This is a genomic window from Paraburkholderia sp. BL9I2N2, from assembly GCF_004339745.1.
In the GTDB taxonomy this organism is placed as follows: domain Bacteria; phylum Pseudomonadota; class Gammaproteobacteria; order Burkholderiales; family Burkholderiaceae; genus Paraburkholderia.
The window spans coordinates 3160880-3217167 of sequence record NZ_SMGP01000001.1 but is presented as its reverse complement, the minus strand read 5'-3'; the positions used below and the strand labels follow the sequence as shown (position 1 = coordinate 3217167).

Here is a 56288-nt window from a genome sequence, read left to right as displayed (position 1 = left end):
GGTGGTCCGCTGCAGATTACATGTGAGTTCGCGTGGGTGGGGCTCAATGCGTGAGCCGTAGCGTTCGCAATCTGCGCCTCGCTTAGACCGATTCGGTGGTTAACCTGAGCATGGTCGCGAAGTTCGTCCAGATCCGTCCGGAAGACAGCTCGCTCGGGTGTTCTAGCGAAATTGTGAATTTCCAGGCAGCATCCCGCCACTGATGCGATATGCCTTGCCACACCTGCGATAGCTTTGACTCCAACGCCAGCTGAGAACAGGATGTAGCGCGCGCTTTGGTCTATGACAACGGCAGTGTCTCGCGGAACGCCTACGTAAATTTCGTCTCCTCGGTTCCACGAGAATTCTGAACTTGCTCGTGCCGTCTCGCTATCGTCCTCTTGCCGGATTCCCAGTAAAAACGCGTCACGTCGTGAGGGAGCGTGCCATAGCGGGTACGACCGCACGGCTCGGCTTCCATTGCCTCGAGCGAGGTCGACTATCGCTCCGTCTTCGAACGACGGTAGTTCCAGCCGGTGCTTTATCTGCAATTCGACTGCGTGATAACCCTGGGCGAGTGGCCACTTCCGAGTCACAATCGCTGCAATCATCTTGTCGTCCATATTTGCTCCATTACGAACTGCGAAGGATGGGAGGGTGCTCCAGATGACATTGCAGAATTGCGGCCGACCCGAAGCTTTATGTTCAGCCGGATTCAGAGTAGGGCGCGTCTATGTTGACCGCAAGATGCGATAGTTGAATGCCGTCTATATGACATCCTTGATAATCATTCGTGTGCTGGCTGCTACTGCTTGCAGTCTACGGCGCCTTTCTCGCACAAGGGACGGCCGCCGCCGACGCCACGCAGAATCAGGCGGGACGACCTGCGCATCCTCTTTGCTCTCAAACATCCGATCGATGCGACTCGCTAAGGATAACTACGGGAAGATTGTCATGCTCCTTTAGCAACCTACGCTTCAAGTATTGCGTCGAGGGCTGCGAAGGATAGTGGAGTCGTGTCGCGTATCCAGGGCGGGGCGGTTCTCCGGCCGCCTTTTGTCGTCCGCGAAAGCCGTTTTTTTGGGGCCGCTTCTTCGGGTTAGCCCAAATTCAACGCCGCTGCGGGGCAGTATTAGAATTAGTGATACTAGGTCGTAACATGCTGTTTTTCTGAATTCGTCACCATAAACTGGTTTCCAAGGTGCTCTTCACTTGAGCACCAGAACGAGAGACAGGAGACGATTGTGAACAAACACATATTGCTGGAGGACTTGCCGCTTCGCCCCTTCCACGTGGGAGTTGCCTTCAGCGGAACGGGCGGGCAATTCAGTGATGGTTTCGTCTTGGGAATTATCGGAATTGCCGTCAGCATGGCTGCCGGTCCGCTTCATCTCGATGCCCTATGGATGGGACTGCTTGGGGCGGCGTCGCTTGCAGGGCTCTTCTTTGGCAGCATGCTGGCGGGCCCGATTGCGGACAAATACGGCCGTCGGACGATTTTTGCGTTCGACATGCTGCTCTTCGCGGTGGTCTCCGCTGCCCAGTATTTCGTGACGTCGCCCGAGCAGCTGCTGGTCTTGCGCCTCGTGCTCGGGTTCATTCTCGGCGCCGACTACGTGGTAAGCAAATCCCTTGTGACGGAATATTCGCCTCGTCGCTATCGTGGGCGTCTGCTTAGCGTGCTCGCGGCGGCGTGGGCCGCCGGGTACGTCGGTGCCTACCTGGCCGGCTTCGCGATGCGGGATATCGGCCCTGACGCATGGCGCCTCATGCTGGCGGCAAGCGGAGTTCCGGCCCTGCTGATTCTTCCGTTCCGGCTGATCGTGCCCGAATCGCCGATGTGGCTGATGAAGCGTGGCCGCGGCGATGAAGCGCTTGCCATCATCCATCGCAAGTTCGGTCCAGAAGTCATGCTTTCGAAGCAGACCATGGCGCCTCAACAATCGCGCGGCGCCTGGTCGGAACTCTTCTCACCGCGTTGGCGCAAGAACACTATCGTTGGCTGCGTCTTCTACACGTGCCAAGTCATTCCTTACTTTGCGTTGGGCACCTTTTCACCGAAGGTTCTTGAGGCGCTGCAAGTAAAAGACAAGTTCGTGGGCGGCCTCGTCTACAACATCCTGCTCTTTGCCGGCGCAGTGATTGGCCTGCTGCTTATCGATAAGCTCTCCCGTCGCATGTTCCTCATCGGGACCTTCTACTTTGCGGCGCTTGCCTTGGCTGTGCTCGCCTACGCCAGCTTTGGACCCATCGGCACGATGCTGGCGTTCGGGCTCTTCGCATGCATTCTGTCAGCCGCGGCAAACCTCGAATTCGTCTATCCGCCCGAACTCTTCCCGACCCACCTTCGAGCATCCGGCGTCGGCTTGGCCGTCGCCTCAAGCCGTTTCGGTTCGGCCATCAGCACATTCCTGCTGCCGCTCGCAGTTCAGCATGTTGGCATTCACGCTGCGTTAGGTGTCTGTGTTGCGGTGCTGCTTGTCGGCGGAGTCTTCTGCCATGTGCTGGCTCCGGAGACGGGTGGGGAAAACCTCTCGGACGTAAAGTCCGACGTTGCGGGCGAAGACCAACCAATGGCTGAGGAGCGACATGACGTATCCATCGCTACCTCAGCGTTGAGACGCAGCAAAACACGGTTCTGATTGCCCATAGAGAATTGGCGGTCCGGACGCGGGAACACAGGCCAGTACGCTCTTATCAGGACGCGCCATGTCGCCAATCAAACCCATCGATATGCATGCAGTACAGGTCTTTGTCGCCGTCGCCGAAGAGGGAAGCATGTCGTCGGCGGCAGCCAGGCTGGGTATTTCTCAATCAGGTGTGTCGCAAATCATTCGGCAACTCGAGGAAGAATTGGGCGTCGTCCTCGTCAACCGCACGACTAGGCCGCTGGCGCTAACACCCTTTGGCATCGCACTTCGAAATCGCGGCGCCGTTTTAAGCGAAGAGATTGCGAATCTGAAGGCGCAGGTCGTAGAAGCCGGACGAGGCATCAAGCCGGACTTGCGTATCGGGCTGGTCGATTCGTTTGCGTCTACTTGCGGCTCAGTATTTACAAAGAACTTGCTGGGAAAAGTTTCGCAGCTGTCGATACGTACCGGGTTGAGTCCCCAGCAGGGAGAAGCGCTTCTGCGGCGTGACCTCGACCTGATTGTCACGAGCGACCCGTTAATGGATGCGAATGACGTGGTTCGGTATCGACTTTTTTCGGAGCGCTACTTCGTCATAACGCCGAAGGCACTGAGGAGACCCGTGCGAACCGTCGAGGATGTACGAGCGCTTGGCAACAGCTTGCCCATTGTTCGATTCAATCGCACTTCACAGGTTGGGATGCAGATTGAGCGATATTTGCGACGAATTGAAGTGCGGCTTCCGAACCGGCTTGAACTGGACAACGCCGATGCGTTGACCTCGATGGTTGCGGAAGGAATTGGATGGGCCATCACGTCCCCAATGTGCCATCTTCAGGGGGTGACGCATGCAGGCAACGTCGCTATCCATGTAGTTGAAAAGTTGGGTCTCGAGCGTTCTCTGTACCTGGTGGCGCGCAGGGACGAATACAACGCATTTTTTGATGACGCGTGCGATACCGCGCGCGAGGTCATTGAAACGTCATTCTTGCCGAGGCTGAAAGCCTTAGGCGGAGAAATAGAGAAACTTATTACCGTTGGCGAAAGGAATTCTTATGAATAAGCTTACTCAAGGTGAACAGCGAGTCGAACGTGACTATGTCGGTGAAGTCACCATTCCAGGCGACAAGCTGTATGGAGTCAACACGGTTCGCGGAGTTGACAACCTCACGGTTTCGTCTCTGAACATCGCCCACTACGCGCAGTTCCGAGACGCTTTCGCCCAGGTCAAGTGGGCTGCGGCTCTGGCCAACTGCGACAACGCGGTTCTGACCAAAGAGCAATGCGAGGCCATCGTCAAAGCGTGCCAGGAAGTCATCGAGGGGCACTTTGACGCTTCGTTCGTGGTCGACCTGATGGAGGGGTCGGGCGGGACATCCACCAACATGAACTTCAACGAGGTCATCGCCAATCGCGCCCAGCAGCTTTTAGGTCACGCTGCCGGAAACTATGAAGTGACTCATCCGAATGACCACGTCAACCTGTCCCAATCTACGAACGATGCCTATCCGGCGGCGTTGAAAATTGCGACGTACGCAATGCTCGACCCGTTGATCGAAGAGCTCACACAACTTGCTGCCCTGTTTGATAGCAAAGCCACCGAGTTCGCTGACATACTGCATCTCGGCAGGACTTGCCTGCAGGACGCCCAGCCCATGCGTCTGGGTCAACTGTTCGGAGGCTACGCGTCTCTGACACAGCGTTTGGCAGAGGAGCTCATGGCGGTCCGGCATAAGCTCCGAACACTTCCTTTGGGTGGCACCGCAATTGGAACCGGCTTCGGCGCGCCCGCCGGTTACCGTGCCGCTGTGTACGCGCACCTTCGCGACATCACCGGAGTCGACTATCACGCGCCAACGAATCCGTTCGATGCAATGCAGAACATGGATGTGTTCTCACGCGTTTCGGCTGAACTTCGCACGTGTGCTGTATCTCTCGCGAAAATCGCATCCGACCTGACGGTCCTGTCGTCGGGTCCTGTTGGCGGCCTTGGAGAGCTGAAGCTGCCGGAAGCGCAGGCCGGATCATCCATCATGCCGGGTAAGGTGAATCCTGTCCTGCCGATGGCGATGATTCAGCTGAGCTTCGCGGTTGTTGGAAATGACGTTGCAGTTGCGCAGGCAGTGCAGTACGGCGAACTGGAAATCAACCATTTCGAGCCCGTGGTCGCGTCGCGCGTTTTCGACAGCATTGCGCTGCTCACAAACGGCATTCAGCGCTTCTCGCAGAAGTGCGTCAAGGACATCAAGGCCGATATTGCGCGCAACGAGCAGCATTTGATGGAATCCATGGCGGTTGCCACGGCACTCGTTCCGAAGATTGGCTACGCTCGTGTAAGCAAGCTTGCGCGCCAATCCGTGGTCGAAGGCCGCTCTCTGGTCTCGATTCTGGACGAGTCCGGCCTGCTTTCCAAGGAAGACACCTTCGCGGCAATTCGCAAGGCGTCGTATCCTGTGTTTGACGCGTAAGCGTTCGCTGCGAGCGAGCCGACCTGGAGCCGTTGCGGTTCCGCTCGCTTTTTGGTTAAAGATAGACAACAGCATGCTAGGAAAAGACGAGCTACTGAATCTCCTGGAACAAAGGGAGATTCCATTTTTCTGCGAGGAGCATGATTCGGTGCTCAATATGGCCGAGTCTGAAAAGCTGACGCTTTCGCTGGAAGGAGCACGCTGTAAAAACTTGCTCCTCCAAGATAAGAGGGGCCGGTACTTTCTCGTAGTGACGGCCGCCACCAAATCGCTTGACCTATCCGCGGTCGCCGAAGCTCTGGGTAGCAAACGGCTTTCGTTCGCGTCCGCAGACAAGCTCTTCGAATTGCTGGGAATACGGACTGGCTCTCTGAGCCCCCTCGCATTGGTCAATGATGATGCCAGGTGTGTTCGACTTGTCATCGACTCAGGACTGGCCCGGGAGTCGACGTTTCTGTTTCACCCGCTTGAAAACAATGCAAGCGTGTCGCTTTCGCGAGCAGCATTGGATGACTTTCTCGCGAGCGTAGACCACCCTGCAGATTGGCTGGACCTCGCTGCCCTGTCCGCCGACGCGCCACGTATAAGAGACGAAGTGTAGAACCGACTACTGCTATCTCTGTGCGCCAGATGAAGGAAGTGCTTGCGCTTATCAAGCGTCTTCGTGACCAGGCACCCGAACCCGCAGTCGAACCGGTTTCACGTTCGTGCCACAATACGCGCGTCGGCACGCCTACATGAAAGGGGACAGGCTTGAGCAAGAGCGCCGCGGCGACCACCGAGACATGGCATATGGACGACGCTACTGCGGGCGTGTGGATTCGCGCGGCCCATCTCGGTCGGAAGATAAAGGTCGAGAAGGGCAGCATGATTTATCGTCAGGGCGAACTCGGCTTTACCTTTTACTTTCTGCTTTCTGGCCGTATTCAGGTCTCGATTTTTCAAAGCGATGGCGCCGAGTTCATGCTTGAAATGATGGGGCCATGGGCGATGTTTGGCGAGTCCCCTGCAATGGACGGTTTTCCGCGCATTGCGACAGCCATCGCAGCTGAGGATTCGGAACTGATTGAGTTCGACATCAGGGTTATCACAGGCGTCATTCCGTCCTGCCCGGAACTTGCCATCTCCCTTATGCGCATTGTTGCGCTCAAGCAGCGGATCCTGGCCTCCCGCATTCAATACCTTGCACTTCCGAAGCCGGAGATGAGAATCGGGGAGCTGCTGGGGCGGCTGGCAGACCTGTACGGCGAGAAGCGCGAGAACGGGACGCTGATATCCATCCCTCTGACGCACGAACAAATCGCCGCAATGACGGGCGCGACCCGCGTCACTGTCACACGCGCACTGAAGCGGTTGACGACGCTCGGCGCGATTGAGCTCCGGCAGCGTCGCATCTGGGTGCTCGATTCGTCCAAACTTCTCGGCTGATTTGGTAACTCGCTATACAGACTGCAGCCTGGTCGGTCACTTAAAGTGGTCACGTTGGAATCAATGTCCCCGTACTACTCCAGTTGATTGAAGGACTGCCATGAGCAAAAAAATCGAGCGCCTGCGTCTTCCTGACGATGACGCAACCTTCGGAAGCAATCGCATTTTCGACCTGTTCCAGTATTCGCCGGCCGTGACGGCCAACGGGCTGGTGTTCATCGCTGGGCAAATCGGTCTGCGCGCCGACGGGTCGATTCCGGAGGACCCGAAGGAGCAATTCGACGTCGCATTCAAGCGCATCGAAGCCGTGCTCAAGCATATGGACCTCGATTTCACGGATGTCGTCGAGCTTGTTTCCTATCACGTCGATGTTGGCTCGCAACTCGCCACCTTCCGCGAGGTAAAAGAGCAATACATCCGCTCCGACTTCCCGGCATGGACCATTCTCGGCATCGCCGCGCTGGCTCGCCCTGAGCTTATCGTCGAAATCAAGGTCGTCGCTGCGACCCGCAAGTAATTTTCACGCCGGAGCAGAAGATTCTCTTCGCTGGTGACTTCGTGGAATACCAGTCGACTCCCTTTGCGGCGATGCCTATTTCCGCGCGTGGCCCATACTTTGGAATGCCACCTAATATCATGAGTACTCGAGTGAAAACTGACGGATTCGCCTTCGTAGAATTCGTCTCATCCCGACCGATGGAGCTCGTCGATCTCTTCGAGCAACTTGGCTTCTGTCTTCGCGCTAAGTCCAGGAGCGGCATGCTCCTGATGACACAAGGCGCGGCAGTGTTTATCGTTAATGGGAATCCGAACGCGTTCGAGTCCCGGCATGGTGCGTCGGTGAGGGCGATTGGCGTTCGCGTCAACAACGCACAGGCTGCACGCGAGCAAGCAGTGGCCGGCGGTGCGGTTAGCGCCTCTGCCGAAAAGGAAGGAGCGTTTGTCCTCGACACGCCGACGATTCTCGGTATCGGAGACAGTCTCGTGTACTTTGTTGACAGCGACTTCCGCGAAATCTTCTCGCTTCCGGTTGAAGTCCGAAACACGCAGGAAGGTGACGCCAATATCCTGGCCGTCGATCATACGTCGAATATTGTCCACCCCAAGAACCTCGATTTGTGGGCCAACTTCTACCGCGACACGTTCGGCTTTGCGGAGAAGCAGTATCTCGAAGTCAAGGGGCACATGTCCGGAATGCGCGCGCGCTCAATGGTGAGCCCGTGCGGCCGCGTGTCGATTCCGGTGGCAGCTGCCGCCCATGACCAACCTGGTGTGCTCAACCAGAACGATGAATTCATCCGTGACTACGGTGGCGAAGGGATTCAACACATCGCGCTGCTGACGTCCGACATCGAAGACACCATTCAAAAGCTCGGTGCCGCCGGCGTCGAGTTTATGGCGGCGCCATCGCAGAACTATTATGACGGAATCGATAGACGTCTTCCGGGGCACGGCCTCGACATCAGGCGTCTGGCTGAGCGTGGCATCCTGGTCGACGGTAAGGGTCCGCAGAAGATTCTGCTCCAACGCTTCACGAAGCGCCAGATTGGCCCGGTCTTCTTCGAAATTATTGAACGCCGCGGAGAAGATGGATTTGGCGAAGGCAATTTCAAGGCGCTGTTCGAATCGCAGGAGAATCAAGGCGCTGTTCGAATCGCAGGAGAAGGACCAGCAACAACGCGGCCCACGCAGTTGATCGCGCGGCAGGGGCTTCGATAGTCCCTGCCGCCTACTGCACTCCCAAGAGGCGGCCCAAAGGACGAATCCAATGCATCGCCTGTGGGACTTTGCCAATCGCCTTCGACCCATTCCCTAAACATGGTCGCCGAGAATCTTGAAGGAATGAAGCCACGACTGAGCAGGACATCCGAAAACATCTCCTATCCCGGTACGACGCATGGATGACCGCCGTGGCGAAGGAAGACCTCGACGCGATAGCGTCAATCTACGCGAGTGACGCCGTATATCATGCACAAAAGCAGACGTTCGCTTCATTCCTTCGTCCCGCCGCGCCGGTGCTCTCGATGCGTTGCGTGCTCTGTCAGCAGCCGTCGCATGGTAGCCAGTAAAATTTGCCCATCTACGGGCTTGCGAAGGAAACCGTCGTAGCTGACGAAGGCGGGTGGACTAGGCTCTCCTGAAACCAGTACGAAGACAACATCGGCTAGTCCGGGAAGAGTGCGCAGTTGGTGACAGAGTTCGCTTCCCGACATCACCGGCATACGCCAGTCGGCAACCACAATGTCCACAGGAAATTCGACGAACATTGCCAATGCTGATTGGCCGTCGCGCGCGCCCCTAACCTCAAATCCATCAGCGGCACAACTGGCGCTCCATGCAGCCAACGTCTCCTCATCATCGTCTACCAGCAATACGCTTGTCATACGCAATTGTCCGAGCCGCCACATGATGTTTGGCAGCCTGACGCTGGCTAAAGTTCACACAAAATCTCGTCGACACTGCACGCCTGTAGCGCTCGTGTCGTTTCGCATAATGTCCTGTTTAAGCAGCGTAAACGGCTAACGGACGCCGACCGGTCACTCCAGGTAAAAGTGACCAAGACTGCAACCGAAAGTCAGCGAATCGCTACCGACAAAATCGCCTGGAAGCGCGGCGAACTGGAGGACATTCAGTGCGCCGCGCGTAAGGCGCGGGACTCACGCATCTATCCTGAGCATTACGCGCCCGTGATGGCCATGGAAAATGGTCAGCTCGTTGTAAAGACCGCCACTACTTCCAGACCGAAGTTATCGGTCAAACTCCTTCGTTTGGTCGGCTTCTTCAAACTTTTTGCCCAGACCCGTTGGCACGAGAATCAGAGACCGGTCCGTCGAATCATAGTTTTCGGCCAGCTTGAACGCTTCAGAAATGATTGTTTGCACGTCCTGCCGCAACATGGTCACGTCGAAAGGTAGATTTGCCGCGAATGGGTCCCAGTCGAAGCAGCCAACAACCGCAGACTTCCACGCGTCAGGCGGCAACGTTGACGTGAACTGAACCACCCCTTCAAACGCGGTAATCGAATTCATCAGCAAACCGGCCGGAAGTCGCCCAAGCTTTTCACAGCGAATCGTGAGTGCGCGTTTGGCAGCAGCGGCGTTATATCCACAGCAGTCGATTGCATCTGCCGCAGGCGTCATTTGACGAGCTTCGAAAGCGTCTCTGAATCCTGCGATACGCATCTCAGTCGCATATTCATCCGCGACACCTCCTAGCAAGACCAACTCGTCTGGCGCCGCGCCGCGTGCTAGCAGCTTGTCAATCAGCACGTCCGTAATAGCTTGAGCGCCTTTGCGGTTATCGGATACGACCGACGGCGCACCGTCACCTGGCAGGTCCAGATTGATGGAAGGGACGCCCGCGGCCGAACAGAGCTCGTTCAATGGTGTCGGGTTACGCACGCCGGCGATAAATAGCAGTTCAACCCGCTGCGAAAGGAGTGTTTCGGTAACGCTCACCTCGACTGCGGGGTCGCGCTGAGTGCCCACGACTATTGGGCAAAGTCCGCGACTACGAGCCTGCTCTTCGAAGGTCTCGGCGAGCCCCGCAAAAAAACGGTTCCGATAATGGGGAAGAACCATACCCACCAGACCCGAGCGCGACAGCCGCAGTCCTCGAGCTTTCATGTTGACGTTATACCCAAGCTGACGCGCGCTTTCGAGTATTCGGTTCGCAGTCTCCTCTTTGATTCGATAGCGGACCCAACTGCCGTTCAGCACCATGCTGACCGTAGCCGTCGAAGAACCTGTCGCCTTTGCGACGTCATAAATCGTGGACTTGCGTCCGGGGTTGCTGCTTGCCATCAAGTTGCTCCGAGGGCATTGCGCCGTTATGTCCCGAAAAGGTAGCCGTTTCCCGACAGTACCCAATACCAGGGTTTTTCCGGCTCGACCGAAGTGCTAAATAGATTCAGCATACACCCACCCGAACTGCTAAATGGATTTAGCATCTTTAGCAAGATGCGAAGTCGGGCCTTTAATCACTCATTTAGGGCGTCTGCGTGCCCAGGCGTCTACCGGAGGAGACATGTTCAAGAACATCATCCGCACTTTGGGCGCCGGCGCAGTCGCGCTCGCCTTGACGACGAGTTTTGCATCGGCCTCGCCTGACAAGCCTGTAATTGGTGTCGTTGTGAAGATTGGCGGCATTCCATGGTTCAACGCCATGGAAGCGGGCATCAAGAAGCGCGCCGACCAACTCGGCGTCAAGGCATTCATGGTCGGGCCGACGAGCGCTGACCCTGCGCTCCAGGTACGAGCAATCGAGGACTTGATTGCGCAGCACGTAGACGTCATCGGCGTCGTGCCGAACGACGCACAGGTTCTGGAACCCGTTCTTCAGCGCGCCAGAGCCGCCGGTATCAAGGTCATCACCCACGAGTCACCGAAGCAGCAGAACGTGGACTGGGACTTTGAACTGGCCTCGTCCAAAGGTTTCGGCGAAGCTTACGGAAAACGCCTTGGCGAGGCGCTGGGCGGGAAGGGCGAATACGCCGTTTTCGTCGGTTCGCTGACAGTGCCGCTCCATAACGCCTGGGCGGATGCGGCAATCGCCTACATCAAGGCCAACTATCCCGGGATGACCCTCGTCGGCGATCGCTACGGCGTCGCTGAAGACGTGGACGCGTCGCGCAAAACCGCGCTTGACCTGATGCGCGCTCATCCTAACTTGAAGGGCATCCTTGCGTTCGGCAGTCAGGGCCCGATTGGGGCGGCTCGCGCCGTCGCGGAGCAGCAGGCGAAAGGAAAGGTCCTGGTTCTCGGGCCGTTCTCGCCTGGACAGGGCCGAAAGCTCGTCCACGATGGCGTGTTGAGCGGCGGGTACATGTGGAATCCGGAAGTCGCCGGCGAAGTGTTTGTGACGCTGGGCACGATGCTCGTAAAGGGGCAGCCGATTAAGGACGGCACGAATATTCCGGGTCTGGGTGTTGTTCATCCCGACGGTCACAACCTGATTGTCGACCAACTTGTCGACCTCAACGCGAAAACCGTCGACGACCTCGCAAAGATGGGCCTCTGACCGCAATCCTTTTAGGGAACGGGTGAGCGCGGCTGTAGCGCTGCTCACCCGGAAGTTAACGGTACGACACATCTGGTCGCCAGCCAGTCGCGTGCAAGTACCATCGGAGCGTTTCCATGAGTCAACCAGCTTCCATCAACGTCCACCGTTCTCAACGAGGTGATGCGCACATGGCATCGGGCGCGCTCGACGGCGACTGCATGCCACTGCTCAAGCTCGAGAACATTTCCAAAATCTTCGGTGGCGTTAAGGCGCTGCGGGCCGTGAAGTTCGACGTCATGCCCGGAGAAGTTCTCTGCCTTGCGGGCGAGAATGGCTGCGGCAAGAGCACCATCATCAAGATTATCAGTGGGGTCTATCAGCCGGAGCCTGGCGCAGTGATGCTCATGGACGGTGAGTCAATCGAAGGGCTCGACCCGGCCAGGGCCCGTGACCTCGGTATTCAGGTCATCTGGCAAGACCTGGCGCTTTTCCCCGAAATGACCGTCGCGGAAAACATCGCTTTCGAGCAGAACTTGGGGTCTCGTCCGCGTGTCGTTAGATACGGAAAGATGAAGGAGGCGGCCCGCCGGATTCTCGAGCGGCTCGGAGTATCCATCGACCTCAACCGTTCTGTTCGCTCGCTATCAATTGCCCAGCGCCAAGTTGTGGCAATCGCCAGAGCGCTTGTTCGCGACGCACGTCTTGTCTTCATGGACGAGCCGACTGCCTCGCTCAGCCATGCTGAGACCGAAGCTCTGCTGAAAATTGTCCGGCGACTTTCTGCGGACGGAATTGCCGTGGTGTTCGTCAGCCATCGGCTCGCTGAAGTGCTGGACGTCTGCACCCGCGTGACCGTTTTCCGCGATGGACAGTACGTCGGCACCTTTCCCACCGAAGGGATGACGCAAACCCGCCTCACGGAATTGATGACGGGCCGAACTTTCGACTATGAAGTACGCACGACAGACCTGACGAAAGCGCCGGTTGTGCTGGAGGTACAGGGGTTATCGCGAGCCCGTCAATACCATGACGTGTCGTTCAAAGTGCGACGAGGCGAGATTCTTGGCATGACGGGACGCCTTGGCGCAGGAAGAACGGAAGTTGCATTGTCGCTTTTCGGAATGACGCGCCCAGGTGCGGGTTTCATCCAGCTCGACGGAAAAGACATTTCGCTGCGCACAAATCGTGATGCTATCCAGGCAGGGATAGCCTACGTGTCTGAAGACCGACTCCAACTCGGCCTTGTCCAGCCGCAATCAATCGGAGACAACACGGTCGCGGCGGTGTTGGACAACCTTCTGGATGGCACCCATCTCATTGCTGCGAAAAAAAGAAACGCGCTGATTCAAGACTGGATTCAACAACTGGCCGTGAAGATTGGAAAGCCGGACGATGCGGTCTCCACACTGTCGGGCGGCAACCAGCAGCGCATCGTGCTCGCCAAGTGGCTGGCCACAAACCCGAAGCTCCTTATTCTGGATTCGCCCACCGTCGGCGTCGATGTCGGCGCCCGTGCCGGCATCTTCGCCATCATTCACAAGCTCGCTGCTGAGGGTATGGCCATCTTGCTGATATCGGACGAAATTCCGGAGGTCTATTTCAACTCCGACCGAATTCTGCATATGCGCGACGGCCGCATTGTTAAAGAGTACGTGCCGGGAATGACAACGATGGAACAAATCGAGCGAGACGTCCATGCCTGATTTTCGCAAACTCGGAATCGGTTCGATCGAGGCCCTCCTGATTCTCGTAATCGCCATCATGGTGATTGGCCTCAGCCTTTCAACCTCGACATTCCTTACTCTTCCCAATCTGTTCGACCTGCTCAACCAGAGTTCCGTCAACATCATTTTCGCAGTCGGGCTATTGGTCGTCTTGATTGCTGGTGGCATTGATATCTCATTCGCCGTCGGTGCATCGGTGGTTCAGTACCTCACTGCGTTGACCGTGATGCGACTCGGTGGTGGTAACTGGGCTCTCGGCTTCATTGTGTCCGCGTTTTTTGGATTTCTGCTTGGCTCAATCAACGCCACGATTATCTACAGATTTCGCATTGTTTCAATTGTGGTGACGATTGCCACGTTCAATGTGTTCTTCGGCGGGTTGATGTTTCTCACGGGCGGGGTCTCTATCTACGACCTGCCGGACTGGTGGACGGACAGAGTTTCCCTCATCCATTTCAACACCGCGAGTGGCAATGCGAATCTCGCACTGCCTGTGGCCGTGATGGTCGTCATGGTCATAGCAACATGGTTTCTGCTGCGGCGCACGACAACCGGTCGACAGCTCTACGCAATGGGCGACAACCCCGAGGCGGCGCGACGCGTGGGGGTCAACATAGGTGCGATGCATTACATCGCCTTTGGATGGCTCGGCATGATGGCCGGCATTGCCGGACTCATGCAAGCCCACTACGTGCAGGAAGTCGTTCCGAATGCATTTTACGGCCGCGAATTGGATGTGCTCGCTGCCGTAGTGCTCGGTGGTGCAAGGTTGGGCGGCGGCCGCGGCACGATTCTCGGCGCCATCCTCGGCATCCTCCTGACCGCTATCACCGCCAACGGCCTGAACTTGCTCGGCATCTCGCCGTACGCGTTCAAGATGATCATCGGAGCCATCATCCTCATCGCCATTACCTTGTCGAGCGGCGGCTTCGCCAAGCTCGTCGGAGCGCGATTCACGTCACAAAGCGTAAAGGCCTCGTCATGAAAATGTCCTCATCTCAACGCGCGCCGCTCGTACCGGCAGACGTCGCCGGGTTGCTTGGATTTCTCATCCTGGTCGTCGCTGTCCTGAGCTTCGCATCTGACCGCTTTTTCTCGGCGAGCACATTCGTGTCGGTAGCGTTCCAGTTACCGGAGCTCGGGTTCTTTACGCTGGCCATGCTGATGCCTTTGATTTCCGGCGGCTTCAATCTCTCGGTGACTTTCACTGCGAACATTTCGGGGTTGGCCATGGCGTGGGTGCTTCGTACGTACGGCGGAGCGGACGCCGGCGCTTTAGCCGTCATCCTCGGCATCGCTGCCGCGTTGGCCACAGGCGCCGCCGCCGGTTGGGTGATGGGCGCCGTCATTGCGCGTACGGGAGCAAGCCCCATCCTCGTGTCCTTGTCGATGATGATTTTCTTGCGCGGATTGGGGGAGTTCCTCACTCGTGGCGGCGACATCTCCGGGTTCCCGCCGTTTGTGCGCGAAATGGGCAACGGGGTCTTCCTCGGCGTACCGATTCCCCTCCTGATTTTTCTCGGCTGCGCGTTAATTTGGCACGTTGTCATGACACGGTCGCGGCTAGGCTTCGCCACACGCATGATTGGTTCGAATCTGGAAGCAACGCGATATTCCGGCATCGCGACGACACGCGCCGTCACCCGAATCTACATGCTGTCGGGGCTGATGTGCGGCGTCGCTGGCGTGGTGATGGCGGCCCAGTTCAACTCGGTTCGCGTTGGCCATGGCGAGGCCTTTCTACTCATCTCCGTGCTTGCGTGCTTCTTGGGTCGCGTGGACCCATTCGGCGGGTTTGGTCGCGTGGTACCGGTCGTGATTGCACTTGTGATTCTGCAGGTTATCGCTTCTGGCCTCAATTTGCTCGGTGCCAACCAACACCTGGCGACTGCGCTGTGGGGCGTGTTCTTGCTTGCTGTGATGCTCTTCCGTTGGGCATGGGCGAAGGGCATTTCGAAAACTTTGGTCCGCAGGCGCGTGACCGCATCTGAAGGAGTTACACAATGAATAAGCTTGGCGTACACGCACTGGTATGGGCTGGCGACCTCACCCCCGAATCGACTCGCAAAGTCTTGAGCCAGACCAAAGCTGCTGGTTTCGACCTGGCTGAACTGTCGTTGCATGGTCCGAAGGTCATGGACCTGGCGCTCACGCGGGATTTGCTGCAAGAGCATGAGTTGGATATCGGTTGCTCGCGCGGTCTCACCTTTGATGCGGACGTGTCCAGCGAGGATTCTGCTACGGTCGCACGCGGGGTTTCGATGCTGGAGGAAGGTATCAGCGTCACGGCAGAGCTGGGTGGCGGCTACTTCGGCGGGATTCTTTATGGTGCGATGGGGAAATACAACGCACCGGTTACCAAGCAAGGCCGTCGTAATGCGATTGATTCGCTCAAGCGCATTGCTGATTTCGCGTTGAAGAAGAACGTGACGCTTGGGCTTGAAGTGGTAAATCGCTACGAGAGCAATTTGCTGAACACCGCTTCGCAGGCGCTTGCCATGATTGACGAGGTCGATGCGCCCAATGTTGTCGTTCACCTCGATACGTATCACATGAACATTGAGGAATCCGATTTCATGCAGCCGGTTCTGCAATGTGGCAAGCGTCTTGGCTACGTTCATATCGGGGAAAGCAATCGCGGGTACCTCGGGTCGGGGACGATCGATTTCTCTCAGTTCTTCCACGCACTCGCCATGATTGACTACAAGGGCGTCGTAACTTTTGAGAGCTTCTCCTCGACGGTCGTCAACGAGCAGTTGTCGAATGCGTTGGCAATCTGGCGCAACCTGTGGGACGACGGTATGGACTTGGCCAAACATGCGCGGGAGTTCATCGCTGGTGGCATCAACGCCGCCGCAAAAGCAAAAACGCACCACTAGACACCTGGCGGGTGAAGTAAGTGTCGCGACAATGGCTCGGCAATCGGGCTTTGGCGAGGATAAGAAGAGTTCTCGCCGACCGCCACTTTTTTGGAGTACGCTGGATTATGTCGACGATTGAAGACCGCTATCTCGGTCGCCTCCACCAGTTAGTTTCTGACGGGCGGCGCTACATCCTCGGTTTGGTTGGCGCGCCGGGTGCTGGCAAATCAACACTGGCTCAAGCAATCCTTGATGCTTTTCCCGGAAAGGCAGTGGTTGTGCCGATGGACGGGTTTCATCTTGCGAATATCGAACTCGCGCGGCTCGGTCGCGCATCCCGCAAAGGTGCGGAAGATACATTTGACAGTGCGGGGTATATTGCACTTCTGAGGCGCCTGCGTGAGCAGCGTCACGACGAAACAATCTACGCTCCCACGTTTCGCCGGGAAATTGAAGAACCCATCGCCGGCGCAATCCCTGTGGCGCCTGATATGCCGCTTGTAATCACTGAAGGGAATTACCTTCTTCTCGAGCACGGCCATTGGAAAGCTGCGCGACCATTGCTTGACGAAGTCTGGTATGTCAACGTCGACCCGGACCTGCGACGGCAGCGTCTTGTTACTCGGCATATTGGTTTCGGCCGGGACCAGGCTGCAGCAGAACAATGGGTTCAGAAAACTGACGAAGTGAACGCGACCTTGATTGATTTAACTAGAGAGCGAGCCGATGTTCAATTCCAGTGGTCATCGTAAGGCAAATTCATGGGTTCTGGCACCCCACGAAGCGATGCACCATGCGTTGCCTTCCTCGAGTATCTTTGGATTTCCAGTTGATCATTGATAAAACTTCGCGATGGAATCAATCAAGCGCTGGACGTTGAAATGGGAACACGGCGAGGCGGAGGTTCAAGCACTTGGTGGAATGCTTGCGCCGGTGCGCTTTGACCTTGGAGGCGGACGTTCTGTCTCTCCGCTGCACGTTGCTCCCTGGGAGGATGATGTGCACCGACCTGGACTTATGCGCGCGTTGCGCGGGGAATGGCCTTGCCTTCCGTTCGGAATGGTCGACGTACCTACGGGCTTGCCGCCCGATTTCCGGATTCGTGACGCCGATGATGACTGGGCTCACGGGTATGGCGCGAATCACATGTGGCAACTGGTGGAGCAAAGCGACCGCATGCTCACGCTTCAAATTGCCTACCCCTCTGACAGCGAGATTGAGAGGCTTGAGCGCAAGATTGAAGTTGAGCCTGACGCACCCGCGCTGGTCGTCTCACTTACGGTCCATGCACGTCGTGACGTGAATTTGCCGTTCGCCCTTCATCCAACTTTTGCTGTTCCAGTGGGAGGCGTTGAAATCCTCGCTTGCGAGTATCAGGCCATCTACAGCTACCCGGTTCCACCAGAGCCCGGCGTCTCGCGAATTCTGCCGAACAGTACCATCTCGACCCTGAAGGAAATTCCGACCACGCAAGGGCTGATGGACGTGACCCGCCTGCCGTTGCCCGAAACAACCGAGGAATTGTTGCAAATCTCAGAATGTAAGCCGCCGTTTGTGTTGCGGTATCCGGAGCAGCACGCCGATGTATCTCTCGACTGGAATGCGGAAGAGCTTCCCGATGCGTTGCTTTGGATTAGCAACGGTGGGCGTACACACGAACCCTGGTCAGGGCGACACTTCGCTTTAGGGGTGGAACCGGCCAACAGCTTCTTTGACCTCAGCCGGGTGGCGATGCCGCCTGCCAATCATCCGCTCGCCGCCCGCACCGGAATGGTCTTCAAAGCAGGAGTGCCGCGGACCATTACGTACCGTTTGTCGGTACGGCGCTATGAAGACTAACGGCTGCAAAGGCTAGAACCGACATTGGAACGACTTTGACCGCCAAAGCGAAGGCCAATGCTACGAAACCGCTGAGCGCAGGGTTGAGACCGGACCCCATGGCATCGGCTTCGCCGTAAGAGAGGGTCGGGTACCGCTGCACCGGCAAGACTTTGGCGGCGTTCCGGACAGACAGAAAGCCGCGCGAGCCTGCAAAGGCCGCGCGGTTATTTCATGGACCGTCGAAACACGAGGCCGTCGCGCGCCGCCTGGTCTTGAGTGTGGATGCATAGCCACAGTGCATCGAGAGGATGAACCGAAGCCATTTTTATATCTAGGCGTAAACCCTTATGATTAGTCGCGTGCATGCATCCGCATGCGCATGCGCCTGCCTGCCGCTGGCTAGCACGATGCGCTGACGCAGCGCCATTCCGCGTTTCCTTGGAGCACACCGTTCGGATGTTGAATCGCAAGTCCAACCCGTCGTCTTCGCAACGCTGGTCGAACTGGCTGTATGCCGTCGTCAGCGCGATCTACCGCAAGCGGCCGGTATGGATGGTGTCGTTTTCGACGAGCGAAGCCAGTCTGTCCGAAGGCTTGAGGGCGGCGTGCGCGTCGACGGCCATGCTCGCGCTCGGTAACGTGCTGCACGAACCGGCCTTCGCGTGGGCCGCGATCGGCGCCTTCTGGACCTGCCTCGCCGACGCGGCCGGCTCAAACCGCGCACGCTTTGCGTCGATGATGGGCTTCGCGGTGCTGTCCACGCTGTGCGGTGGCCTGACGGCTTACGCTTCCGGCGCTGGAGCCGTGTTCGCCGCGCTCGCGGTGCTGGTATTTACGACACTCGGCGCGTTCGGCAGGATCTGGGGCGCGGCCACTTCGCAGGTGACGATTCTCGCGGCGACCGCATGCGTCGTGATGGTCGACCGGCCGATGCACAGTGTTCGGCAAGGCATGGCGTTTCTCGGCATCTATCTGGTCGGATGTCTGTTTGCCGTGGCGCTGAGCCTGACGGTCTGGCGCATTCATCCGTTTGGCACGAGCCGCTCGACGCTGCGCGCCGTGTACCTGCGGCTCGCCGATATCGCACTGGACAGCGCCCGCCTGCTCGAACGGCGCGCGGCACGCGGCGAGTGGGCCACGCATGCCGCGAAATTTCGCGCCGATGCCCGCGCCGCGCTGGAGCGCTCGCGCAAAGTGCTGGCGCGCGTGCCCGCGTCGAGAACTGGCGGCCGTGAAACCTACGACACGCTGCTTGGCTTGCTGACTGACGGCGAAGCGTTGTTCGCGTACCTGATCGCCGTCTCCGGTGCATGTGAACGAGTCCCCGACGACGCATGGCGCGCGAAACGCGCGGCCCGCCTGCTGACAGTCATGGGCGACGTGCTGCGCGGCATCGGCGCGGCCGCCAACGACGCACAGTGGGCGCGTCTCGCCGATTTGCAACTTCGCTTGCGGCGTTTTGCGCGGCGGCTCGAAACCGCCTTGATGGAACCCGTGAAGCTGAAGTCCGACTTCGAACTGGTCGACTTCACGCCGGTGCATGCGCAGCCCGAAGGCTGGCGCGACGGCGCCGCGCGGCTCTTCACGCGAACCTGGTCGACGCTCAAGGCCAACCTGTCTGTCGAATCTGTTGGCTTGCGGCATGCGGCGCGCGTCGGCGTGACGACCACCACGGGCTTTCTCGTGATCCGCGCGCTCGGTCTGCCGTTCGGCTACTGGGCCACCATGGCGACGCTGCTGATCTTGCAACCGTCGATTGCCGCGACCTGGCCGCGCAGTATCGAGCGGGCGGCGGGCAGCATCGTCGGCGGCGTGCTGGCGGCGGGTATTGGTTACGCGATCCATTCGCCGCTCGGCATTTCGCTCGCGGTGTTTCCGCTGGTGATGGCGACCATGGCGCTGCGTCCCGTCAGCTACAGCCTCTTCGTGCTGTTCCTTACGCCGACCTTCGTGCTGGTGGCCGACTTCGCGACGCCGGGCGCGAGCGAATTCGCCTATGCGCTCACGCGGCTCGGCAACAACGTGCTCGGCTGCGTGTTGGCGCTGCTGGCCACGTTCTATCTCTGGCCGACGCGCGAAAAGATCGACTATCGCGCGTATCTGGCCGAGGCGGTGCGCGCCAATCTCGCCTATCTGAGGGCCGCGCTGGAATCGCCTCGCCGCAGCGAGAAGGACATGGAGCGCTTGCGCCGCGCAGCGGGTCTGGGCAGCAATAACGCGGAGGAAGCCATTGGCCGGATGCGCCTTGAAAAACTCGAGGACTCGATGGTCGATACCGTCACGCTGACGGTGCTGAGCGTGTTGCGAAGAATGGCCGGCACCGCGACGCAACTGCGCCTGAGTACGAACCGGCGCGACATGCACGATGAACTCGGCGCGTGGGTCGCGACCGTGAGCGCGGACATCGACACCGCGTTGAGTCGAAATTTGCGGCCGGTGCGTCTCGCGCTTCCCGCGCGAGACGGGCTGACCTCACTGGAAGCCGATGCGGTGGGCGAGCTTGCGCTGATGCATCGGCTGCTCAACGAGCGGATGCGCGAGGCTAGGGGATAGCCAAGGCGGTGCAAGTCGGCACGAAGCTCAAGCATCAGGACTTGCTGGTTTGCTCTTCTTGAGCTTGCTCGTCGTCGGCAATCGTTTCGGGCTCAGGCAAAGGCATCACCGATTCGAGCGTGCGCATGCCCGCCGCAAGCGCACGCTTTTCGGACGGCGACAGCCGCTTGACCCAATACTCCGCGCGTGACGCGCTTGACCGATCCGTCAATTCGAACGACGCCAGCACCTGCACCGGCTTGCGCGAACGCGTATAACGCGCGCCCTCGCCACTCACGTGTTTGTCGAAGCGCGCCTGCACATCGACGGCGATGCCTGTGTAGACGCTGCCGTCCGAGCATTCGAGCAGATAGAGAAACCAAGCCATGAATGCGCTTCAGCCTTTGAACGGATTGTGTTCGCGCAGCTCGTCCACATATGCGTGGATGCTGTTCTTTTCGTTGTCGAGAAAGTGGCCGACCGCATCGGCGAAAGCGGGATGCGCGAGCCAGTGCGCCGAACGCGTTACCGTGGGCAGGAAGCCGCGGGCCATCTTGTGCTCGCCTTGGGCGCCGCCTTCGAACGCGCCGAGCTTTTCCTCGATGCAGAATTCGAGCGGCTGGTAGTACGCCGTTTCGAAGTGCAGGCACGGCACGTGTTCCAGCGCGCCCCAATAGCGGCCATACAGCGTGCCGCCGGTTTTCGCGTCGCGCTGATACACCACGAGCGAACTCGCGATCGGCTTGCCTTCGTATTCGGCGATCACGAGCAGCAGGTTCTCCGGCATCGACGCGCCGATCATGCGGAAGAAATCGAGGTTCAGATACGGACTCGAAAAGTGCTCGCGATACGTCTGCCGATAGCACTTGCTGAAGAAACGCCAGTCCGCGTCCTGAATGTCCTCGCCGCGAATCCGGCGCATCGTCACGCCGGCCTCGTGCACTTTACGGCGCTCGGCGCGAATGTTCTTGCGCTTCTTCTGTTCGAGCGTGGAGAGGAAATCGTCGAAGTCGCGATAGCCGTCGTTCAGCCAATGAAACTGCACGCCTTCGCGTTGCATCATGCCCATTTCGGTGAGCGCGTCCGCTTCCGTTTCCGTGGGAAACAGCACGTGCAGCGAAGACACGTCGGCCTGTTCGGCGAACGCCATCAGCGTAGCCGCCAGATGCCTGAGCGCATGCGTATCCGCCGACAGCAACCGGTTGCCTTGCACCGGCGTGAACGGCACCGCGCACAACAGCTTCGGGTAATACGGCAAACCGTTGCGCTTGTAGGCGTCGGCCCAGGCCCAGTCGAACACGTACTCGCCGTACGAGTGCCCTTTCAGATACACGGGCGCGGCGGCGACGAGCTTGTCCGTGCGCGGGTCGGTCAGCGTGACGAATTGCGGCGCCCAGCCGCTATCCGCGACCGCGCAGCGGGTCGCATGCAAGGCGCTCAAGAACTCATGCCGCAGAAACGGCGTGGGCTGCGACTGCTGCGCGAGAAGGGCATTCCATTCTGCGGCGTCCACCTCGGAGGGCGACGCCAGAATGCCCGTGCGATAATCAAAGCGTTCCTGGTTCAATCTGTGTGACTGTTCCCAATGAGCGGCGCGGCGCTCTTAGCGCTATGCCGTTCGTTTATCCGATTTGTCCATTCCGTCGAGCTAACCAGCCGCGGTACTCGCAAGCCACGTCGGCTTGCCTGTCGATCCTGCCATGAAGACCCGAATCGCTCTTGCTCAAATCAATGTCACCGTCGGCGACTTCGCCGGCAACGTCGCGAAGATCGTCGCTGCCGCGCGCACCGCGCACAACGATGGTGCGAAGCTGCTGATCGCGCCTGAACTCGCGCTGTCCGGCTATCCGCCCGAAGATCTGCTGCTGCGTCCCGCGTTCTATGCCGCGAGTGCGGCGGCGCTGGCCGACCTCGCTCTCCAACTGAAACCGTTCGCCGGCCTGCATGTGATCGTCGGCCATCCCCTACGTGATGTTGCGCACAGCGCGGCGCACGGCCATGGTAATGCAAACGCGCCGATCGAGCGCGGCGTGCCGCCGGTCGATACCTTCAACGCGGCCTCGCTGATCGTCGACGGAGAAGTGCGCGGCACCTATCGCAAGCAGGATTTGCCCAACACCGAGGTGTTCGACGAGAAGCGCTACTTCGCGTCCGACCCGCAGCCGTTCGTGTTCGAGCTGGACGGCGTGAAGTACGGCGTGGTGATCTGCGAGGACGCATGGCATGCGTCGGCTGCGCATATGGCGAAGGCGGCGGGCGCGCAAGTGGTGCTGATTCCGAACGGTTCGCCGTATCACCTGAACAAGGAAGCGGTGCGCTTCGACATTTTGCGCGCGCGGATTCGCGAGACCGGATTGCCGATGGTCTATGTGAACATGGTCGGCGCGCAGGACGAGCTGGTGTTCGACGGCGGCTCGTTCGTCCTCGACGCGCAAGGCGAACTGGTCGCGAAGATGGCGCAGTTTGAGGAAGCGACCGCAATCGTCGAATTCGAAGACGGCAAGCCGCTGCCCGCGCCGATCGCGCCGGAGCTGTCGATCGAGGCGCAGGTCTATGCCGCGCTCGTGATGGGCGTGCGCGACTATATCAACAAGAACGGTTTCCCGGGCGCGCTGATCGGCCTGTCGGGCGGCGTGGATTCGGCGCTGGTGCTGGCCGTCGCGTGCGATGCGCTCGGCGCGGACCGGGTGCGCGCGGTGATGATGCCGTCGCGCTACACCGCGGACATTTCCACCACGGACGCCGCCGAGATGGCGCGCCGCGTCGGCGTGCGCTACGACGAAATCGCGATCGCGCCGATGTTCGACGCGTTCCGCGGCTCGCTCGCGCAGGAGTTCGCCGGCCGCGCCGAAGACGCCACCGAAGAAAACATTCAGGCGCGCATTCGCGGCACCCTGCTGATGGCGCTCTCGAACAAGTTCGGCTCGATCGTGCTGACGACCGGCAACAAGAGCGAAATGGCGGTGGGCTACTGCACGTTGTACGGCGACATGGCCGGCGGTTTCGCGGTCATCAAGGACATTGCGAAGACGCTCGTCTACCGCCTGTGCCACTACCGCAACCAGGCTACCACTTTCGACAAGCGGGACGTCATTCCCGAGCGAATTCTGACGCGAGCGCCGTCGGCGGAACTGCGCGAGAACCAGACCGATCAGGACAGCTTGCCGGAGTACGAAGTCCTCGATGCGATCATGCGCATGTACATGGAAGAGGACCGCTCGCTCGCCGAAATCATCGCGGCGGGCTATGCGGTCGACGACGTCAAACGCGTCACGCGCCTCATCAAGATCAACGAATACAAGCGGCGTCAGGCGCCGATCGGCATTCGCGTCACGCATCGCGCGTTCGGGCGCGACTGGCGTTATCCGATCACGTCGCGCTACACCGAACCGGTGGAGTGAGCCGCGGCGAATGACTGCGGACTAACCCGAAGCGCGTGCCGGATTGCCGCAACGCATCCGGCGCGGCGTAGAATAAAAACATCCATTTCCCTTTCACTCTTCCAGACACGAGACGAGGTTCGCCATGAAGCGCATCACTGCAGTCATCAAACCGTTCAAACTTGACGAAGTGCGCGAGGCGCTCGCTGAAGTCGGCCTCACCGGGCTGACCGTGACCGAGGTCAAAGGCTTCGGCCGTCAGAAAGGCCATACCGAGCTCTATCGTGGTGCAGAGTATGTGGTCGACTTTCTGCCGAAAGTGAAGATCGAAGTGGTGGTGGCGGACAATCAATGCGACCAGGTGATCGACGCGATCATTGGCGCGGCGCGCACCGGCAAGATCGGCGACGGCAAGATTTTCGTCGCGGACGTCGAGCGTGTGATCCGCATTCGTACGGGCGAAGAAAACGAAGCAGCGGTTTGAAGCACCAGAGTTCGTCGCCTCAAAGCAGGTGTCGAGCGTCGGGATTTGCCAACTGCAGTCAGCCGCACAACCTCAGCCATGAATGCACCGCGCCGGTGCGCTCGGGTGGTGGGAAAACCGTGCGCTCAAATAAAAAACGGTGCGATACCCTTTCGGACATCGCACCGATACGCGCCTCTCGCAGCAGCGTGAAAAAGATTCTCTTGAAGAACTCTTGACTACACCCCGAAGGAAGTCCCTTCGGGGAACACCGTTCGATTAGAACGAGTGTTGAATACCTGCGTACACGCCCGACTGGCTGTGACCCGGCAGCGGGTTGTCCGTGCTGGTTGCCGTACCGGCGTTGTTAGCATTCAGGCCGTAGTTAGCCGTCTTGCTGTTTTGCGTCGTTGCGATCTGGATGTCCAGCAGCGTGCGCTTGGACAGGTTGTACGAGCCGCCGATCGTGTAGATCGTCGCGTTGCCTGCGCCATTGTTGCCGTTCACGTGGTAGACCGCCGCAATCAGCGCCGCAGCCGGCGTTGCTTGCCACGTCACACCGCCCCATTCGTGATCCAGAGTGGTCGGCTGGCCCGGCAGAACGTTCTGCGCACCTGCCGAACGGACAGCCTGGTAAGCAGCCTGAACCTTGAACTGGCCGAGGAAGACGTTCACGAGAGCCGAGTATTCACGCGATGCCGCGAATACGCCGTTGCCGACATTGGCCGTATTGACCGCGCTCGGGTTCGGGCCGTACAGCACGCCGTTAGCCGGATTGCGGATTTCGTCGTAAATACCGCGAATCTGGAACAGCGAGCTCGTGTAGGTAACCTGCGCGCCAGCTTCGCGACCTTGCGGGGTCGTGCCGTTGCCGTTCCAGCTCGTTGCGTTCGACAGCGCGTATTGACCGTAGAAGTCAAAGCCGGCGATCTTCGGCGACTGGTATGCGAAGTTGTTGCTCGATTGCGGCCAGTTGCGGCCACGCACCAGCGATGCCGACGACCAGTTCGATTGACCGAACGGGTCGAAGTCCCACACGCCGTTCGAGATGTACAGCATGCGGCCCATCGTGAACGTACCGTACTGGTCGTTCGACAAGCCGACAGTTGCCCAACGATTGAAGAGACCGCCGCCGCCAGGGCCTGCACCCGTCATGGTGTTGAAGGAGCCTTCCAACTGGAACAGGACCTTGTTGCCGCCACCGATGTCCTCAACGCCCTTCAAGCCCCACAGACTGGTACCCCAGTCGCCGCTTTCTGCGCGCCAGCGGTTCGTGCTGCCAGTTGCCTGGCCAGCTGCGTTCGAGCCTTGCGGAACGCCCGTCATGTATTCGATACCGGCGTCAAGGCGGCCGTACAGCGTCACGCTGCTTTGGGCGTGCGCAACAACACCGGCTGTCATCAGCGCAGCGGCGAGCAAAGCTTTCTTCATCTTCTCCTCCATACCCTGTCAAAAAGTGAAACCCAGTACTGCGAATGGTGCTCGGCCGCGATTTGCGCCGAACAGAAATCGGTACCAGGGAGATTAGCGGGTGGATTGGGTCTCCTGCCGTGACGTGTAGCCTTGGGGCTATCTGGTCGCCATGCCGATCCCTCGCCGACCGGTTCTCCTCTGTGCTTTGAAGTGAAACTACTTTTAATGAACTTTGTTTTGCTACTTTGGTTACTAATTTATCAAAAATACCCTGAACTGGGAGAAGAAATTAGTACCTGCCTCGATCGATGTCTCCAAATTGCAATACGAATGTGCGCGACGACCCGTCACAAGGCCTTCGAAAAACGCGAAAACCCTTATGCGACAAGGGAATCACGGATCGGCGCGGGCAACGTTAAGGATTGCCACTATTGACGCTTTAAATGCGGCAGAGTAGGGCGAAAAGGCGGGAGTTCGAGGCTTGCGGGGCGCGGTTTTCGCGGCGGAAATCGCCGGAATGCACAGGTGAGCGAAACAAAAAAGGCGCTAGTAAGCGCCTTGTAATGCTACTTTGACTACAACCCAAATAGCGGGCTGAATCCGGTGTTGTTGAGTTTTTTATTTGAGGCTTCCGGACAGGAACTGCTTGAGCCGGTCGCTCTTCGTGTTCCTGAATACTTCGTCGGGATGGCCTTCTTCTTCCACCCGGCCTTGATGCAGAAACATCACGTGATTCGACACGTTGCGCGCAAACGCCATTTCATGTGTGACGACGATCATCGTGCGGCCTTCTTCGGCGAGCGTCTGCATGACCTTGAGCACTTCGCCGACCAGTTCGGGGTCGAGCGCGGAAGTCGGTTCGTCGAACAGCATCACATCCGGATGCATGGCCAGCGCACGCGCGATCGCGACACGCTGCTGCTGCCCGCCCGAAAGATGTGACGGATACTGCTTCTCCAGGCGCGGCGCGAGCCCCACCTTTTCCAGATACTCACGCGCGCGATCTTCGGCTTCCTTGCGCTTCAGACCCAGCACGTTGACGGGCGCCTCGATGATATTTTCGAGCACGTTCATGTGCGACCACAGGTTGAAGTGCTGGAACACCATCGACAGCCTGGTCCGTACGCGCTGCAACTGCTTCGGGTCCGACACGCGCAACGCGCCGTTCTTGCCAATCTGCGTGCGCACTTCCTCACCGTCGACGAAGATGCGCCCGGCGTTCGGCTGCTCGAGAAAGTTGATACAGCGGAGCATCGTGCTCTTGCCCGAACCGGACGAGCCGATCACGCTGATCACATCGCCGGCGTTGGACTTGAGCGACACGCCCTTGAGAACTTCGTTGTCGCCGTACTGTTTGTGAAGCTCGTCGACGAAGAGCTTTTGCTTCTTGGTGGTCATCAGGATCCTTGGGCATGCTTACTTGCGGAGGGCGCGGTGCCCCGGGTTACTTGCCTTGCGGCCGCAGGTAAGCGAGCCAGCGGCGCTCGGCGCGGCGGAACAGCCACACGAGCGCGAAAGAAATGCACAGATAGAGCAGGGCTGCGATGCCGAATGCATTGAACGACTGATACGTCGCGGAGTTCACATCGCGCGCGATCTTGAGAATGTCCGGCACGGTCGCGGTAAACGCGACGGTGGTCGCATGCAGCATCAGGATCACTTCATTGCTGTAGTAGGGCAGCGCGCGGCGCAATGCCGACGGCAGAATCACGCGCCGGTACAGCGTGAACGACGACATGCCGTACGCGCGTGCCGCTTCGATCTCGCCGTATGGCGTCGCCTTGATCGCGCCGGCGAAAATCTCGGTGGTGTACGCGCAGGTGTTCAGCGTGAAAGCGAGCAGCGTGCAATGCATGCCGTCGCGGAAGAACGCATTGGTGAGCTCGTGATTTCGAATGACTTCGAGGCTGTACAAGCCGGTGTAGCAGAGCAGCAGTTGCACATACAGCGGCGTGCCGCGGAAGATGTACGTATACAGCCACACGAGGCGGGAGAGCCACTTCCTCTTCGACACGCGCGCCACCGCGAGCGGAATCGACAGGCAGAAGCCGAGCCCGATCGACACCACCAGCAGCCACAGCGTGATCGCGACGCCGGTGATGCGATAGCCGTCGGTGTAGAGATAGTTGCGCCAGTATTCCTGAATGATCTCGATCATAGATCCGCCTTTCGCACGCCGGTCGAGTAACGCTTTTCGAGGTACATCAGCACGAAGTTGGACACTGTGGTGATGACGAGATAGATCGCCCCTGCGAACAGGGTGAAGAAGAAGAACCGCAGCGTGCCTTTGCCCGCGTCCTGCGAAGCCTTGACCACGTCGGCAAGACCGATGATCGACACCAGCGCGGTGGCCTTCACCATCACCTGCCAGTTGTTGCCGATGCCGGGCAGCGCGAAGCGCATCATCTGCGGGAACATCACGCGGGTGAACACCTGCCAGCCCGTCATGCCATAAGCCGCGCCGGCTTCGAGTTGGCCGCGCGGCACCGCGAGAAACGCGCCGCGGAAGGTCTCGGTGAAGTACGCGCCGTAAATGAAGCCGAGCACCGCGACGCCGGCCACGAAGGGATCGATGTCGATCTGGTCCCAGCCGAGCAGATCGGTCAGGTTGTTCAGCCAGATCTGGATGCTATAGAAGAGCAGAAGCATCAGCACCAGGTCGGGCACGCCGCGCACGAGCGTGGTGTAGACCGTGCCGACGCCGTAGGAGAAACGGTTTTTCGACAGTTTCGCCGCCGCGCCGAGCAGGCCCAGCACGAAAGCGAACGCCAGCGACAACACCGCCAGTTTGACGGTCTGCCAGGTGCCGTTGAGGAGCAGCGGGCCGTAGCCTTGAAGGAACATATGGGGTCCTTGACGATGTGTTTGCGACACACCGCGAAAGACGCGGCCAACTCTGCGCCGCGTTTGCCGCGAGCCTGAGGCTCGCTGTGACCTGCGGCGCACAGCGCACCGCTGTGCAAATCATGACTGCATGGCCGTTGCCGGTCTTGCAGCGCGCTTTTCGACTCTCGTTGTGAAACTGCTTGTGAATCTACTGCCGACTGTATTACGAAGCCTCGTGAAAGCCCATGCGGGCGAGCCCCGAGTTTCGTGGGTGCTGCATTCTGTGCCCGGGTTCAATGTCCAGACTCGATGCCCGGCTCAACGCCCGGGATAGATGTCGAAGTCGAAGTACTGCTTCTCGAGCTTCCTGAACGTGCCGTCCTGGTGAACCTGCGCCAGCGCCTGGTTGAACATTGCCTTCAGCTCGGCGTCGTCCTTGCGCAGGCCGATGGCCGTGCCTTCGCCGATCGTCTTCGGGTCCTTCACTTCCGGGCCCGCCCAGCCGAAGCCTTTGCCGCGCGGCGTCTTCAGGAAACCGGCGTCGGCCTGCACTTCGTCCTGCAAGGCGGCGTCCAGACGCCCCGAAGCGAGGTCGGCGTACACCTGATCCTGATTCTGATAAGGCACCACGGTCACGCCTTTGGGCTCCCACCAGACTTTGGCGTAGGCTTCCTGAGTCGAACCCTGTTCGACGCCGACGCGTTTGCCCTTCAGCGAATCAGCTGTGGGCAGCAGCGGCGAGCCTGCCTTGGCAATCATGCGGGCGGGGGCGTCGAACAGCTTGTCGGAGAAGTCGATCTGCTCGCGGCGCTTGTCCGTGATGGTCAGCGAGGACACGATCGCGTCGTACTTCTTGCCCTTCAACGCCGGAATGATGCCGTCGAGATCCTGCTCGACCCACACGCATTTCACGTTCATCTTCGCGCACAGTGCGCGGGTCAGATCGGCGTCGAAGCCGACCACCTGGCCGTTGGGCGCCTTGGATTCGAACGGCGGATAGCTGGCGTCCACCCCGATTCGCACGGTTTTCCACTCTTTCGCCAGCGCGCCGGTGGCCATGACCGTAAGCGCCACGCAGAGTGCGAACTTCTTCATGTTTCTCCTGGGTCAAACTGATCGTCGTGGTGCTTCGATCTCGACGACCGCCGGCTCGTGGCCGGCCGTCGCTATTCTAGGCGGTCAAAATTGTCGCGCCGCTCGGGTTTCTGCTTCGGAGCGCGGCGCGTGCATCCGATGCATCTAGGCAGCCCGGCGCGGGTCCGAAAGCTGCAGCCGACCCACCGCGGCCCGCCATGCCGGGCTCGCCGGTGCGCCTTCGGCGCGCACGCAATCTCGAAAAGCGCGGTATTTTACCCGAACAGGGACGAGGCGCCAGTCCGGAACGCCGGCGGCGGCAAACTGGCGCGCGCGGACGTTGTGCGGGCGCGACGCTGGTGCGTTCTTTCCAGGACCCGAGCGGGGCCGGTCGCGCTTGCGGCGGATGCGCGACTCATGTGCGGGGCGTTTGTCGTACCTATGCCGGGGCCGGAATCGCAGCCGCGGTCTTGCACGCGCGCCCGGACCGCGCCGACGCGCGATTGCACCGATTTATGGAACGATCCGGTGCACCCGCGCCGATTGTTTAGTGCAGGCCATGCCCATACATTCTCGGCATCGCTATTTACTCACCAGGAGTACTTCCATGTTCGAGATTCGCCGCTCCGAAGAACGCGGTCACGCCAACCACGGCTGGCTCGACTCGTATCACAGCTTCTCGTTTGCCGACTATCGCGATCCCCAGCACGTGCATTTCGGCCCGCTGCGGGTCATCAACGAAGACCGTATCGCCGGCGGCGAGGGCTTCGGCACGCACGGCCATCGCGACATGGAAATCGTCACGTATGTGCTCGAAGGCGCGTTGGCGCACCGCGACAGCATGGGCAATGGCTCGACGATCCGTCCCGGCGACGTGCAGCGCATGAGCGCCGGCACGGGCGTGCAGCACAGCGAGTTCAACGCGTCGCAGGACGAATCTGCGCATCTGCTGCAGATCTGGGTAATTCCGCAGCGCGCGGGCAATCAGCCCAGCTACGAGGAAAAGCGCTTCGACGCCGCCGACAAGCGCGGCCGCCTGCGCGTGGTCGCGTCGCCCGACGGCCGCGACGGTTCGGTGACGATCCATGCGGATGCGTCGATTTACGCGGCGTTGATCGACGGCGCGGAATCGGCCACGTTCGCGCTGCCCAAAGGACGGCTCGCCTATGTGCACGTGGCGCGCGGCGCGCTGACGGTGAACGGCGAGACGCTCCATGCGGGCGACGCCGCCAAGCTCAGCGACACGGATACGGTGACGCTGGAGAAGGGCGAGAACGCTGAAGTGCTGCTGTTCGATCTGGGGCAGCTCAACGGCTAAGCCGTGCTCGTTCGGTTGCGTTTTCACTGAAGGAATAGTTGAAGGCGCAACGAGCAAGCCTCACGCACGCATCGCGGCTGTCCGCGCGCACACACCGCGCCGCTTCACGTAGTCAAAAAAAAACGCCACGGAAGGCCGACCGCCGTGGCGTTTTTGCATCCAGCAACGCAGACGGCCACGCGGGCCGCCTGTGCATCGATACCGGGCCGCTTACTGATTGGCCGCCGGCGCCGATGCCGCGCCCTTGCGATGCTCCCAGCGCTCGTGCATCTTTTCATGACGCGACTCCATCTTCGCAAAGCGCTGCTTGAGCGCCGTGCTGACGGTGGTCTTCTGCTGGTCGTTCAGGCCGTTGTAGAACTTGAGCCAGGCATCCGAGGTTTGCTGACGCAGTTGCGCGTCTTTCTGCTCGACTTGCTGGTGCGCGGCCGCCATGGCGTTCAGATCCAGGATCGGCTGTTGCTGCGCAGCCTTGAACTGGTTCTTGATCTGTTCATGATTGGCGCGCATCGCCTCGTGGTTCTGCTTCATGGTGTCGAGCGCGGCTTGCCACTGCTTTTCCTGATCCGCGTTCAGCTTCAACTGATCGTGGAGCTGGGTCAATTGCTTCATGAAGTGGCCGTGCCAGCCGCCGGGGCCGCCGTGTTCGGCGGGTTGTGCGGCATAGGCGGCGCCCGCGCCGATGGCGAGAGCAGTGGCGGCAACGGCGAGAACGCGCGACATCTTTTTGGTAGACATGTGAGACTCCCTGTAATGGAATAGCCGACGATGCAACCGGTTAAAGTGGACGGCCTGCATTCGGTAAGACACAGCGTAGAGAACTGCGCAGTTCGCTGTGTTACGTGGCAGGATGCGGCTGTTACGGGGGATTACGCACACCTTTCACCGTAACACCCGGTAACCCTTGGGGCCGGTTTGAAATCGAAAACCCATCCTGCTGCGCGTTAAACTTCATCCCATGGCTACTCAAATACTTGTTGTCGACGACGACGTCGAATTGCGCGATCTGCTCCGCGACTATCTGGCCCGCCAGGGCATCGAGGTTTCGGTGCTGCACGACGCGGGCTCGCTCGAGCGTAGGCTCGAACGCGAGCGCCCGGATCTGATCGTGCTCGACCTGATGATGCCGGGGGTCGACGGGCTCACGGCGCTGCGCAAGCTGCGCGCGTCGGGCGACGACATCCCCGTGATCATGCTCACGGCGCGGGCGGACGACGTCGACCGCATCGTCGGGCTGGAACTCGGCGCGGACGACTACCTCGGCAAGCCGTTCAATCCGCGCGAGTTGCTCGCGCGCGTACAGGCGGTGCTGCGCCGCCGCCGCACGCTGCCGTCGGCGGCGGCGCCGGAGCAGCGCGAGCCGTTCAATTTCGGCCGCTTCACGCTGGACTTCCAGTCGCGCACGCTGCATCTGGAAGACAAGCCGCTCACGTTGTCGGGCAGCGAATTCGCGTTGCTGAAGATTTTCGTCAATCACCCCATGCGCACGCTTACGCGCGAGCGCTTGCTCGAACTGCTGCACGGTCCGGAATACGACGGCACCGACCGCGGCATCGACGTGCAGGTCTGGCGTCTGCGCCGCATTCTCGAAACCGATCCGTCCACACCGCGCTTCATTCAGACTGTGCGCGGCCGCGGCTACGTGTTCGTGCCCGACGGCGAACAGCATGCGCCGGCCCATTGATTCGCTGTTCGGGCGGCTAGCGCTGCTAGTCGTCGCGGTGCTGCTGCTGTCGCATTTCGCGTGGTACGCGCTCATGCGCCTAGAGCGCAGTCAACTGCAAACGCGCTACGCGGTCGAGGAAGCGACCTTCCTCGTCGACGCGGTGCGTCAACACGTCGCCCCGAACGCCGGATCAGCCATTGCCGTCGCGCGTCAAACTGGTCGACCCGGCGAGCCCTGAAGTGCCGCCGGAGGCCGTGGACATGCCGCCGCCGCTCGAACGCTTCGTCGAAGACGTGCGCGACCGCATGCCGTCCGGCACGCAGGTGCGCGTCGGCCTGCCGGGTCGTCCGCCCACGCTATGGGTGCGCGCCACCTCCGACCGAAGCTGGATCGTCGTACCGGTGCAGCCGTTGCGCACGCCGCGCTCGCTCGACCGCACGGTGCTGTGGCTTGCCATCATTTTCTCGTTCGCAGTGATGGCGGCGCTGTTCGCCGCGTGGGCGCTGCAGCAGCCGTTGCGCTCGCTCGCCCAGGCTGTGGCGCGCTTCGGCCGCGGCTTGCCGGTGCCGCCGGTGCCGGAGCGCGGGCCGCGCGAATTGCGTCAACTCACGCACGGCTTTAATCAGATGGTCCAGGAAGTGGCGCGCACGGAAAACGACCGCGCCGTGATGCTGGCGGGCGTCGCGCACGATCTGAAAACGCCGCTCGCGCGTTTGCGGCTGCGCGCCGAAATGATGGACGAAGTGAAGATGCGCGACGGCGTGGTGCGCGACGTCGATTCCATGACGCATATCGTCGAACAATTTCTGGTGTTCGCGCACGACGGCGCCGATCGCAGCGAAACGGTGGAAGTGGACGCGCAGTGCGAGCGGGTGGTGCGCAGCTATCGCGCGGTAGCCTCCGGTGTGGCCACGGTGCAGACGGAACTCAATGCGGGGCCGGCGTTCCTGTTGCCCGCCGCCACGCTCGACCGGATTCTGTCGAACCTGCTCGACAACGCGCATGCCTACGGTGCGCCGCCGATCGTCGTCGCCACGGCGCGTAGCTCGCAGGGCTTCACCTTGTCGGTGAGCGACAGCGGCAGCGGTATCGCGGCCCAAGACCTGATCAACGCCAGCCGGCCTTTCGTGCGGCTCGATCCGGCGCGCGGCGGCAACGGCCATAGCGGTCTCGGGCTCGCCATTGTCGAGCGGCTGGTAAGGCGTGCGGGCGGGGAGTGGGAGATCGGCAACCACGGTGGCCGTGGTTTGCGAGTCCTGATGAGCTTTCCGTTTGAAGTGTTGCCGCGGGTCGCGGCAGCGTCGGAAAGCGCCTGGTAAGTCGTGCAGTGCGCGGTGTCGGCCTCCCGGCCCGCGCCGTGCCCTCGGGATCCGAACGCAAGGTTCAGAGGTGCGGCCGGAAACCGGCGCGCTAGTCCGAGAACAACGTATTCAGCGCATTCGCCGCGTCGCTATCCACCGTGTTCCACGTCACCGTTTCGGCTTCGAAAATATAGTGCGTGGTGTATTTGCCGAGACGCGCCAGGATCTCTTCCTGAATCAGTTCCGGCGCCACCTCCAGTTTCAGATACCACGCGGTGGACGACAGGCGCGTCTGGAACGCGCCGTATTCAGCTAGCAGATGGTCGAACGCGTCAGCATCCTGATCGCGACACACGATCACCAAATTTCCCTTCATGCGAATCTCCCGTTAAAGCGGTAGCGGCAACCTCGATATCAGGGTCGATCATACCTGCTTCGTTAGGGGATGCCGGAGGGCGGGTCTTGCCTTGCATCAGCTTGCGTGTTGATTGAGACGCCGGTGTTTCGCGTCTGCCGAGCGCATCACCACACGTTGGCCACCGTGCGGGTGGGCGGTGCGGTGTCGTCGGGCGGCAAGGCTTCGGTGCGGTCGCGGCCGCCCGATTTCGCCGCGTAGAGCGCCATGTCGGCGCGGCTCATGATTCGCTCGGGCAGATCGTCGGGCGAGAGTTCGGTGATGCCGATGCTCACGCTCAAGCCCACCGAAGCGGGCAGCTTCGGCGAAGGGACCGCTTTCAGACGCAGCCGCAAGCGTTCGACGACTTCGTGGCCGCCGGCCAGATCCGTGGCCGGCAGCAGCAGGCCGAACTCTTCGCCGCCGAGCCGGCCGATCGCGTCGGCGCCGCGCAGCTCGGCGCGGCAGGTGTCGACGAAATGTTCGAGCGCACGATCGCCTGCGGCGTGGCCGAAGCGGTCGTTGATCTGCTTGAAGTGGTCGAGGTCGGCGATCGCCATGCACAGCGGTTCGTGGCCGGCATGCGCGCGTTCGATCTCATGGCGCAGCAGGTCGAGAAAGTAGCGCCGCGACAGCGCGCCGGTCAGCGCGTCGTGGCGCGCCTCGGCCGACAGCAGCGTGTTGGCGGATTGCAGTTGTTCAGCGAGATCGCGCGTGGCGCGATGGTGGCGCCGCTCGCGCACATACGACACCGTGATCACCCACGCCAGCGCGACTGTACCGGCCAGCGTCAGAAACACCAGCAAATGATCGCGCTTGTGATTGCGCAGCAGTTCCGGCCAGGCCACGAGCGGATCGACCAGATGCGCCGACAGCCCCGAGTTCAGGCCGCCGCGCGTCTGATAGAGCGACGGCATAGGCCGGTCGGACATGCCGAACAGTTGCCCGGCCACGGCTGACGGCACCCACGGCGCCTGTTCGCGCACTTGCGAATCCACGCTGATATGGATGTCGGGAATCGCGTCGCGCAGGTAGATGACCTTGCGCTCGGCGGGCGTCATTTGCGTGACGCGTGAGTTCGGCAGCGCTCGGCCTTCGAGCTCGCTGCTGTGCGCCATGATGATGACGCCGTTGTCGTCGGCGACGAAGGTCCCGGCGTGCGCGACCCAGTGGCGCAGCCGGGCGATCCCGACCTTGGCGACGACCACGCCGACCAGCAGACCGTCCGCGTATGCCGGCGCGGCGATGAAGATGCCGGGCTCGCCGCTCGCGCGGCCGACGCCATAGGCTTCGGAGAACGCGCCGAGCAGCGCGTTCGTCAGGTAGCCGCGCACGCGCATGTCGGTGCCGACGAAGGAGCGCTCGGCCGCGAGCGGATTGTTGATGGAGTTGCTCGAGGCGACGCAGACGCCGTTGGCGTTGACAAGCCAGATCTGGTCGAGCCCGGAGAAGCCTTGCGCGTCGTGCAGGAAGTTGCTCACGGCGCTCATCTGCTTGTCTTTCAGCAACGCGGCGCGCAGGACGGGTTCCGTCGCTTCGCCGTTCACGGCATAATTCTGGGATTGCACCAGAGCGCGCTGGACCACGTCCATCTCGGCCATGGTTGCGGGGATGGCGCGAGACATCGCAAGGTCGCTGGCGATCACCTCCGCCATGTTGTCCACGATCGACGCGGACATTTGCCGCTGCGCACGCAGGGCTGCGTCCAGCTCTTGCTGTACCATCCGGTCCGCAACCATGCCGGCCACGAACCAGCAAACCAGGACGATCAGCATGAAGCTGACCGGCCCGGTTGCCTGGCGCAAGGTTGTCCTGTTCATCGACTCTCTGATCCGTCTGGCTGTGACATGCAACTGGCTCTTTCGTGGCAGCGCGCTTGCGCTGTTTCGCCCCTGTGGAAGCGGTCGGCAATACGCCGTCGCTGTGGCCCGGGATGAACCGATAACAGGCGTCGTCTCCTGATTTTAACCGTCATGGGGCCAGACGCCACCGTTATTGCGGGAATGCGAAGTGCGACTGCCGCGTCCATCAGGTTATTAACGGCAGCCCGGCCGGATTCTTGATGGTCGTTCGGATTTTTCGGGTGGGCTTCTGAGCTATCGCGGCAGCCGCCGCGAGGGTCGAAGATGTGGTCGGCGCGCCACGTAAATAGTCTGAGTCGCGAACAGTGCTCGCTGGCGCGAGGGCGGCAATCTGAGGTTTTCCGCTATTTATTGCTATTTGCCGCGAAAGGTTGTGCCTGAAACATAGGATGGTGTAGTGTCGTGCCGTCCAAAACAAGGAAAGCTCGCCAGCCCTTACGGGCGGCGCCTGCGGCGACAGGAGTCTGGCTTGACGGTTGCGGTCCTGGGCGGGTTCGTCCACGGACACATTCGTCACCGGTTCACGTGTCTCCAACGCTAACGATTTACCGCGCACACGCGTTTTGCCATGCCTGATTTCCGCTTTCCGGACCGATCTTCAGACCGCCGCGCCGAAGCCGCGGCCTCCTTGCTGTTCTTGAGCGCATGGTTCGACGGGGAGGGCATCTGATGGACTTCAGCTTCAACCTGAAGCGCACCGCCAATGCTTCGGCATGGCGGGTGCTGCCCAACCGCTGGGACTTCGTCGCCTTCCCGCTGATCATCTGTGTGATCGCCATGGCGGCGATCGGCTTTCACGAGACCTTGGCGCCCATGTCGACGCTCAAGACTCAAGTCATCTCGCTCGACCCGGCGAACCTGCCTGAATATGCAATGCGCACCACGCTGCGCATGCTCGCGGCCATGGTCGCCTCGCTGACCTTCACACTCGTGTACGGCACGCTGGCGGCCAAGAGCCGCCGCGCCGGGCTAGTGCTGGTGCCGATTCTCGACATCCTGCAGTCGGTGCCGGTGCTGGGCTACATTTCGTTTACGGTCACCTTCTTTTTAGCACTGTTCCCGGGGCGCGTACTCGGTGCCGAGCTCGCGGCGATCTTCGCGATCTTCACGAGCCAGGCGTGGAACATGACGTTCAGCTTCTATCAGTCGCTGCGAACCGTGCCGCGCGATCTGGACGAAGTCTCGCGCGGTTTTCACCTGACTTCATGGCAGCGCTTCTGGAAGCTGGAAGTGCCGTTCTCGATGCCGGGCCTCATCTGGAACATGATGATGTCGATGTCGGGTGGCTGGTTCTTCGTGGTCGCCTCCGAGGCGATCACGGTCGGCAACAGAACGATCACGCTGCCGGGGATCGGCGCCTATCTCGCGCAGGCGATCTCGGACAAGAACCTGCACGCGATCGGCTGGGTGATCCTCGCGATGACGGTCGTGATTCTCGCCTACGACCAGTTCCTGTTCCGTCCGCTTGTCGCGTGGGCCGACAAGTTCCGCATGGAAACCACCAGTTCGGGCGACGCGCCGGAATCGTGGCTGCTCGATCTGATCCGCCGCACCCGCCTGATCCACCGGCTGCTGGTGCCGCTCGGCTGGATGTTCGCCAAGGCCGCGCGCGTGCCGTTGCGGCTGCCGGCGTTCCAGGGGCCGCGCTTCCAGATTCCGCAGATGCAGAAGAGTTCGCGCGTCGGCGATATCGTGTGGGCGACGCTGGTGCTGCTGACGACCGTCTATGTGGTGTATCGCGTCGTGATCTATGTGCGCACCGGTGTGTCGCTGGATGAAGTCTGGCACGTGTTCGTGCTCGGGCTGATCACGCTGCTGCGGGTGGTGGTGCTGATCGCGATCGCCTCGGTGATCTGGGTGCCGGTGGGTGTGCTGATCGGCTTGCGCCCGGCGCTCGCCGAAAAGATCCAGCCGCTCGCGCAGTTTCTCGCCGCGTTCCCGGCCAATCTGCTGTTCCCGGTGTTCGTGATCGCGATCGTGCGCTTCCATCTGAACCCGGACATCTGGCTGTCGCCGCTGATCGTGCTCGGCACCCAGTGGTATATCCTGTTCAACGTGATCGCCGGCGCGACGTCGTATCCGAACGACTATCGCGAGGCGGCCAAGAACTTCCACATCCGCGGCTGGCAATGGTGGCGTCAGGCGATTCTGCCGGGCATTTTCCCGTACTACGTCACGGGCGCGATCACCGCGTCGGGCGGCGCGTGGAATGCGAGCATCGTCGCGGAATTCGTGCAGTGGGGCGACACCAAAGTGGCCGCGCACGGTTTGGGCGCTTACATTGCGCAGTCCACCGCCGCGGGCGACTATCCGAAGATCATCGTGGGCATTGCCGTGATGTCCCTGTTCGTGACGCTGTTCAACCGCCTGCTGTGGCGTCCGATGTACGCCTACGCCGAAGCCAAGCTCCGGCTCGATTGAGTAATAAAGGCAAAACGCGATGCAAAATCCTAAAGCTGCTATGACCGCCGCGCCGATCCAGACCCCGCCGAAGCCGCCGCGCCTCGGCGAAGAGATCCTGCTCGTCAAGGACGTGTGCCGCGGGTTCAACAAGTCGCAGGGCGAACTGCTCGTCCTCGACGACGCGAATCTGTCGCTTCGCGAAGGTGAGATCGTCGGACTGCTTGGACGTTCGGGCTCGGGCAAGTCGACGCTGTTGCGCATCATCGCCGGTCTGATCGAGCCGACCGACGGTGAAGTCACCTACATGGGCAAGCCGCTCGACGGTCCCGCCAAGGGCGTCGCGATGGTGTTCCAGACCTTCGCGCTGTTTCCGTGGCTGACCGTGCTGCAAAACGTGGAAGCGGGTCTCGAAGCGCAAGGCGTCGGCGCGAGCGAGCGGCGCACGCGCGCGCTGGCGGCGATCGACCTGATCGGTCTGGACGGTTTCGAAAACGCCTATCCGCGCGAGTTGTCGGGCGGCATGCGCCAGCGCGTCGGCTTTGCGCGCGCGCTGGTGGTCGATCCCACGCTGCTGCTCATGGACGAGCCGTTCTCCGCGCTCGACGTGCTGACCGCCGAAACGCTGCGTACCGATCTGCTCGATCTGTGGACGCAAGGCCGCATGCCGATCAAGGCCGTGCTGATCGTCACGCACAACATCGAGGAAGCGGTGTTCATGTGCGACCGCATTCTGGTGTTGTCGTCGAATCCGGGCCGTGTGATCGCCGAAATCAAGGTGCCGTTCAAGCATCCGCGTAATCGTCTGGACCCGGCTTTCCGCCGGCTGGTGGACGATATCTACGCGAAGATGACCGCGCGTCAGACCGACGAAAAGACCAGGAAGGGTCTCGAGCTGCATAGCTGGCTGCCGCACGTGTCGACCAACCTGATGGCCGGTCTGATCGAAACGCTGGCCGCGGCGCCGTACCACGGCCGCGCCGACATGCCGGAAATCGCCCGTTCGCTGCATCTGGAGGTGGACGATCTGTTCCCGGTCGCCGAAGTGCTGCAGCACCTCGGTTTCGCCGACATACGCGAAGGCGACATTTTCCTGACGCCGCCGGCGCGCGTGTTCTCCGAGTTCGGCACCCAGGAACGCAAGATGATGTTCGCCGAGCATCTGTTGCGGCACGTGCCGCTCGCCGCGCGAATCAAGAAAGTGCTCAACGAACGGCCGGGGCATCGCGCGCCGCGCGTGCGCTTCGAGCAGGAGCTGGAGGATTTTCTGTCGGACAGCGCCGCGGAAGAAACGCTCGACGCGGTCATCAACTGGGGCCGTTATGGCGAGATCTTCTCGTACAACGACCAGACCGAAATCTTCAGTTTGGAAGACGTGGAGTCTTAAGCGCCTTCGAGTTGCGCGTTTGAGTCGATTAAGACGCGCGAAGCCGGCTCAAAGCAAAAACGGCAGGGGAGACCCTGCCGTTTTTTCATTTCCGCGCATTTATTGCAGACTGCCCCAGCGTGCGACGGCCGGTTCCGCGGACGCCCACTTCCAGCCTTTGTCCTGCTGACACGCACTCGCCGTGTACCAGTCCTCATGCGCGTTCGGGCCGTCGCCGTCCTGCACCGAGAACACGAATTCCTTGCAGAGCGCGAGGGCCGAACCGAACGCGCGCGTCACGCGCACCTGGCCGTGGCCGTTCTCGATCGGCAGCGTGTGCTTGACCGACCAGGGGCGAGTCTCGCCGACCGGCATGGCGCCCGCCAACGCGGCGATCATGTTCTGCTGATCCGTGTGCATGGTGCGCATGTAGCGGCCGACGGCTTCGTCGGTGGCCGCCTGCACCGCAATGCCGATGCCGATGCCGACTGCCGGATTGGACGTGACCAGCCCGGACGCGACGCCCGCCGCCGCGCCGCTCGCCGCGCCCACCGACGAGCAGCCGCTTGTCAGCACACTTGCGCCGACGCAAAGCGCGCCGGCCAGCACGAGCCGCAACCGGTTGCCGGACCAGGCAGCGAGGCGAGGCCGGCGCACCGTGAGGCCAGCCGTATACGAACGCGCCGTCATTGCAACGCGCCCCAACGTTCGGTGGCGGGTTCGGCCGACGCCCACTTCCAGTTGTCGCCGTCACGGCAGATCGACGCCACGTAAAACGCGCTGCTCGCCGGCACGTTCTTGGTCGCCGTCTGATCGACGGAGAAGACGATTTCCTTGCAGTCGAGCGCGCCCGCGCTGATCGTGCGGCTGACGGTGACGCGGCCGTGCTCGTCGTCTTCGATCGGCATCGAATGGGTCACGCTCCACGGCGCGATTGCGCCGACGTCCAGCGGACCGGCAATTTTCGCGATGCCGTCCTGCGTATTCTTGTGGACCACGCGCTCCGAGTACTGCACCCCGGCACGCGCCGCGGCCACCGCGCCGAGACCGATACCGGTCGCGACAGCCGCGTTGTTGGTGACCTTCGCCGCGAGCGCGGCGCCTGCGATACCGGCGCCGGCAGTGGCGCCTTCCGAATAGAGCGAGCTACAGCCGCTCAACGCCGATGAGATCGCCACAGCGAGAGCAACGAGCGCCGTCGCATTGGGACGTCCACGCCCGGCTGTTTGTTTTGCCCATTCAGCCCACACCATACTTTTTTGCATTTCCCTGTCTCTGCTCCTGCAAGTGCCTTTCGTTCGCGCTCGATATCAACTGTGCGAACGAGTAACACGCGTTCCCCACCTAGCAATGCGTGTGCCGCATTTTGCAGGATGCTATTTGTAATTGGCAGAGGGAAAATGCAAGCAATTGCAAAAGATGGTGCGAGACAAATCGGTTTCTGTTGGGCAGTGGACGCTTTTTGATTGGTGGTGCGAAGGGATTTGGTTTGTCGTTCAAGTCGCGCAGCACAGGCCTTTTGCAACTGGTGGTCAGGCGCCGAAGCACGCATGTGCCCGGACATTCAGGCGCCGTCGCAAGCACTCACGCGGCGTCGCCACCTGAGTGCCGCGTCGTGACGTTATTGCTCGGGCTCGTCTTCCGCCCCTTCGTCGCCGTATGCGCTCAAGCGGTTGTACAAGGTCTTGAGACTCACGCCGAGAGCTTTGGCCGCGCGTCGTTTGTCGCCGCCGCAATATTTGAGCGTGCCGAGAATGATCTGCTTTTGCGCGTCGGCGAGCGGCGTGCCGATCCATACGCTCATCGCGTCGCCCTGCGTCATGGGTTTTTTCACGCGCGACGCGAGATGCGGATGCGGCAACTCCACGATCTTCTCCGCGAGAATGAACGCGCGATACACCGCGTTCTTCAACTCGCGCACGTTGCCTGGCCACGACCAGGTGCGCAGCGTTTCGATCGAGCGTTTGCTGAAGCTTTTGCCCGTCCCTTCCTGCTGATTCAGCAGCGCGAGGAAGTGCTGCGCAAGCAGTTCGCGATCGCTCTCGCGCTCGCGCAGCGGCGGCGCGCGCAGCGGGAAAACCGCGAGCCGGTACATGAGATCTTCACGCAGTCCGTTTTCCTTGACTGCGATGGCGGGGTCGCGATTGGTCGCGGCGATCACGCGCACGTTGCCGCTGATCAGGTCATTGCCGCCGACCCGGTAGAAGGTGCCGGTTTCCAGCGCGCGCAGTAGCTTCACCTGGCGTACCGGCGCCATTTCGGTGATTTCGTCGAGGAACAGGGTGCCGCCGTTCGCATGTTCGAAGTAGCCGATGCGGCCCTGGACCGCGCCGGTGAAACTGCCCTTCTCATGGCCGAACAGTTCGGCTTCGATGAGCTCGTCGGGAATCGCGCCGCAATTCACGGCGACGAACGGTGCGTCCTTGCGGCTGCTTTGATCGTGAATCGTGCGGGCAATCAGTTCCTTGCCGGTGCCGGATTCGCCGATGATCAGCGCGGTCGCGTCGGTGCCAGCGACGCGTTCGATCTGCTGGTACAGATCCAGCATCACGGGCGACGAGCCATACAGCAACCCGTACGATTTCAGTCCCACGATGCCGTCCGCGACGCGCTGCTTCGCCAGTGCCGAAGCATTGCCGCCAGCGGAGACGGTGGGCGAGGCCAGGTCGATTGACGCCATAAGCGGGGGTCCTGTGCAAATGAGTTCGTTGTTACGGCGCGCAGGCCTGGGAATGAGATAAACCAGCGATGCCGCTATCTCTCAAAGATTGATTTAACCACTTTGACACCGTTTTCGGCAAACGATGTGAGGGCCTAAAAAATACATTTATGCACGGCCGGTCGAAACTGCCTGGCTTGGTGTTTGCTTGGCCCGCGCGGGGCAAACTTACCGGGCACGGCGTTTGCGACTTCCACCCGACACGCGTGTGCTTTTTTGGCGCGACGGCCTTGCATATCGGCATGTTGCGCGACGGTGGCGATCGCCATTCGCCAATTTGCAGCGATATGCGCACTCGCCGGAACGCACACGCGAACGCCGAACTCAGACCAGGAGTGAATGATGACTTACACCACGCAACAGATTGCACTCGGCGGCCAGAAGATTGTCGAGGATCTGCGAGTGCTGCTGAAGGACTCGGAAGAAATGCTGCGGCTCGCCGCCAACGTGCCGGGAGAGGGCGTCGGCGCACTGCGCGACAAACTCGGCACACATGTCGAAACCCTGCAATCGGCACTCGGCGATGCGCAGCAGAACGCGCAGCGGCGTTACCGCGCGGCCACCGTCAATACCGAACGCTACGTGCGGCACAACCCGTGGCGCTCGATCGGGATTGCCGCGGGCGTCGGCTTTCTGCTCGGCGTGCTGACTGCGCGCTGAGACGCTTTCGAGCACCAATCCGCTTCATGACGACAAGGAGTTCACGATGGCACGACCCAAAATCGGCATCTTCGGCGCACTGATGGCGCTCGGCGGTTTTCTGGCTGTGCGCTACGTACAGCAGCGCAACCGTGCGGCACAAGTTCCTGTGGCGCGCGAATTGAGCCGTTGGGAGAACGAGGGCGGCACGGTCGCCGCGCCGGCTGCGCCGACCGCCAATCAGGCGACCACGGCGGGCGACGCGAGCCCGAGCGCGCATGGCGCCAACGGCTCCGCTTATCCGAATGGCAATGGCGGCGCATGGCCGTTCCCGCGCAGTTGAGCGGGCTCGCCTGTACGGCATCGCCGACGCACCGCACTGACGGGGCGGCGCCCCGTACAGCTTGCTAATTTGTCTCGATAAAGCCTTATAATAGGCAAATAAACAACAATGACGCTTTGGGCGGGCGGGTTTGCCCTTGTATTGTTGCAAGATTGAATCAAGTCGTCGGCTTGGTGCGTTGCCTTAAAGTTGGTGGGTGCTCACATTAGAGCCCGCGCCAACGGCGCAGCGCCAGGTCGACGGCACGCTTTTCAGCATGCGCGTTTGCATGTTTTCCCATCCCCACGCTTGCAGGCTTTCGAGACGCGATGCCACATGTACTGATTGTCGATGACGATGCTGGTACCCGCGAGGCGCTTTCCGCCATCATCGGGGAAGACGGCCTGACCACCGCCACCGCGGGCGATTTGCGCGAAGCGCGCATTCAACTGGTCCGGCAGATGCCGGACGTCGTCTTTACGGACCTGAAGCTGCCCGACGGTAGCGGGGTCGATCTGTTCGAAGATCTGGATCCACGCTCAGGCGTGGAAGTGATCGTGATTACCGGCCATGCCACGGTGGAGTCGGCCGTCAACGCGCTGAAGATGGGCGCCACCGACTATCTGGTGAAGCCGATCAACATGCAGCGCGTGAAGGCGATCCTCTCGCGCCTGCCGCGCGCCGGTGACCTGAAGGCGGAAATCGGCACGTTGCGCGGCGAATTGCGCCGCATGGGCCGCTTCGGCCTGATGCTCGGCAATTCGCCGGCCATGCAGGAGGTCTACGACCAGATCGGCCGTGTCGCGCCGACGGCGGCCTCGGTCATGCTGGTGGGCGAGTCGGGCACCGGCAAGGAAGTCGCCGCGCAGACACTGCATCAACTGAGCTTGCGTCGCAAGCACGCGTTTCTTGCGGTGAACTGCGGCGCGATCTCGCCGAATCTGATCGAATCGGAAATGTTCGGCCACGAGCGTGGCTCGTTTACCGGCGCCGATCGTCAGCACAAGGGCTATTTCGAGCGAGCGAACGGCGGCACGCTGTTCCTCGACGAAATCACCGAGATGCCGATCGAGTTGCAGGTGAAGCTGTTGCGCGTGCTGGAAACCGGCATGTTCATGCGGGTCGGCACGACCAAGGAAATCGAAACCGATGTGCGCCTGATTGCGGCGACCAACCGCGATCCCGAGCAGGCCGTGCTGGAAGGCAAGCTGCGGCTCGACTTGTACCATCGGTTGAACGTGTTCCCGATCAGCCTGCCGCCGTTGCGCGACCGGGGCAAGGATGTGGAACTGCTGGCTCAGGCGTTCCTCGACGAACTCAACGAACGTCACAGCACGAAGAAGCATTTCCCCGCGGCCGTGAAGGACATGCTCATGTCCTATCCGTGGCCGGGCAATGTGCGCGAACTGAAGAACTATGTGCAGCGCGCGCACATCATGTCCGGTTCGGATTCGGACAGCACGGCGACGGTGCCGCTACAGATCACGCTGTCGAAGCCCGCTGCCGGCACGGCGATCACGATTCCGTTCGGCACATCGCTCGCCGAAGCGGACCGTCAGTTGATCGTGGCTACGCTCGAGCAGTGCGGCGGCGTGAAGACGCGGGCCGCCGAGATTCTCGGCATCAGCCTGAAGACGCTGTACAACCGTCTGGTCGAGTACGGCAACGACGCGCGTGACGACGGCGACGCCGCCGACGAATCACGCGCGCTGGGCGGCGCGGACGCTTAACGCCACCCGCGCCGCTGACACGACAGGCGCCAGCCAGCCGGGGGCGCATCCGTAACGGCACAGGCCTTGCTGCGATCTGGTGGAACGCAAACGAGGATAAATAACATGCCGGACTACGCTGCCGCTCCCGCGCTTCCCCTGCCGATGCACGCTCACCGTCCCGAGCCGATCGAGCCGCCGTCACCGCCTCCGGTTGCGCCGCCGAGCCCCGGCGAGCCCGACACCGTTCCCGTTCCGAGCCCCGATCCGAGTCCGCAACCGATCGAACCCATAGAACCGGTCGCTCCGCCGATCGGCGATCCGCCGCCGCAGCCCACGCAAACGCCACAAGCCAGTCAACGTCAGACGTTACAGCCGCTACGCATGCAACTCTGACTCGTTCTGTGCGTTACACCACAGTCCGGCGCACGGAATTTATGTACTTGTTACAAAGCCGGCGCATCTTTTACCGGCAAATTACCGTCGTGACCCCTAGACTGTATGAATGCCGCAAACTTGGCGGCGGGCTTCCCCTGGAGGCGTGGATCATGAGACATCCAGCATTGCGACGTTCAGCGCGCCACTCGAAGCGCGATTCCCGGCCGGGCGGCAGCAAAGACAGCCCGCCGGCGTCGCCCGATCCGGCAGGGCAGAACCGTGTCGCGCCCGATGCGCCGCCTGACGGCGAGCACAACCAGGGCGGCGTGCGTTCGGAAGGGCTGGAATACCAGCGCGACCTCGGCTCGGAGCAGGACGCCTGAGCCGATTTGACGGCCGGTAAGAGGCTTTCCGGTTTTGTCATACATAACAGAAAAAAATTCTTCGCGGCGTGATAGGGCCGCGCGTTTTTGCTCGTCTGTCACATTTGCATACATTTTTATTTCCAGCGTCTCAAAAAACGGCACGCGACTTGCGTGCACCTTTTCGGCACATATCCGTATGCAACGAAACAACTGAACTAGGTGGAGCACCAATGAGCAGACTGATCGTGGTATCGAATCGTGTCGCGCCGACTCAGGAAGGCCGTCCCGCAGCGGGTGGCCTCGCTATCGGCGTGCTGGACGCGCTGAAGGAAAGCGGCGGGGTCTGGTTCGGCTGGAGCGGCGAAACGGTGAGTGAGCCGAGCGCTCCGGTGATCGAGAAACAAGGCAATGTGACGTACGCGACGGTGGGCCTCACCAAGCGCGACTATGACCAGTACTACCGCGGTTTTTCCAATGCGACGCTGTGGCCGACGTTCCACTATCGCAATGACTTGTCGCGCTACGACCGGCAGGAATACGCGGGCTACCAGCGCGTCAACGCGACGCTCGCGAAGCAGCTCAAGGAGTTGCTCAAGCCCGACGACATTATCTGGGTCCACGACTATCACCTGCTGCCGTTCGCGCGCTGCCTGCGCGAACTCGGCGTGAAGAATCCGATCGGTTTCTTTCTGCACATTCCGTTTCCGGTGCCGGAAGTGCTGCGCACGATTCCGCCGCACGAAGAACTGGTCAAGGCCATGTGCAGCTACGACGTGATCGGCTTTCAGACCGACGCGGATCGCCAGTCGTTCGTCGACTTTATCGAGCGCGGCCAGCACGGCACCTCGAGCGAGGACGGCATGGTGCACGCGTACAACCGTTTCCTGAAAGTGGGCGCGTATCCGATCGGGATCTATCCGGACGCGATCGCCAAAGCCGCCGAGCAGTTCACCGACCGCAAGCCGGTGCGCAGCCTGCGCGACGGCATGCGCGGACGCAAGCTGATCATGAGCGTCGACCGCCTCGATTACTCGAAGGGTCTGGTGGAGCGCTTCCAGGCGTTCGAGCGGCTGCTGCTCAACGCACCGGGGTGGCACGGCCGCGTATCGCTGGTGCAGATCGCGCCGCCGACACGCGCGGACGTGACGACCTACCAGCGGATTCGTCAGACGCTCGAGGGCGAAGCGGGCCGCATCAACGGCCGGTTCGCGCAGCTCGACTGGACGCCGATCCAATACCTGAACCGCAAGTACGAACGCAATTTGCTGATGGCGCTGTTCCGTCAATCGCAGGTCGGCTACGTGACGCCGCTGCGCGACGGCATGAACCTCGTCGCGAAGGAATACGTGGCGTCGCAAGATCCGGCCGATCCGGGCGTGCTGGTGCTGTCGCAATTCGCCGGCGCCGCCGAACAACTGCCGGGCGCGCTGGTCGTCAACCCGTTCGATCTGTCGCAGATGGCCGAAGCGTTGGAACGCGCGCTCTCGATGCCGCTCGCCGAGCGCCAGGCGCGACACGCCGACATGATGGCGCCGATGCGCGAGAACAATCTGTCGGTCTGGCGCGATACCTTCCTTGCCGATCTGCGCAACGTCGCGACGGCATCTTCGGTGACGGCCAAAGCGGTAAAGCTCGCTGACGTGACCGCGTCGTCGTAGCCGGATCAACGGTCGCGCGGCTTGCAGTGCGGCCGCGTGTGCTGGTCACGTCTTCCGAATAGCGTTTGCGGGTTTGGAAGAGAAGGGCGCGAATCGCGACATGCGAGGCGCGCCCTTTTTGCGTTGGCATGACCGTCCCCTTCAATCGAGCGTTCAGGCCGGTTGCGCGTTGACCCGTTGCATGACGCGCGTCGTGCTGATCACCGCGGCAACCGCCGAGAAGCACGCGGCCACATAGAGCGCGATGATCGGCCCGTGTTGTGGCGCAATGCCGAAGATCAGCGCAACCAGCGCCGCGCCGAGCGTCTGGCCGGTCAGACGCGCGGTGCCCAGCATGCCGCTCGCGCCGCCGCTGCGCTCGCGCGGCGCCGCGGACAGTATGGTGCGATTGTTCGGCGACTGGAAGATGCCGAAGCCGGCGCCGCACAAGGCCATGCGCCACGCGATCTGCATGGCGTCCGGATGCGCGCCGAGCGTGGCGAGCAGCAACAGCCCGACCGTCATCGCGACAAGTCCGACGCCACCCAGCCATCCCGACGACACCTTGTCCGACAGCAGGCCCGCAATCGGCGCCGCGATGATGATCACGGCGGGCCAAGGCGTCATGAGCAGCCCGGTTTCGACCTGCGACAACCCCAGCGTTTCCTGCAACATAAAGGGCAGCGACACGAAGGCGAGCATCTGAGCGCAGAACGAGCAGACCGAGGTGCCGATCGAGAGCGCGAAGATGGGAATCCTGAGCAAATCGATCGGCAGCAAGGGCGCGGGCTGCGTCAACTGACGGCGCACGAAGAAATAGCCGATTACCGCCGCGCCGATCGCTTCGAGCGCGACGTAGCCGAACCCCTCGCCGTGGCCGAGTCCATCGACCGCAAAAATCAGCAGGCCGAAGACGAACGCGTTCATCACCGCGCTGAGGTAGTCGTAGGGCGATTCGTGGCCGGGGTTCATCGGCAGCGCCTTGAAGCCGCCGACGATAGCCGCGATGCCGATCGGCACGTTGATGGCGAACAGCCACGGCCACGAGGCGACGGCGAGCACGCCGGAAGCGACGGTCGGCCCGACCGCCGATGACACCGCGACCACCATTGCGTTGATCGAGATGCCACGCCCGAGCTGCGCGGGCGGATAGATCATGCGCACCAGCGCCGTGTTCACGCTCATGATGCCGGCCGCGCCGAAGCCTTGAATCACGCGAGCGAGCGCGAGAGTCGGCAGCGAAGTCGACAAGGCGCAACCGAACGACGCCACCGTGAACAGGATCAGCCCGGAGAGATAGATACGCCGGTAGCCGATGCGGTCGCCGAGCGAGGCGAGCGGCAGCAGTGAGATCGTGATCGCCAACTGATAGGCGTTGACGACCCAGATCGAGCCGGCCGCGCTCGCGTGCAGGTTGCGCGCGATAGTCGGCAGCGCCACGTTGGCAATCGCGCTGTCGAGCACCGCGAGCGTGAGGGCGAGTGCGATGACCAGCATCGCCCAATAGCGCTGCGGAATCGGCAAGCCTTGTTCGGTGTTGTCGGAGAACGAGCTGTCGGGGGCGAGTGTGTCGGCCGCTTCGGCGGGTATGGCGCCGTTCTTGCGCGGTGGTTGTGCGTGCATCGATTGTTGGAGTTTTAGTGGGGTGGCTCGCCGCGTGCGCGTGCCGCGTGCCGACCTGAAAGAGCCGGCAGCCGCGGCGGCGGTGGCCGGCGCTGCTTGCGCGCGCCGGCCACCGCGTCTCCCGCGTTATTTGAGTTCGTACAAGCCGGTGTGAGTGGTCGAGTCGAGTTCGTTCAGATGCGTCATGAAGCGCGCCACCGCGTTGGTGGTGTCCGCGTTGATCGGCAGATGCGGCACGCGCAGCGCATGCAGACGGAAAATGTAGCGATGCGCCTTGTCGCCGCGCGGCGGCGCGGCGCCGCCGAAGCCGACCGTGCCGTAGTCGTTGCGCACCTGCAGCGCGCCTTGCGGCAGCAACGAGCCATCCGCCTTGCCGGCGTTGCGCGGCAGCGAGCGGGCGTCACCCGGAATGTTCACCACGACCCAGTGCCAGAAGCCGCTGCCGGTGGGCGCGTCGGGATCGTGAACGGTGAGCGCGAAGCTTTGCGTGTCGGGCGGCGGCGCCTCCCATTGCAACGCGGGCGAGATGTTCTCGCCGTCCACGCCGAAGGCCTTGTCGTGGTATTCGTGGGCTTTCGGCATGAAGCCGTTGGTGGGAAATTCGTCGGACCAGAGACGGAAATCTGCCATGATGTGCCTCCCTTCTTGAGTGGTTCTGGGATGGTCGGGGCGTGCGGTTTTGCAACCGGTTTGCAGGGCAGGGCGCCGCGCGGAAGTACCCCGAGTTAGCCAGTCGAGTGTATCACCAGCGGCCTTCGAATTCGTGGCAGGCGGCGAGGCTACAGGCGGCTTTCAGCCGCGTTCCTCGCAGCTCGGCGCGTCGCTCTTCAGCCACTCGACGAGCCGCTGCAAGACACCCTCGATATCGCGATTGGCGCCGCGTAAAGCGCATTCCCATACCACCGCGACGCGCCAGCCGTTGGCGAGCAGCGCCGCTCGAACCTTGTCGTCGTTGCTGCGATTGCGGCCGATCTTGTCGCGCCAGAACTCCGGCCGCGTTTGCGGCCATTTGAAAAGATGACAGTCGTGGCCGTGCCAGAAACAGCCGTGCACCAGCACGACAGCGCGGTAGCGCGGCAAGACGATGTCCGGGCGTCCCGGCAGATCGCGCGCATCCAGACGGAAGCGAAAGCCCTGCCGGTGCAGCAGGCTGCGGATCAGGATTTCCGGTTTGGTATTGCGGCCGCGGATGCCGGACATCATCCGGCTGCGCGTCGCGCTGTCGACGATATCGACCATCTTTAGCGCTTAGCTAGTGTTTCGAAGGTTTCGACACGCCGGCCACCGACACACGCTGACCGCTCACGCGTAAAGCGAGAGCGTTTGCTTCGAACCATGGCGCGTCTCCTCGGCGAGCAGGGTTTGCACATGCGGCAGCATGATGCGCGCCACTTCGCGCATCACCGGCATCACGACGCTGTTGCCGAATTGCCGGTAGGCCTGCGTGTCGCTTACTGGGATCCGGAAGGTATCGGGAAAACCCATCAGCCGCGCGCATTCACGTGGCGTGAGGCGGCGCGGACGCAGTGCCTCGCCTTGATAGATCAGGATCTCGGAGCCGTCCTTGTGATAGCGCGCCGACAGCGTGCGCGTCACGCTGTTCGGATAGGCCATGCCGAAGCCGAAACCGTTGCCTGCCGCGCGATGTTTCTCCGCGTAGTTTTGCAGATAGGTCCAGAGGTTCGGCGTGAGCGTGTACTTGGGCTGGACGCGTCGGCCCGTGTGATCGAAGAAGCGATCCTGGTCCCACGGCAGCACCGGTTCACTGCCGTCCGTGCGATGCAGGATCGAGCCGAGGCGCGGGCCGTCTGCCGGCAGATGCAGGTCGTCCCAGGAGAACGAAGTCTTGCCGCGAAAGCCGACGATGATGATCCGTTCCCGATGCTGCGGCGTGAAATGCTGGCCGTCGACCACGCGATAGTGCACTTCGTAGCCGAGTTCGTCGCGCAGGGTTTGCAGGATCACGTCGAAGGTGCGGCCCTTGTCGTGCGAGAGCAGATTCTTCACGTTCTCCAGCAGGAACGCGGTGGGGCGTTTCGCCGCGATGATCCGCGCGACGTCGAAAAAGAGCGTGCCCTGGGTCGTGCATTCGAAACCGTGCGGCCGGCCCAGCGCGTTCTTCTTGCTCACGCCGGCGATCGAAAACGGCTGGCACGGGAAGCCGCCGAGCAGCACGTCGTGGCTCGGCACGTCTTCAGCCGGAAACGAGACGATGTCGCCGATCAGCGCATGCTCGCCGCCGCCAGGGTAATTCTCGCGATAGGTCTTGGTGGAAAAGTCGTTCCACTCGCTCGTAAAGACGCAGTCGCCGCCATGCGCCTCGAAGCCCATGCGAATCCCGCCGATGCCGGCGAACAGATCGATGAAGCGGAACTGGGCGTCGCCGCCCGCGCTGCGTTTGGCCCGCGCGCGGTTTTGCAGCAGATCGCGCAAGGCCGGTTCCAGCATCGCCGGGCACTGCGTTTCGCCTTTTTCCCAGCGGCGCACCGTCTTGATGTCCTTGCCGACGTGCGCGGCGATTTCGCGTTGAGTGAAGCGGGCGCGCGCTTGCTTGAGCAGTGCGAGCGGTGCGGCGAGGGTCACGGGTGTCCTTGCTGGGAATTTTTGCGGACATTATGACCTAAGGTCGTCCCATTTCCCTATTTTTTGCGCAGCTCGGGCAGAAAATTTCCAGGTTCGGCACACCGGAGACAGGGGAAGTCCACGGCTAAATGTGGCTGTCACAGTTGCGCGTGTACGCTTCTGGCGTGACGCGAATTCCCCGCGTTGCGACGTGTTGAGGCCGCGACGTGTTTCGCGGCCTTTTTTTAACTCGTGCAAAGGGGCTGCCGCCGGCCCGGGAAGGGCCGGGGTTCAGGCTCGCAGCGCGTCAGACCGGGTGGCTGGCGTTGGCCGGATAGGGCGGTGGGAACAGGGCGGCGGTGGCAGGCGCCAATGCGTCCCAGGCCAGTTGAGGTTCGGCTTCGTACTGATCGAGCTGGAGCAGGAGGCTGTCGACCGTGCACAGTTGCGCGTGGGACAGGTTGCCGGCGTCGAGCAGCTGGTACAGACGCTTGCGCCAATACGCGGCCGGCAGGATCGGGCCGCCCAGGTCGCCGTGTAAAGACGGCCGCATCACACGCGCAATATGCGCGATGTCCCGGTCGATCAATGCGGCCTGGGATGATCCCGAAAGCGTAATGAGTGTGCGGTCCATGGCTCCTCCTTGGCACCTTTACGGCAGGCAGAGGCGGGACTTTAGGCCTTTCTGAAAATATTTTTACGCGACGCGCACTGGAGAAACGAGGCCGTGCGCAGGCACGGGCACACCCGTTGCTGAGTACGGATACTGGCGTAATGTCGCGCCGGCATTCCAAATAGTGGAGCCGAACATGAACAAGGACCAGGTGAAGGGTGTGACTGAGCAGGTCAAGGGCAAGGTCAACGAAGCGGTCGGCAAGGCCACGAACAATCCGGGCAAGGAACTGAAGGGCGATCTGCAACAAGGCGCGGGCAAGGTGCAAAAGGCCTATGGCGACGCGAAGGAAGACGCCAAGGACAACGCGAAGCGCAACGCGCCGTAATTCGGCTTGCGACGGGTTCGACGGAAGAGGCGCTTCGGCGCCTTTTCCTTTTTGCCGACGCTTTTGCGTCGCGCAACAGCCCTTTTTCGACCGATGGCGGATTTTGCCTGGGAGTAACCCGGGATTGGCGTCGAGAGCATTCCGCACGCGGTGCGCCGCCTTTAGACTTGGCGCATCCAACACGGAGACGGCGCCCATGACACCCGAAAAAATTCTTTCGATGTTCGAACGGCAATACCTCGAGGGCAAAACGCCCGTGGACCTGGAACAGACCTGCGCGAGCTTCGCCAGTTGGCTGGCGGCGGCGTGGGAACTGCTCGACGGCGAGCAGAAGACGCTGTTGCTGACGGTCGGCGCGTCCTTGTGGCGCGATGGTTATAACCTGCGCGCCGGCACGGCGACCAAGGATTTGTGGTGAGTGCGGGCTAGCGTGCGCGTTTTGCGTTCGCGGGCCACTCCGGTTACACGTCGACTGTAAAACCTTGCGTGCCGATAGGAGCATCGGGCCGCGCGCGCACGCGTTGCGCCGAGTCGGTTTATATTTGGCGATCTTGCATTGGGATCTTCGCTGCCGGTCGTCCGGTCGGCTGCCGGGGCCCGATTCTCTTTTCAAGCCGCCACTTTCGCACAAGGGTTACACCGCCACATGACCGAACTATCCGCTTTTCCGATCACGAAGAAATGGCCTGCCGAGCATCCTGACCGGATTCAGCTCTACTCGCTGCCCACGCCCAATGGCGTGAAGGTGTCGATCATGCTCGAAGAAACGGGTTTGCCGTACGAGCCGCATCTCGTGCGCTTCGATGCCAACGATCAGATGACGCCGGAGTTTCTGTCGCTCAATCCGAACAACAAGATTCCGGCGATCATCGATCCGAACGGGCCTGACGGCAAGCCGCTGCCGCTGTTCGAATCCGGCGCGATCCTGATTTATCTCGCGGACAAGAGCGGCCGGTTCATTCCGCAGGATGCCGTCGGCCGCTATGAAGCGATCCAGTGGGTGATGTTCCAGATGGGCGGCATCGGACCGATGTTCGGCCAGGTGGGTTTCTTCCACAAGTTCGCCGGCAAGGAGTACGACGACAAGCGTCCGCGCGATCGCTATATCGGCGAATCGAAACGGCTGCTCGGCGTGTTGGATCGGCAACTCGAAGGACGTGACTGGATTCTGGGCGATAAGTATTCGATCGCCGATATCGCCACGTTTCCTTGGGTGCGTAACCTGATCGGCTTCTATGAAGCGGGCGATCTCGTCGGCATTCAGGACTTCCCGAACGTGACGCGCGCACTGGCTGCGTTCGTCGCGCGACCGGCCGTGGCGAAGGGACTGGATATTCCGAAGCGTCCGTCGTAATCGATTCAGGCGGCCGGGCGGCGAGTTTCGCCGGCCGGCCGTCGTTCACCTTGGACCCGACGCGCTTTCTGCGTGGATCTTGGGTTGTCTCTCGCTCCTCTATTTGCGTTCGCTCGACGCTGCGTCGAGCGCATCGTCATCGTCCGCGATAGTGCTCAGCCATGTGATCGACGAACGCCCGTACCTTGGGCGCCACATAACGCGTTTGCGGATACAGCGCGTAGTAGTGGCGGCTTCCGAGCGTGTAGCCTGGCAAGACTTGAACGAGACGGCCGCTTCCGATGTCTGTCTGAACCGTCTGCCGCGTGAAGGCGGCAATACCCGCGCCCGCGAGCACCGCGGAGTAGAGCGCAGTGATAGCGTCCGTTCTCAGCCGGCTGCGCGGCAAGACATGGATTGGCGCGCCTTGTTCGGACGTCAGCACCCATTCTGTCGGTTCGAGCGCGCCGGTAAAAGACAATAACTCGTGTTCGGCGACTTGCCCGGCTGTGTGTGGGAGTCCGTGTCGAGCCAGATAGGTCGGCGATGCAACCAGCACGACGTCCGAGACGGCCAAGGTCCTCGCAACCAGCGTCGTGTCCGCCAATGGTCCGCTGATGCGCAGCGCTACGTCGAAGCCCTCTGCAACGAGGTCGACGAACTGATCGCTGCACGATAGCTCTAGTTGGATGTCGGGATAACGCTTCTGGAACGCCGGAAGCCAGTCAGCCAGTTCGAGTGTGCCGATGGCAAGCGGCGCGGTGACGCGCAGCAAGCCGGCCGCCTGTTGATGTTCGTCCGCCATGGCCTGCGCCGCTGCTTCCACGCGATCGAGAATATCGACGCTGGCCCTGTAGTAGCGTTCACCCGCGGCCGTCAGCGTAAAGCGCCGCGTGTTACGGTTGAGCAACTGAACACCGAGCGAAACCTCGAGTTGCTTCAATTGACGCGACACGCTCGAATGCGTGGTGTCGAGCCGTTCGGCCGCAGCCGAAAATCCCTGCGCTTCGACGATGAAGCGGAAGGCACGCATTGCAAGCAACTGGTCCATGGGCGAGATTGGCGCTACGCGGCGTCACCACGAAGGTGAATCGGGCCAATGCTTAGCGCAGCGGTAAGTGAATAATTTCCGACGTGCTCATCACGTCGCCAAACGTAGCTTCGATTCGGCCGGTGACGCTCGATGCCGAGCCGCCCGATGCTACCATGACGTCGTCGTAGCCACTAACGAGCACCGCCCTCGACAATCAGTAGGATGCCGGAATATCCGAATGACATGATGAGCTTCGTGCCATTTATCAGGCGGCCAGCGACAGGACGTCGCTCGTGCTCATCACCGAGCCGAACGTATCCGCGATTTCAGCCAGGGCCGACAGATGCAGCGTGGCGTGCCCAACGCGCAACTCACTGTCGACGACGATTTCGCGGGTCGCGCATGCGTCGGCGACCACGACAACTTCAAAGCCTGCCGGCACTGCGTCTCGCGCGGCACCGGCTACGCAGGCGTGCGTCATGAGGCCACCCATGACGAGATGCGTGATGCCATCGTCTTTTAGCATACGCGCGAGATCCGTGCTGGCAAACACGCTCACGGAGCTTTTCTCGACGACGCGATGCGCGGGTTTCGGTTGCAGGTCCGCGTGAATTTCGACTTGCCGGCCACCGGCGGCAAACAGAGGCGAGCCGGCCGGTGCAACGTGCTGCACGTGGACGACGTGCCACCCATGGTGGTCAGCGCATTCGACAAGCTGGCGCGCGTTTTGCAACGCCGCCGCGCCATCGGGAATGGGCAGCGAGCCCGTGAAATATTCGTTCTGAAAGTCGACCAACAGCAACGCGGTGGTGTGAGCCGGCAGCGCAGCGGGTGGGCAGGCACCGAGGATGCTACGAAGTGTGCGGCTGGACATGGTTCTTTTCGGCAGTGATTGGAGAGGAACCGAGTCTAAGGCGGGCGAAGCGCCGCAACAACGCTGTGGGCTAAACAAAGTTTGTGCGTGATTTGCACAGTTCGACGCCGCCACAGCGGCCTTCTCGTGCGACGACGACCATCGCTGCGGCCATATAGGGTATTAGGCGACTCGTGGAACTGTCGT

The 56288-nt window shown here is 61.3% G+C and carries 52 protein-coding genes and 1 pseudogene; 31 read left to right on the top strand and 22 right to left on the bottom strand.

Annotated elements, in window-relative coordinates; all coding sequences use genetic code 11:
• Window positions 1-1223: 1223 nt before the first annotated feature.
• From B0G74_RS14885 to B0G74_RS14850, 7 genes are all read left to right on the top strand, one after another.
• Window positions 1224-2621 (top strand): MFS transporter, encoded by a 1398-nt coding sequence (locus tag B0G74_RS14885; RefSeq protein WP_207915648.1) that lies wholly within the window; start codon window positions 1224-1226, stop codon window positions 2619-2621.
• A gap of 67 nt (window positions 2622-2688) precedes the next feature.
• A complete protein-coding gene (locus B0G74_RS14880) occupies window positions 2689-3672 on the top strand; it encodes a LysR family transcriptional regulator (protein WP_132375575.1) in 984 nt (327 codons plus the stop codon).
• The gene (locus tag B0G74_RS14875; protein WP_132375573.1) at window positions 3665-5077 is read left to right on the top strand and encodes an aspartate ammonia-lyase; all 1413 of its coding nucleotides are present in this window, start codon (window positions 3665-3667) and stop codon (window positions 5075-5077) included. Before B0G74_RS14880 ends, B0G74_RS14875 begins: the two co-directional genes overlap by 8 nt.
• 73 nt (window positions 5078-5150) lie before the next feature.
• On the top strand, window positions 5151-5678 hold the full coding sequence (locus tag B0G74_RS14870; RefSeq protein ID WP_132375571.1) for a prolyl-tRNA synthetase associated domain-containing protein: 528 nt from the start codon (window positions 5151-5153) through the stop codon (window positions 5676-5678).
• Between the two features lie 152 nt (window positions 5679-5830).
• Window positions 5831-6505 (top strand): Crp/Fnr family transcriptional regulator, encoded by a 675-nt coding sequence (locus tag B0G74_RS14860; protein ID WP_132375569.1) that lies wholly within the window; start codon window positions 5831-5833, stop codon window positions 6503-6505.
• A gap of 100 nt (window positions 6506-6605) precedes the next feature.
• Window positions 6606-7022, top strand: a complete 417-nt coding sequence (locus tag B0G74_RS14855; RefSeq protein ID WP_132375567.1) for a RidA family protein — start codon at window positions 6606-6608, stop codon at window positions 7020-7022.
• 131 nt (window positions 7023-7153) lie between these two features.
• Entirely contained in the window at window positions 7154-8224 is a 1071-nt protein-coding gene (locus B0G74_RS14850) for a VOC family protein (RefSeq protein WP_243658187.1), read from the top strand.
• Window positions 8225-8496: 272 nt separating this feature from the next.
• Here the strand turns inward: B0G74_RS14850 and B0G74_RS14845 are convergent, their stop codons facing one another.
• Both B0G74_RS14845 and B0G74_RS14835 read right to left on the bottom strand, forming a co-directional pair.
• Window positions 8497-8889 (bottom strand): response regulator, encoded by a 393-nt coding sequence (locus tag B0G74_RS14845; RefSeq protein ID WP_132375565.1) that lies wholly within the window; start codon window positions 8887-8889, stop codon window positions 8497-8499.
• A gap of 363 nt (window positions 8890-9252) precedes the next feature.
• Window positions 9253-10308, bottom strand: coding sequence for a LacI family DNA-binding transcriptional regulator (locus B0G74_RS14835; protein ID WP_132375563.1), 1056 nt, complete (start codon window positions 10306-10308; stop codon window positions 9253-9255).
• A 223-nt stretch (window positions 10309-10531) separates the two neighbouring features.
• Here B0G74_RS14835 and B0G74_RS14830 point away from each other — a divergent pair, with 223 nt between their 5' ends.
• The 8 genes from B0G74_RS14830 (at window position 10532) to B0G74_RS14795 (ending at window position 20465) form a co-directional block, all read left to right on the top strand.
• A complete protein-coding gene (locus B0G74_RS14830) occupies window positions 10532-11524 on the top strand; it encodes a substrate-binding domain-containing protein (RefSeq protein WP_132375561.1) in 993 nt (330 codons plus the stop codon).
• Window positions 11525-11694: 170 nt separating this feature from the next.
• Entirely contained in the window at window positions 11695-13209 is a 1515-nt protein-coding gene (locus B0G74_RS14825; protein WP_165923906.1) for a sugar ABC transporter ATP-binding protein, read from the top strand.
• Complete coding sequence (locus B0G74_RS14820; RefSeq protein ID WP_132375557.1) at window positions 13202-14215, top strand: ABC transporter permease; 1014 nt, start codon at window positions 13202-13204, stop codon at window positions 14213-14215. The genes B0G74_RS14825 and B0G74_RS14820 overlap by 8 nt, the downstream gene beginning before the upstream one ends.
• Entirely contained in the window at window positions 14212-15237 is a 1026-nt protein-coding gene (locus tag B0G74_RS14815) for an ABC transporter permease (protein WP_132375555.1), read from the top strand. Before B0G74_RS14820 ends, B0G74_RS14815 begins: the two co-directional genes overlap by 4 nt.
• Window positions 15234-16109, top strand: a complete 876-nt coding sequence (locus B0G74_RS14810) for a sugar phosphate isomerase/epimerase family protein (RefSeq protein WP_132375553.1) — start codon at window positions 15234-15236, stop codon at window positions 16107-16109. Before B0G74_RS14815 ends, B0G74_RS14810 begins: the two co-directional genes overlap by 4 nt.
• Before the next feature lie 107 nt (window positions 16110-16216).
• Window positions 16217-16843 carry a nucleoside/nucleotide kinase family protein gene (locus tag B0G74_RS14805; protein WP_132375551.1) on the top strand — a complete coding sequence of 209 codons (627 nt, stop codon included), beginning with the start codon at window positions 16217-16219 and terminating at the stop codon, window positions 16841-16843.
• Between the two features lie 100 nt (window positions 16844-16943).
• The gene (locus B0G74_RS14800; RefSeq protein ID WP_132375549.1) at window positions 16944-17930 is read left to right on the top strand and encodes a hypothetical protein; all 987 of its coding nucleotides are present in this window, start codon (window positions 16944-16946) and stop codon (window positions 17928-17930) included.
• Window positions 17931-18368: 438 nt separating this feature from the next.
• The gene (locus tag B0G74_RS14795; protein ID WP_132375547.1) at window positions 18369-20465 is read left to right on the top strand and encodes an FUSC family protein; all 2097 of its coding nucleotides are present in this window, start codon (window positions 18369-18371) and stop codon (window positions 20463-20465) included.
• Window positions 20466-20499: 34 nt separating this feature from the next.
• Here the strand turns inward: B0G74_RS14795 and B0G74_RS14790 are convergent, their stop codons facing one another.
• Window positions 20500-20832 carry a GIY-YIG nuclease family protein gene (locus B0G74_RS14790; protein WP_132375545.1) on the bottom strand — a complete coding sequence of 111 codons (333 nt, stop codon included), beginning with the start codon at window positions 20830-20832 and terminating at the stop codon, window positions 20500-20502.
• A 9-nt stretch (window positions 20833-20841) separates the two neighbouring features.
• A complete protein-coding gene (locus B0G74_RS14785) occupies window positions 20842-22011 on the bottom strand; it encodes a GNAT family N-acetyltransferase (RefSeq protein WP_132375543.1) in 1170 nt (389 codons plus the stop codon).
• A gap of 133 nt (window positions 22012-22144) precedes the next feature.
• Here B0G74_RS14785 and B0G74_RS14780 point away from each other — a divergent pair, with 133 nt between their 5' ends.
• Together B0G74_RS14780 and glnK are read left to right on the top strand one after the other, a co-directional pair.
• On the top strand, window positions 22145-23845 hold the full coding sequence (locus B0G74_RS14780) for an NAD+ synthase (RefSeq protein ID WP_132375541.1): 1701 nt from the start codon (window positions 22145-22147) through the stop codon (window positions 23843-23845).
• A 124-nt stretch (window positions 23846-23969) separates the two neighbouring features.
• Window positions 23970-24308: a P-II family nitrogen regulator gene (gene glnK / locus B0G74_RS14775; RefSeq protein WP_006048444.1), complete on the top strand. Its 339-nt coding sequence runs from the start codon at window positions 23970-23972 to the stop codon at window positions 24306-24308.
• Between the two features lie 258 nt (window positions 24309-24566).
• On the opposite strand, the gene B0G74_RS14770 is transcribed toward glnK, so the two are convergent.
• From B0G74_RS14770 to B0G74_RS14750, 5 genes are all read right to left on the bottom strand, one after another.
• Entirely contained in the window at window positions 24567-25718 is a 1152-nt protein-coding gene (locus B0G74_RS14770; RefSeq protein WP_132375539.1) for a porin, read from the bottom strand.
• A gap of 600 nt (window positions 25719-26318) precedes the next feature.
• Window positions 26319-27098, bottom strand: a complete 780-nt coding sequence (locus B0G74_RS14765) for an ATP-binding cassette domain-containing protein (protein ID WP_132375537.1) — start codon at window positions 27096-27098, stop codon at window positions 26319-26321.
• Between the two features lie 46 nt (window positions 27099-27144).
• Entirely contained in the window at window positions 27145-27858 is a 714-nt protein-coding gene (locus B0G74_RS14760; protein ID WP_132375536.1) for an ABC transporter permease, read from the bottom strand.
• Window positions 27855-28544 (bottom strand): histidine ABC transporter permease HisQ, encoded by a 690-nt coding sequence (hisQ, locus tag B0G74_RS14755; protein ID WP_012432163.1) that lies wholly within the window; start codon window positions 28542-28544, stop codon window positions 27855-27857. The genes B0G74_RS14760 and hisQ overlap by 4 nt, the downstream gene beginning before the upstream one ends.
• A gap of 300 nt (window positions 28545-28844) precedes the next feature.
• Window positions 28845-29621 carry an ABC transporter substrate-binding protein gene (locus B0G74_RS14750; protein ID WP_132375534.1) on the bottom strand — a complete coding sequence of 259 codons (777 nt, stop codon included), beginning with the start codon at window positions 29619-29621 and terminating at the stop codon, window positions 28845-28847.
• 586 nt (window positions 29622-30207) lie between these two features.
• Here B0G74_RS14750 and B0G74_RS14745 point away from each other — a divergent pair.
• Complete coding sequence (locus B0G74_RS14745; protein WP_132375532.1) at window positions 30208-30918, top strand: pirin family protein; 711 nt, start codon at window positions 30208-30210, stop codon at window positions 30916-30918.
• A gap of 210 nt (window positions 30919-31128) precedes the next feature.
• Here the strand turns inward: B0G74_RS14745 and B0G74_RS14740 are convergent, their stop codons facing one another.
• Window positions 31129-31656, bottom strand: a complete 528-nt coding sequence (locus tag B0G74_RS14740; protein WP_007175816.1) for a periplasmic heavy metal sensor — start codon at window positions 31654-31656, stop codon at window positions 31129-31131.
• A gap of 220 nt (window positions 31657-31876) precedes the next feature.
• On the opposite strand from B0G74_RS14740, the gene B0G74_RS14735 reads away from it, so the two are divergent.
• Together B0G74_RS14735 and B0G74_RS14730 are read left to right on the top strand one after the other, a co-directional pair.
• The gene (locus B0G74_RS14735; protein ID WP_012432166.1) at window positions 31877-32602 is read left to right on the top strand and encodes a response regulator; all 726 of its coding nucleotides are present in this window, start codon (window positions 31877-31879) and stop codon (window positions 32600-32602) included.
• Window positions 32586-33903: pseudogene (locus B0G74_RS14730) on the top strand (ATP-binding protein). The gene B0G74_RS14735 and the pseudogene B0G74_RS14730 overlap by 17 nt, the downstream one beginning before the upstream one ends.
• A 91-nt stretch (window positions 33904-33994) precedes the next feature.
• Here the strand turns inward: B0G74_RS14730 and B0G74_RS14725 are convergent.
• A complete protein-coding gene (locus B0G74_RS14725; protein ID WP_038458190.1) occupies window positions 33995-34261 on the bottom strand; it encodes a hypothetical protein in 267 nt (88 codons plus the stop codon).
• A gap of 146 nt (window positions 34262-34407) precedes the next feature.
• Window positions 34408-36099: a sensor domain-containing diguanylate cyclase gene (locus B0G74_RS14720; RefSeq protein WP_132375531.1), complete on the bottom strand. Its 1692-nt coding sequence runs from the start codon at window positions 36097-36099 to the stop codon at window positions 34408-34410.
• Window positions 36100-36810: 711 nt separating this feature from the next.
• Between B0G74_RS14720 and B0G74_RS14715 the strand changes: the two genes are divergently transcribed.
• Window positions 36811-38562 (top strand): ABC transporter permease subunit, encoded by a 1752-nt coding sequence (locus B0G74_RS14715; RefSeq protein ID WP_132375530.1) that lies wholly within the window; start codon window positions 36811-36813, stop codon window positions 38560-38562.
• A 19-nt stretch (window positions 38563-38581) separates the two neighbouring features.
• Window positions 38582-39928 carry a nitrate/sulfonate/bicarbonate ABC transporter ATP-binding protein gene (locus B0G74_RS14710; protein ID WP_132375528.1) on the top strand — a complete coding sequence of 449 codons (1347 nt, stop codon included), beginning with the start codon at window positions 38582-38584 and terminating at the stop codon, window positions 39926-39928.
• A 99-nt stretch (window positions 39929-40027) separates the two neighbouring features.
• Here the strand turns inward: B0G74_RS14710 and B0G74_RS14705 are convergent, their stop codons facing one another.
• The 3 genes from B0G74_RS14705 to B0G74_RS14695 all read right to left on the bottom strand — a co-directional run bounded on the left by B0G74_RS14705 (window position 40028) and on the right by B0G74_RS14695 (window position 42587).
• Window positions 40028-40597, bottom strand: a complete 570-nt coding sequence (locus tag B0G74_RS14705; protein ID WP_243658186.1) for a hypothetical protein — start codon at window positions 40595-40597, stop codon at window positions 40028-40030.
• Window positions 40594-41172: a hypothetical protein gene (locus B0G74_RS14700; RefSeq protein ID WP_132375526.1), complete on the bottom strand. Its 579-nt coding sequence runs from the start codon at window positions 41170-41172 to the stop codon at window positions 40594-40596. The genes B0G74_RS14705 and B0G74_RS14700 overlap by 4 nt, the downstream gene beginning before the upstream one ends.
• Before the next feature lie 356 nt (window positions 41173-41528).
• A complete protein-coding gene (locus B0G74_RS14695; protein ID WP_132375524.1) occupies window positions 41529-42587 on the bottom strand; it encodes a sigma-54 dependent transcriptional regulator in 1059 nt (352 codons plus the stop codon).
• A 381-nt stretch (window positions 42588-42968) separates the two neighbouring features.
• Between B0G74_RS14695 and B0G74_RS14690 the strand changes: the two genes are divergently transcribed.
• The 6 genes from B0G74_RS14690 to otsA all read left to right on the top strand — a co-directional run bounded on the left by B0G74_RS14690 (window position 42969) and on the right by otsA (window position 47697).
• Window positions 42969-43286: a DUF883 family protein gene (locus B0G74_RS14690; RefSeq protein WP_132375522.1), complete on the top strand. Its 318-nt coding sequence runs from the start codon at window positions 42969-42971 to the stop codon at window positions 43284-43286.
• A 46-nt stretch (window positions 43287-43332) separates the two neighbouring features.
• On the top strand, window positions 43333-43608 hold the full coding sequence (locus B0G74_RS14685) for a hypothetical protein (protein WP_132375520.1): 276 nt from the start codon (window positions 43333-43335) through the stop codon (window positions 43606-43608).
• A gap of 308 nt (window positions 43609-43916) precedes the next feature.
• A complete protein-coding gene (locus tag B0G74_RS14680; protein WP_132375519.1) occupies window positions 43917-45317 on the top strand; it encodes a sigma-54 dependent transcriptional regulator in 1401 nt (466 codons plus the stop codon).
• A gap of 105 nt (window positions 45318-45422) precedes the next feature.
• A complete protein-coding gene (locus tag B0G74_RS14675) occupies window positions 45423-45692 on the top strand; it encodes a hypothetical protein (protein WP_132375517.1) in 270 nt (89 codons plus the stop codon).
• A gap of 152 nt (window positions 45693-45844) precedes the next feature.
• Window positions 45845-46057, top strand: a complete 213-nt coding sequence (locus B0G74_RS14670) for a hypothetical protein (protein WP_132375516.1) — start codon at window positions 45845-45847, stop codon at window positions 46055-46057.
• 212 nt (window positions 46058-46269) lie between these two features.
• Complete coding sequence (otsA, locus tag B0G74_RS14665) at window positions 46270-47697, top strand: alpha,alpha-trehalose-phosphate synthase (UDP-forming) (protein ID WP_132375514.1); 1428 nt, start codon at window positions 46270-46272, stop codon at window positions 47695-47697.
• Between the two features lie 153 nt (window positions 47698-47850).
• On the opposite strand, the gene B0G74_RS14660 is transcribed toward otsA, so the two are convergent.
• The 5 genes from B0G74_RS14660 to B0G74_RS14640 all read right to left on the bottom strand — a co-directional run bounded on the left by B0G74_RS14660 (window position 47851) and on the right by B0G74_RS14640 (window position 52495).
• Window positions 47851-49299, bottom strand: a complete 1449-nt coding sequence (locus B0G74_RS14660) for an MFS transporter (RefSeq protein ID WP_132375512.1) — start codon at window positions 49297-49299, stop codon at window positions 47851-47853.
• Window positions 49300-49425: 126 nt separating this feature from the next.
• Window positions 49426-49929, bottom strand: a complete 504-nt coding sequence (locus B0G74_RS14655) for a YbhB/YbcL family Raf kinase inhibitor-like protein (RefSeq protein WP_132375510.1) — start codon at window positions 49927-49929, stop codon at window positions 49426-49428.
• A gap of 162 nt (window positions 49930-50091) precedes the next feature.
• Window positions 50092-50538, bottom strand: a complete 447-nt coding sequence (gene vsr, locus B0G74_RS14650; RefSeq protein ID WP_132375508.1) for a DNA mismatch endonuclease Vsr — start codon at window positions 50536-50538, stop codon at window positions 50092-50094.
• Window positions 50539-50601: 63 nt separating this feature from the next.
• Entirely contained in the window at window positions 50602-51882 is a 1281-nt protein-coding gene (gene dcm / locus B0G74_RS14645; protein ID WP_132375506.1) for a DNA (cytosine-5-)-methyltransferase, read from the bottom strand.
• A gap of 286 nt (window positions 51883-52168) precedes the next feature.
• A complete protein-coding gene (locus B0G74_RS14640) occupies window positions 52169-52495 on the bottom strand; it encodes a hypothetical protein (protein WP_132375504.1) in 327 nt (108 codons plus the stop codon).
• A gap of 175 nt (window positions 52496-52670) precedes the next feature.
• On the opposite strand from B0G74_RS14640, the gene B0G74_RS14635 reads away from it, so the two are divergent.
• The 3 genes from B0G74_RS14635 (at window position 52671) to B0G74_RS14625 (ending at window position 54216) form a co-directional block, all read left to right on the top strand.
• Window positions 52671-52862 (top strand): CsbD family protein, encoded by a 192-nt coding sequence (locus tag B0G74_RS14635; RefSeq protein WP_132375502.1) that lies wholly within the window; start codon window positions 52671-52673, stop codon window positions 52860-52862.
• Between the two features lie 196 nt (window positions 52863-53058).
• Window positions 53059-53280 (top strand): hypothetical protein, encoded by a 222-nt coding sequence (locus tag B0G74_RS14630; RefSeq protein WP_132375501.1) that lies wholly within the window; start codon window positions 53059-53061, stop codon window positions 53278-53280.
• Between the two features lie 228 nt (window positions 53281-53508).
• On the top strand, window positions 53509-54216 hold the full coding sequence (locus tag B0G74_RS14625) for a glutathione S-transferase N-terminal domain-containing protein (protein ID WP_132375500.1): 708 nt from the start codon (window positions 53509-53511) through the stop codon (window positions 54214-54216).
• A gap of 136 nt (window positions 54217-54352) precedes the next feature.
• On the opposite strand, the gene B0G74_RS14620 is transcribed toward B0G74_RS14625, so the two are convergent.
• Both B0G74_RS14620 and B0G74_RS14615 read right to left on the bottom strand, forming a co-directional pair.
• Complete coding sequence (locus B0G74_RS14620; RefSeq protein WP_132375499.1) at window positions 54353-55246, bottom strand: LysR family transcriptional regulator; 894 nt, start codon at window positions 55244-55246, stop codon at window positions 54353-54355.
• A gap of 247 nt (window positions 55247-55493) precedes the next feature.
• The gene (locus B0G74_RS14615; protein ID WP_132375498.1) at window positions 55494-56102 is read right to left on the bottom strand and encodes an isochorismatase family protein; all 609 of its coding nucleotides are present in this window, start codon (window positions 56100-56102) and stop codon (window positions 55494-55496) included.
• Window positions 56103-56288 lie beyond the last annotated feature (186 nt).

Bases quoted from the DNA above. Each gene is read 5' to 3' on its own strand.
- B0G74_RS14880 (WP_132375575.1), top strand. From the start codon at position 2,689: ATGTCGCCAATCAAACCCATCGATATGCATGCAGTACAGGTCTTTGTC.
- B0G74_RS14875 (WP_132375573.1), top strand. From the start codon at position 3,665: ATGAATAAGCTTACTCAAGGTGAACAGCGAGTCGAACGTGACTATGTC.
- B0G74_RS14870 (WP_132375571.1), top strand. From the start codon at position 5,151: ATGCTAGGAAAAGACGAGCTACTGAATCTCCTGGAACAAAGGGAGATT.
- B0G74_RS14855 (WP_132375567.1), top strand. From the start codon at position 6,606: ATGAGCAAAAAAATCGAGCGCCTGCGTCTTCCTGACGATGACGCAACC.
- B0G74_RS14845 (WP_132375565.1), bottom strand. From the start codon at position 8,889: ATGACAAGCGTATTGCTGGTAGACGATGATGAGGAGACGTTGGCTGCA.
- B0G74_RS14835 (WP_132375563.1), bottom strand. From the start codon at position 10,308: ATGGCAAGCAGCAACCCCGGACGCAAGTCCACGATTTATGACGTCGCA.
- B0G74_RS14830 (WP_132375561.1), top strand. From the start codon at position 10,532: ATGTTCAAGAACATCATCCGCACTTTGGGCGCCGGCGCAGTCGCGCTC.
- B0G74_RS14825 (WP_165923906.1), top strand. From the start codon at position 11,695: ATGGCATCGGGCGCGCTCGACGGCGACTGCATGCCACTGCTCAAGCTC.
- B0G74_RS14820 (WP_132375557.1), top strand. From the start codon at position 13,202: ATGCCTGATTTTCGCAAACTCGGAATCGGTTCGATCGAGGCCCTCCTG.
- B0G74_RS14815 (WP_132375555.1), top strand. From the start codon at position 14,212: ATGAAAATGTCCTCATCTCAACGCGCGCCGCTCGTACCGGCAGACGTC.
- B0G74_RS14810 (WP_132375553.1), top strand. From the start codon at position 15,234: ATGAATAAGCTTGGCGTACACGCACTGGTATGGGCTGGCGACCTCACC.
- B0G74_RS14805 (WP_132375551.1), top strand. From the start codon at position 16,217: ATGTCGACGATTGAAGACCGCTATCTCGGTCGCCTCCACCAGTTAGTT.
- B0G74_RS14800 (WP_132375549.1), top strand. From the start codon at position 16,944: ATGGAATCAATCAAGCGCTGGACGTTGAAATGGGAACACGGCGAGGCG.
- B0G74_RS14795 (WP_132375547.1), top strand. From the start codon at position 18,369: ATGTTGAATCGCAAGTCCAACCCGTCGTCTTCGCAACGCTGGTCGAAC.
- B0G74_RS14790 (WP_132375545.1), bottom strand. From the start codon at position 20,832: ATGGCTTGGTTTCTCTATCTGCTCGAATGCTCGGACGGCAGCGTCTAC.
- B0G74_RS14780 (WP_132375541.1), top strand. From the start codon at position 22,145: ATGAAGACCCGAATCGCTCTTGCTCAAATCAATGTCACCGTCGGCGAC.
- glnK (WP_006048444.1), top strand. From the start codon at position 23,970: ATGAAGCGCATCACTGCAGTCATCAAACCGTTCAAACTTGACGAAGTG.
- B0G74_RS14770 (WP_132375539.1), bottom strand. From the start codon at position 25,718: ATGAAGAAAGCTTTGCTCGCCGCTGCGCTGATGACAGCCGGTGTTGTT.
- B0G74_RS14765 (WP_132375537.1), bottom strand. From the start codon at position 27,098: ATGACCACCAAGAAGCAAAAGCTCTTCGTCGACGAGCTTCACAAACAG.
- B0G74_RS14760 (WP_132375536.1), bottom strand. From the start codon at position 27,858: ATGATCGAGATCATTCAGGAATACTGGCGCAACTATCTCTACACCGAC.
- hisQ (WP_012432163.1), bottom strand. From the start codon at position 28,544: ATGTTCCTTCAAGGCTACGGCCCGCTGCTCCTCAACGGCACCTGGCAG.
- B0G74_RS14750 (WP_132375534.1), bottom strand. From the start codon at position 29,621: ATGAAGAAGTTCGCACTCTGCGTGGCGCTTACGGTCATGGCCACCGGC.
- B0G74_RS14745 (WP_132375532.1), top strand. From the start codon at position 30,208: ATGTTCGAGATTCGCCGCTCCGAAGAACGCGGTCACGCCAACCACGGC.
- B0G74_RS14740 (WP_007175816.1), bottom strand. From the start codon at position 31,656: ATGTCTACCAAAAAGATGTCGCGCGTTCTCGCCGTTGCCGCCACTGCT.
- B0G74_RS14735 (WP_012432166.1), top strand. From the start codon at position 31,877: ATGGCTACTCAAATACTTGTTGTCGACGACGACGTCGAATTGCGCGAT.
- B0G74_RS14725 (WP_038458190.1), bottom strand. From the start codon at position 34,261: ATGAAGGGAAATTTGGTGATCGTGTGTCGCGATCAGGATGCTGACGCG.
- B0G74_RS14720 (WP_132375531.1), bottom strand. From the start codon at position 36,099: ATGAACAGGACAACCTTGCGCCAGGCAACCGGGCCGGTCAGCTTCATG.
- B0G74_RS14715 (WP_132375530.1), top strand. From the start codon at position 36,811: ATGGACTTCAGCTTCAACCTGAAGCGCACCGCCAATGCTTCGGCATGG.
- B0G74_RS14710 (WP_132375528.1), top strand. From the start codon at position 38,582: ATGCAAAATCCTAAAGCTGCTATGACCGCCGCGCCGATCCAGACCCCG.
- B0G74_RS14705 (WP_243658186.1), bottom strand. From the start codon at position 40,597: ATGACGGCGCGTTCGTATACGGCTGGCCTCACGGTGCGCCGGCCTCGC.
- B0G74_RS14700 (WP_132375526.1), bottom strand. From the start codon at position 41,172: ATGCAAAAAAGTATGGTGTGGGCTGAATGGGCAAAACAAACAGCCGGG.
- B0G74_RS14695 (WP_132375524.1), bottom strand. From the start codon at position 42,587: ATGGCGTCAATCGACCTGGCCTCGCCCACCGTCTCCGCTGGCGGCAAT.
- B0G74_RS14690 (WP_132375522.1), top strand. From the start codon at position 42,969: ATGACTTACACCACGCAACAGATTGCACTCGGCGGCCAGAAGATTGTC.
- B0G74_RS14685 (WP_132375520.1), top strand. From the start codon at position 43,333: ATGGCACGACCCAAAATCGGCATCTTCGGCGCACTGATGGCGCTCGGC.
- B0G74_RS14680 (WP_132375519.1), top strand. From the start codon at position 43,917: ATGCCACATGTACTGATTGTCGATGACGATGCTGGTACCCGCGAGGCG.
- B0G74_RS14675 (WP_132375517.1), top strand. From the start codon at position 45,423: ATGCCGGACTACGCTGCCGCTCCCGCGCTTCCCCTGCCGATGCACGCT.
- B0G74_RS14670 (WP_132375516.1), top strand. From the start codon at position 45,845: ATGAGACATCCAGCATTGCGACGTTCAGCGCGCCACTCGAAGCGCGAT.
- otsA (WP_132375514.1), top strand. From the start codon at position 46,270: ATGAGCAGACTGATCGTGGTATCGAATCGTGTCGCGCCGACTCAGGAA.
- B0G74_RS14660 (WP_132375512.1), bottom strand. From the start codon at position 49,299: ATGCACGCACAACCACCGCGCAAGAACGGCGCCATACCCGCCGAAGCG.
- B0G74_RS14655 (WP_132375510.1), bottom strand. From the start codon at position 49,929: ATGGCAGATTTCCGTCTCTGGTCCGACGAATTTCCCACCAACGGCTTC.
- vsr (WP_132375508.1), bottom strand. From the start codon at position 50,538: ATGGTCGATATCGTCGACAGCGCGACGCGCAGCCGGATGATGTCCGGC.
- B0G74_RS14640 (WP_132375504.1), bottom strand. From the start codon at position 52,495: ATGGACCGCACACTCATTACGCTTTCGGGATCATCCCAGGCCGCATTG.
- B0G74_RS14635 (WP_132375502.1), top strand. From the start codon at position 52,671: ATGAACAAGGACCAGGTGAAGGGTGTGACTGAGCAGGTCAAGGGCAAG.
- B0G74_RS14630 (WP_132375501.1), top strand. From the start codon at position 53,059: ATGACACCCGAAAAAATTCTTTCGATGTTCGAACGGCAATACCTCGAG.
- B0G74_RS14625 (WP_132375500.1), top strand. From the start codon at position 53,509: ATGACCGAACTATCCGCTTTTCCGATCACGAAGAAATGGCCTGCCGAG.
- B0G74_RS14620 (WP_132375499.1), bottom strand. From the start codon at position 55,246: ATGGACCAGTTGCTTGCAATGCGTGCCTTCCGCTTCATCGTCGAAGCG.
- B0G74_RS14615 (WP_132375498.1), bottom strand. From the start codon at position 56,102: ATGTCCAGCCGCACACTTCGTAGCATCCTCGGTGCCTGCCCACCCGCT.